This is a genomic window from Streptomyces sp. NPDC001292 (assembly GCF_042896465.1).
In the GTDB taxonomy this organism is placed as follows: Bacteria; Actinomycetota; Actinomycetes; order Streptomycetales; family Streptomycetaceae; genus Streptomyces.
Window position 1 is genome coordinate 169,966 of sequence record NZ_JBIAXG010000005.1, and the last position, 55,650, is coordinate 225,615.

General features: G+C 71.3%; 52 protein-coding genes, 1 tRNA gene, 1 pseudogene and 1 riboswitch (2 of these 55 cut by a window edge). Of the genes and pseudogenes, 28 read left to right on the forward strand and 26 right to left on the reverse strand.

The window, feature by feature from the left end:
* Positions 1–201 carry the start of a PPA1309 family protein gene (locus tag ACFY4A_RS08650; RefSeq protein ID WP_390828675.1) on the reverse strand. 342 nt of this gene lie to the left of the window's left edge, so the window shows 201 of its 543 coding nt (coding positions 1–201); its start codon is at positions 199–201; its stop codon lies beyond the left edge, outside the window.
* A 155-nt stretch (positions 202–356) separates the two neighbouring features.
* On the opposite strand from ACFY4A_RS08650, the gene ACFY4A_RS08655 reads away from it, so the two are divergent.
* From ACFY4A_RS08655 to ACFY4A_RS08665, 3 genes are all read left to right on the forward strand, one after another.
* Positions 357–3,362, forward strand: coding sequence for a UPF0182 family protein (locus tag ACFY4A_RS08655; protein ID WP_390828676.1), 3,006 nt, complete (start codon positions 357–359; stop codon positions 3,360–3,362).
* A 218-nt stretch (positions 3,363–3,580) separates the two neighbouring features.
* On the forward strand, positions 3,581–5,392 hold the full coding sequence (locus ACFY4A_RS08660; protein ID WP_390828677.1) for a tetratricopeptide repeat protein: 1,812 nt from the start codon (positions 3,581–3,583) through the stop codon (positions 5,390–5,392).
* Positions 5,393–5,465: 73 nt separating this feature from the next.
* Positions 5,466–5,539 (forward strand) — tRNA-Met (locus tag ACFY4A_RS08665).
* Positions 5,540–5,689: 150 nt separating this feature from the next.
* Here the strand turns inward: ACFY4A_RS08665 and ACFY4A_RS08670 are convergent.
* Positions 5,690–6,106, reverse strand: a complete 417-nt coding sequence (locus tag ACFY4A_RS08670) for a Fur family transcriptional regulator (RefSeq protein WP_390828678.1) — start codon at positions 6,104–6,106, stop codon at positions 5,690–5,692.
* Between the two features lie 143 nt (positions 6,107–6,249).
* On the opposite strand from ACFY4A_RS08670, the gene ACFY4A_RS08675 reads away from it, so the two are divergent.
* Positions 6,250–7,701: a catalase gene (locus ACFY4A_RS08675; protein ID WP_390828679.1), complete on the forward strand. Its 1,452-nt coding sequence runs from the start codon at positions 6,250–6,252 to the stop codon at positions 7,699–7,701.
* A 72-nt stretch (positions 7,702–7,773) separates the two neighbouring features.
* Here ACFY4A_RS08675 and ACFY4A_RS08680 read toward each other — a convergent pair whose 3' ends face one another.
* Together ACFY4A_RS08680 and hisN are read right to left on the reverse strand one after the other, a co-directional pair.
* Positions 7,774–8,184, reverse strand: coding sequence for a cyclic nucleotide-binding/CBS domain-containing protein (locus ACFY4A_RS08680; protein WP_390828680.1), 411 nt, complete (start codon positions 8,182–8,184; stop codon positions 7,774–7,776).
* Between the two features lie 177 nt (positions 8,185–8,361).
* Positions 8,362–9,159 (reverse strand): histidinol-phosphatase, encoded by a 798-nt coding sequence (gene hisN, locus ACFY4A_RS08685; RefSeq protein WP_390828681.1) that lies wholly within the window; start codon positions 9,157–9,159, stop codon positions 8,362–8,364.
* A gap of 200 nt (positions 9,160–9,359) precedes the next feature.
* Between hisN and ACFY4A_RS08690 the strand changes: the two genes are divergently transcribed.
* Positions 9,360–9,962 carry a TetR/AcrR family transcriptional regulator gene (locus ACFY4A_RS08690; protein WP_390828682.1) on the forward strand — a complete coding sequence of 201 codons (603 nt, stop codon included), beginning with the start codon at positions 9,360–9,362 and terminating at the stop codon, positions 9,960–9,962.
* 30 nt (positions 9,963–9,992) lie between these two features.
* Here ACFY4A_RS08690 and ACFY4A_RS08695 read toward each other — a convergent pair whose 3' ends face one another.
* The 4 genes from ACFY4A_RS08695 to ACFY4A_RS08710 form a co-directional block, all read right to left on the reverse strand.
* On the reverse strand, positions 9,993–10,316 hold the full coding sequence (locus ACFY4A_RS08695) for a DMT family transporter (RefSeq protein WP_390828683.1): 324 nt from the start codon (positions 10,314–10,316) through the stop codon (positions 9,993–9,995).
* Between the two features lie 120 nt (positions 10,317–10,436).
* The gene (rsgA, locus tag ACFY4A_RS08700; protein WP_390828684.1) at positions 10,437–11,447 is read right to left on the reverse strand and encodes a ribosome small subunit-dependent GTPase A; all 1,011 of its coding nucleotides are present in this window, start codon (positions 11,445–11,447) and stop codon (positions 10,437–10,439) included.
* 18 nt (positions 11,448–11,465) lie between these two features.
* The gene (gene aroA / locus ACFY4A_RS08705) at positions 11,466–12,782 is read right to left on the reverse strand and encodes a 3-phosphoshikimate 1-carboxyvinyltransferase (protein WP_390828685.1); all 1,317 of its coding nucleotides are present in this window, start codon (positions 12,780–12,782) and stop codon (positions 11,466–11,468) included.
* A 172-nt stretch (positions 12,783–12,954) separates the two neighbouring features.
* Positions 12,955–13,680 (reverse strand): M50 family metallopeptidase, encoded by a 726-nt coding sequence (locus ACFY4A_RS08710; protein ID WP_390828686.1) that lies wholly within the window; start codon positions 13,678–13,680, stop codon positions 12,955–12,957.
* 50 nt (positions 13,681–13,730) lie between these two features.
* On the opposite strand from ACFY4A_RS08710, the gene ACFY4A_RS08715 reads away from it, so the two are divergent.
* From ACFY4A_RS08715 to ACFY4A_RS08760, 10 genes are all read left to right on the forward strand, one after another.
* A complete protein-coding gene (locus tag ACFY4A_RS08715; RefSeq protein ID WP_390828687.1) occupies positions 13,731–14,546 on the forward strand; it encodes an SOS response-associated peptidase in 816 nt (271 codons plus the stop codon).
* 260 nt (positions 14,547–14,806) lie between these two features.
* Complete coding sequence (locus ACFY4A_RS08720) at positions 14,807–15,433, forward strand: alpha/beta family hydrolase (RefSeq protein WP_390828688.1); 627 nt, start codon at positions 14,807–14,809, stop codon at positions 15,431–15,433.
* Positions 15,434–15,688: 255 nt separating this feature from the next.
* Complete coding sequence (gene sigR / locus ACFY4A_RS08725; RefSeq protein WP_390828689.1) at positions 15,689–16,384, forward strand: RNA polymerase sigma factor SigR; 696 nt, start codon at positions 15,689–15,691, stop codon at positions 16,382–16,384.
* The gene (rsrA, locus tag ACFY4A_RS08730; protein ID WP_390828690.1) at positions 16,381–16,692 is read left to right on the forward strand and encodes a mycothiol system anti-sigma-R factor; all 312 of its coding nucleotides are present in this window, start codon (positions 16,381–16,383) and stop codon (positions 16,690–16,692) included. The genes sigR and rsrA overlap by 4 nt, the downstream gene beginning before the upstream one ends.
* A 221-nt stretch (positions 16,693–16,913) precedes the next feature.
* On the forward strand, positions 16,914–18,386 hold the full coding sequence (locus ACFY4A_RS08735) for an HD-GYP domain-containing protein (RefSeq protein ID WP_390828691.1): 1,473 nt from the start codon (positions 16,914–16,916) through the stop codon (positions 18,384–18,386).
* A complete protein-coding gene (locus ACFY4A_RS08740; RefSeq protein ID WP_390828692.1) occupies positions 18,383–19,621 on the forward strand; it encodes an HD-GYP domain-containing protein in 1,239 nt (412 codons plus the stop codon). The genes ACFY4A_RS08735 and ACFY4A_RS08740 overlap by 4 nt, the downstream gene beginning before the upstream one ends.
* A 105-nt stretch (positions 19,622–19,726) precedes the next feature.
* The gene (locus ACFY4A_RS08745) at positions 19,727–20,707 is read left to right on the forward strand and encodes a tetratricopeptide repeat protein (RefSeq protein ID WP_390828693.1); all 981 of its coding nucleotides are present in this window, start codon (positions 19,727–19,729) and stop codon (positions 20,705–20,707) included.
* Between the two features lie 163 nt (positions 20,708–20,870).
* Positions 20,871–21,521 (forward strand): peptide deformylase, encoded by a 651-nt coding sequence (gene def, locus ACFY4A_RS08750; protein ID WP_390828694.1) that lies wholly within the window; start codon positions 20,871–20,873, stop codon positions 21,519–21,521.
* A 289-nt stretch (positions 21,522–21,810) separates the two neighbouring features.
* Entirely contained in the window at positions 21,811–22,896 is a 1,086-nt protein-coding gene (gene cyc1, locus ACFY4A_RS08755) for an epi-isozizaene synthase (protein ID WP_390828695.1), read from the forward strand.
* Positions 22,893–24,266, forward strand: coding sequence for a cytochrome P450 (locus tag ACFY4A_RS08760; protein ID WP_390828696.1), 1,374 nt, complete (start codon positions 22,893–22,895; stop codon positions 24,264–24,266). The genes cyc1 and ACFY4A_RS08760 overlap by 4 nt, the downstream gene beginning before the upstream one ends.
* A gap of 22 nt (positions 24,267–24,288) precedes the next feature.
* On the opposite strand, the gene ACFY4A_RS08765 is transcribed toward ACFY4A_RS08760, so the two are convergent.
* Entirely contained in the window at positions 24,289–25,254 is a 966-nt protein-coding gene (locus tag ACFY4A_RS08765; RefSeq protein ID WP_390828697.1) for a helix-turn-helix domain-containing protein, read from the reverse strand.
* Between the two features lie 93 nt (positions 25,255–25,347).
* On the opposite strand from ACFY4A_RS08765, the gene ACFY4A_RS08770 reads away from it, so the two are divergent.
* Positions 25,348–25,611, forward strand: a complete 264-nt coding sequence (locus ACFY4A_RS08770) for a hypothetical protein (protein WP_390828698.1) — start codon at positions 25,348–25,350, stop codon at positions 25,609–25,611.
* Here the strand turns inward: ACFY4A_RS08770 and ACFY4A_RS08775 are convergent.
* The 6 genes from ACFY4A_RS08775 to ACFY4A_RS08800 form a co-directional block, all read right to left on the reverse strand.
* On the reverse strand, positions 25,524–26,480 hold the full coding sequence (locus tag ACFY4A_RS08775; protein WP_390828763.1) for a ribonucleotide-diphosphate reductase subunit beta: 957 nt from the start codon (positions 26,478–26,480) through the stop codon (positions 25,524–25,526). The genes ACFY4A_RS08770 and ACFY4A_RS08775 overlap by 88 nt on opposite strands.
* Before the next feature lie 62 nt (positions 26,481–26,542).
* Entirely contained in the window at positions 26,543–28,909 is a 2,367-nt protein-coding gene (locus ACFY4A_RS08780) for a ribonucleoside-diphosphate reductase subunit alpha (RefSeq protein WP_390828699.1), read from the reverse strand.
* Positions 28,910–29,031: 122 nt separating this feature from the next.
* Positions 29,032–29,186, reverse strand: a riboswitch (cobalamin riboswitch).
* Between the two features lie 45 nt (positions 29,187–29,231).
* Positions 29,232–29,738 (reverse strand): GNAT family N-acetyltransferase, encoded by a 507-nt coding sequence (locus ACFY4A_RS08785; RefSeq protein ID WP_390828700.1) that lies wholly within the window; start codon positions 29,736–29,738, stop codon positions 29,232–29,234.
* A gap of 84 nt (positions 29,739–29,822) precedes the next feature.
* A complete protein-coding gene (gene mctP / locus ACFY4A_RS08790) occupies positions 29,823–31,433 on the reverse strand; it encodes a monocarboxylate uptake permease MctP (RefSeq protein WP_390828701.1) in 1,611 nt (536 codons plus the stop codon).
* Positions 31,430–31,729: a DUF3311 domain-containing protein gene (locus tag ACFY4A_RS08795; protein ID WP_390828702.1), complete on the reverse strand. Its 300-nt coding sequence runs from the start codon at positions 31,727–31,729 to the stop codon at positions 31,430–31,432. Before ACFY4A_RS08795 ends, mctP begins: the two co-directional genes overlap by 4 nt.
* 144 nt (positions 31,730–31,873) lie before the next feature.
* Positions 31,874–32,638, reverse strand: a complete 765-nt coding sequence (locus tag ACFY4A_RS08800) for a GntR family transcriptional regulator (protein WP_141358515.1) — start codon at positions 32,636–32,638, stop codon at positions 31,874–31,876.
* Positions 32,639–33,102: 464 nt separating this feature from the next.
* Here ACFY4A_RS08800 and ACFY4A_RS08805 point away from each other — a divergent pair, with 464 nt between their 5' ends.
* The 4 genes from ACFY4A_RS08805 to ACFY4A_RS08820 all read left to right on the forward strand — a co-directional run bounded on the left by ACFY4A_RS08805 (position 33,103) and on the right by ACFY4A_RS08820 (position 38,022).
* Entirely contained in the window at positions 33,103–34,386 is a 1,284-nt protein-coding gene (locus ACFY4A_RS08805) for an extracellular solute-binding protein (protein WP_390828703.1), read from the forward strand.
* A 322-nt stretch (positions 34,387–34,708) separates the two neighbouring features.
* Positions 34,709–35,695, forward strand: a complete 987-nt coding sequence (locus tag ACFY4A_RS08810; RefSeq protein ID WP_390828704.1) for a carbohydrate ABC transporter permease — start codon at positions 34,709–34,711, stop codon at positions 35,693–35,695.
* Positions 35,692–36,522, forward strand: coding sequence for a carbohydrate ABC transporter permease (locus ACFY4A_RS08815; RefSeq protein ID WP_390828705.1), 831 nt, complete (start codon positions 35,692–35,694; stop codon positions 36,520–36,522). The genes ACFY4A_RS08810 and ACFY4A_RS08815 overlap by 4 nt, the downstream gene beginning before the upstream one ends.
* Positions 36,523–36,531: 9 nt before the next feature.
* Complete coding sequence (locus ACFY4A_RS08820; RefSeq protein WP_390828706.1) at positions 36,532–38,022, forward strand: glycoside hydrolase family 3 protein; 1,491 nt, start codon at positions 36,532–36,534, stop codon at positions 38,020–38,022.
* 495 nt (positions 38,023–38,517) lie between these two features.
* Here ACFY4A_RS08820 and nagB read toward each other — a convergent pair whose 3' ends face one another.
* Positions 38,518–39,303 (reverse strand): glucosamine-6-phosphate deaminase, encoded by a 786-nt coding sequence (gene nagB / locus ACFY4A_RS08825; RefSeq protein WP_390828708.1) that lies wholly within the window; start codon positions 39,301–39,303, stop codon positions 38,518–38,520.
* A gap of 699 nt (positions 39,304–40,002) precedes the next feature.
* Here nagB and ACFY4A_RS08830 point away from each other — a divergent pair.
* Complete coding sequence (locus ACFY4A_RS08830) at positions 40,003–41,469, forward strand: sensor histidine kinase (RefSeq protein ID WP_390828764.1); 1,467 nt, start codon at positions 40,003–40,005, stop codon at positions 41,467–41,469.
* Between the two features lie 184 nt (positions 41,470–41,653).
* Here ACFY4A_RS08830 and ACFY4A_RS08835 read toward each other — a convergent pair whose 3' ends face one another.
* Both ACFY4A_RS08835 and ACFY4A_RS08840 read right to left on the reverse strand, forming a co-directional pair.
* Positions 41,654–41,911 carry a WhiB family transcriptional regulator gene (locus tag ACFY4A_RS08835; RefSeq protein WP_003992873.1) on the reverse strand — a complete coding sequence of 86 codons (258 nt, stop codon included), beginning with the start codon at positions 41,909–41,911 and terminating at the stop codon, positions 41,654–41,656.
* Between the two features lie 312 nt (positions 41,912–42,223).
* Complete coding sequence (locus tag ACFY4A_RS08840; RefSeq protein ID WP_390828709.1) at positions 42,224–43,192, reverse strand: diacylglycerol/lipid kinase family protein; 969 nt, start codon at positions 43,190–43,192, stop codon at positions 42,224–42,226.
* Positions 43,193–43,308: 116 nt separating this feature from the next.
* Between ACFY4A_RS08840 and ACFY4A_RS08845 the strand changes: the two genes are divergently transcribed.
* On the forward strand, positions 43,309–43,776 hold the full coding sequence (locus tag ACFY4A_RS08845) for a hypothetical protein (protein WP_390828710.1): 468 nt from the start codon (positions 43,309–43,311) through the stop codon (positions 43,774–43,776).
* A gap of 52 nt (positions 43,777–43,828) precedes the next feature.
* Here ACFY4A_RS08845 and ACFY4A_RS08850 read toward each other — a convergent pair whose 3' ends face one another.
* The 3 genes from ACFY4A_RS08850 to ACFY4A_RS08860 all read right to left on the reverse strand — a co-directional run bounded on the left by ACFY4A_RS08850 (position 43,829) and on the right by ACFY4A_RS08860 (position 45,889).
* Positions 43,829–44,947, reverse strand: coding sequence for an RNA polymerase sigma factor SigF (locus tag ACFY4A_RS08850; protein ID WP_390828711.1), 1,119 nt, complete (start codon positions 44,945–44,947; stop codon positions 43,829–43,831).
* A gap of 17 nt (positions 44,948–44,964) precedes the next feature.
* Entirely contained in the window at positions 44,965–45,381 is a 417-nt protein-coding gene (locus tag ACFY4A_RS08855) for an anti-sigma regulatory factor (RefSeq protein WP_146465655.1), read from the reverse strand.
* A gap of 247 nt (positions 45,382–45,628) precedes the next feature.
* Positions 45,629–45,889, reverse strand: a complete 261-nt coding sequence (locus tag ACFY4A_RS08860) for a UBP-type zinc finger domain-containing protein (RefSeq protein WP_390828712.1) — start codon at positions 45,887–45,889, stop codon at positions 45,629–45,631.
* 77 nt (positions 45,890–45,966) lie between these two features.
* Between ACFY4A_RS08860 and ACFY4A_RS08865 the strand changes: the two genes are divergently transcribed.
* On the forward strand, positions 45,967–47,562 hold the full coding sequence (locus ACFY4A_RS08865) for a Na+/H+ antiporter (protein ID WP_390828713.1): 1,596 nt from the start codon (positions 45,967–45,969) through the stop codon (positions 47,560–47,562).
* 62 nt (positions 47,563–47,624) lie between these two features.
* Here the strand turns inward: ACFY4A_RS08865 and ACFY4A_RS08870 are convergent, their stop codons facing one another.
* Positions 47,625–48,545 carry a 1-aminocyclopropane-1-carboxylate deaminase/D-cysteine desulfhydrase gene (locus ACFY4A_RS08870; RefSeq protein WP_390828714.1) on the reverse strand — a complete coding sequence of 307 codons (921 nt, stop codon included), beginning with the start codon at positions 48,543–48,545 and terminating at the stop codon, positions 47,625–47,627.
* A 220-nt stretch (positions 48,546–48,765) separates the two neighbouring features.
* On the opposite strand from ACFY4A_RS08870, the gene ACFY4A_RS08875 reads away from it, so the two are divergent.
* From ACFY4A_RS08875 to ACFY4A_RS08885, 3 genes are all read left to right on the forward strand, one after another.
* Positions 48,766–50,172 (forward strand): family 2B encapsulin nanocompartment shell protein, encoded by a 1,407-nt coding sequence (locus tag ACFY4A_RS08875; protein ID WP_390828715.1) that lies wholly within the window; start codon positions 48,766–48,768, stop codon positions 50,170–50,172.
* A 126-nt stretch (positions 50,173–50,298) separates the two neighbouring features.
* Complete coding sequence (locus ACFY4A_RS08880; RefSeq protein WP_390828716.1) at positions 50,299–51,465, forward strand: family 2 encapsulin nanocompartment cargo protein polyprenyl transferase; 1,167 nt, start codon at positions 50,299–50,301, stop codon at positions 51,463–51,465.
* A 170-nt stretch (positions 51,466–51,635) separates the two neighbouring features.
* Complete coding sequence (locus tag ACFY4A_RS08885) at positions 51,636–52,280, forward strand: GNAT family N-acetyltransferase (protein ID WP_390828717.1); 645 nt, start codon at positions 51,636–51,638, stop codon at positions 52,278–52,280.
* Between the two features lie 19 nt (positions 52,281–52,299).
* Here ACFY4A_RS08885 and ACFY4A_RS08890 read toward each other — a convergent pair.
* Positions 52,300–52,445 (reverse strand): annotated as a pseudogene (locus ACFY4A_RS08890) (VOC family protein); the annotation flags it as partial.
* 164 nt (positions 52,446–52,609) lie between these two features.
* Entirely contained in the window at positions 52,610–53,005 is a 396-nt protein-coding gene (sodN, locus tag ACFY4A_RS08895) for a superoxide dismutase, Ni (RefSeq protein WP_069765939.1), read from the reverse strand.
* Between the two features lie 146 nt (positions 53,006–53,151).
* Here sodN and sodX point away from each other — a divergent pair, with 146 nt between their 5' ends.
* Positions 53,152–53,586, forward strand: a complete 435-nt coding sequence (sodX, locus tag ACFY4A_RS08900) for a nickel-type superoxide dismutase maturation protease (RefSeq protein WP_390828718.1) — start codon at positions 53,152–53,154, stop codon at positions 53,584–53,586.
* On the opposite strand, the gene ACFY4A_RS08905 is transcribed toward sodX, so the two are convergent.
* Positions 53,490–54,119 (reverse strand): CGNR zinc finger domain-containing protein, encoded by a 630-nt coding sequence (locus ACFY4A_RS08905; RefSeq protein WP_390828719.1) that lies wholly within the window; start codon positions 54,117–54,119, stop codon positions 53,490–53,492. The genes sodX and ACFY4A_RS08905 overlap by 97 nt on opposite strands.
* A gap of 96 nt (positions 54,120–54,215) precedes the next feature.
* Between ACFY4A_RS08905 and ACFY4A_RS08910 the strand changes: the two genes are divergently transcribed.
* Positions 54,216–54,998: a class I SAM-dependent methyltransferase gene (locus ACFY4A_RS08910; protein WP_390828720.1), complete on the forward strand. Its 783-nt coding sequence runs from the start codon at positions 54,216–54,218 to the stop codon at positions 54,996–54,998.
* Positions 54,999–55,089: 91 nt separating this feature from the next.
* Here ACFY4A_RS08910 and ACFY4A_RS08915 read toward each other — a convergent pair whose 3' ends face one another.
* Positions 55,090–55,650, reverse strand: the 3' portion of a protein-coding gene (locus ACFY4A_RS08915) for an amino acid ABC transporter ATP-binding protein (protein WP_390828765.1). 192 nt of this gene lie beyond the right edge of the window; the window shows 561 of its 753 coding nt (coding positions 193–753); the start codon falls outside the window, past its right edge; the stop codon is at positions 55,090–55,092.

Sequence of the window (55,650 nt, forward strand, 5' to 3'; positions counted from 1 at the left end):
GACCGGGGTGAGACCGGAGGTCTCCTGCTCGTCCTCCAGGCCGAGCTGGGCCGCGAGAGCGGGTTCCTCGGCCCGCAGCCGCGCGGTGTCTACGAGGGCGAAGAGGCGAGCGGGCTGGTCCCAGCCGAGGCCGGAGGCGTACTCGTCGATCTCGAGTACCGCCCGGGTGAGCGGGTTCGCTGCCATGGGAGTGTTGGACATGGTCACAATCCTGCCTCGTTCCTGGGCGGAATCGGGAACCGAGTAAACGGTGAGTAAGTTGCATAGGTGTGGGCCCACGAATCCGGGGGCCCACCGTACGGTCCACGGACTCGGGGGCCTGACGCAACGAAACCGAACCAACAGCGACTTTCGAGGTGCACACCTTGGCTTTCCAGATGCCGGACCGCGGCGGAGGCCCGACAGGGCCGCGGATGAGAGTGGGCCGTCCGTCCCGGCGTGCCAGGACCCTGCTCATGACACTGGGCGTCCTCGCCGTCCTCGGCATGGCCTTCGCCATGTTCGCGGGCTTCTGGACGGACTGGCTGTGGTACCGGTCGGTGCACTACTCGTCCGTGTTCACCACCACCCTGTGGACCAAGATCGGACTGTTCTTCGTCTTCGGCCTGCTGATGGCGGCCGCGGTCGGGCTGAACATCTGGCTGGCGCACCGGCTGCGGCCGCCGCTGAGCGCCATGTCGATGGAGCAGCAGAGCCTGGACCGCTACCGGATGAGCATCGCGCCGTACAAGAAGTGGCTGCTGTGCGGCATCACGGCGCTGGTAGGGCTGATCGCCGGTGCCTCCGCCGCGAGCGAGTGGCGGACCTGGCTGATGTGGGTCAACGGCGTGCCGTTCGGCAAGCAGGACCCGCAGTTCCACCTGGACGTCTCCTTCTACGCCTTCGACCTGCCCTGGTACCGCTTCCTGCTGGGCTTCGGCTTCGCCGCCACGATCCTGTCCCTGATCGCCGCGGTGCTCACCCACTACCTGTACGGCGGGCTGCGTGTCACCAGCCCCGGCGCGCGTGCCACGGGCGCGGCGACCGGGCACCTGTCGGTGCTCCTCGGCGTCTTCGTGACGCTGAAGGCGGTGGCCTACTGGCTCGACCGGTACGGACTGGCGGTGAAGGCGAGCGACTTCAAGGCGACCGGCAACTGGACGGGCCTGAGGTACGTCGACGCCAACGCCTATCTGCCGGCCAAGACGATCCTGTTCTGCATCGCCGTCATCTGCGCGCTGCTGTTCTTCGCCACCCTGTGGCGGCGCACCTGGCAGCTGCCGGTCATCGGGTTCGGCCTGATGGTGCTCTCGGCCGTACTCATCGGCGGCCTGTACCCGGCGATCGTGCAGAAGTTCCAGGTCGAGCCCAACGAGCAGGCCAAGGAAGCCCCGTACGTCCAGAAGAACCTCAAGGCGACCCGTGAGGCGTACGGGATCGACGACTCCAAGGTCACCGACTACGCGGGCACGAGCAGCACCCAGGACAAGGCGAAGCTGCGGGACGCCGCCGCCGACGCGGCCAGTTACCGGCTGATGGACCCCAACATGGTCTCGCCGACGTTCGAGCAGCTCCAGCAGGTGCGCAACTACTACGGCTTCCCGTCGAACCTGGCCGTCGACCGGTACAAGACCGAGGACGGCAAGGTCCAGGACACGGTCATCGGTCTGCGCGAGCTGAACCTCGCCGGAATCCCGAAGAACAACTGGATCAACGACCACTTCCGCTACACCCACGGCTACGGCGTGGTCGCGGCCAAGGGCACCGAGGCCGACTCCGAGGGCCGCCCGGTGTTCACCGAGTACAACCTGCCGTCCACGGGCGACCTCCCGAGGTACGAGCAGCGGATCTACTACGGCGAGAAGACCACCACCTACTCCATCGTCGGCGGTCCCCAGAAGGAGATCGACTACTCCGACGACAGCGGTGAGAAGACCACGAGCTACAAGGGGAGCAGCGGGGTCAGCCTCTCCAACCCCCTCAACCGGGCCGCGTACGCGATGGCGTTCAGCGAGCCGCAGATCCTGTACTCCGGCGCGATCGGCGACGGCTCGCGCATCCTGTACAACCGCACGCCCAAGCAGCGCGTCGAGGCGGTCGCCCCGTGGCTGACGATCGACGGGGTCTCGTATCCGGCGGTGGTCGACGGGCGCGTCCAGTGGATCGTCGACGCCTACACGACCACCAACGGCTACCCGTACTCCTCGCGCACCACCCTCGGTGACACGACGCTGGACTCGCTGACCGCCGCCAACAACCAGCGGGTGGTGGCCCAGCAGAACCAGGTCAACTACATCCGCAACTCGGTCAAGGCGACCGTCGACGCCTACACGGGCGAGGTCAAGCTGTACCAGTGGGACACCAAGGACCCGGTCCTGAAGACCTGGATGAAGGCGTTCCCGGGCACGGTCGAGCCGAAGAAGGACATCTCCCCGGAGCTGATGTCCCACATCCGGTATCCCCAGGACCTGTTCAAGGTGCAGCGCGAGCTGCTCACGCGCTACCACGTCACGGACGCGCAGACCTTCCTCAGCGGCAGTGAGGTGTGGCAGATCCCCAACGACCCGACCAACAAGTCGGGCGACGCGGTGCCGCCGTACTACCTGAGCCTCAAGATGCCCGGTGAGTCGTCCCAGACGTTCTCGCTGACGACGACGATGACGCCGAACGGCCGTGACAACCTGAGCGCGTTCATGACGGTCAACGCCGACGCGAACACGAGCGACTACGGCAAGATCAGCATCCTGAAGCTGCCCACGGGCAAGACGATCGACGGACCGAAGCGGGTGCAGAGCCAGTTCAACTCCGAACCCTCCATCGCCGAGTCCATCCGGCTGCTGAAGGGCGGCGACTCGGAGGTCGAGTACGGCAACCTGCTGACGGTGCCGCTCGACGGCGGGCTGCTCTACGTGGAGCCGGTCTACCTGCGCGGCGGCGGCCTCAAGTACCCCTTGCTGCGCAAGGTCCTGGTGACGTACGGCGGCAACACCGCGTTCGAGGACACGCTCGACAAGGCACTCGACAAGGTCTTCGGCGCGGAGGGTTCGGCCACTCCGCCACCAGGCTCCGACACCGGCGGCGGTGGCACCGGCAGCGGTGAGACCAACCCGCCGCCGTCGAACAACCCGACGGTCCAGGAGGCGTTGAAGGACGCCCAGAAGGCCTTCGACGACGGTCAGACCGCCCTGAAGAACGGCGACTGGCAGGCGTACGGCCAGGCGCAGAAGGACCTCCAGGACGCGCTGAAGCAGGCCGAGGACGCGCAGGCGGAGAAGGCCGGCGGCAGCGGCGAGAACGGCGACGGCAAGGGCGGCGCGAGCCCGAGCGCGAGCGCCAGTCCGGCACCGGACAGCAGTCCGAGCGGTAGCCCGAGCGGGGGCTGATCGCTCCCGCCGAGCCGAAGGGCCCGGATCCGCAGCTGCGGATCCGGGCCCTTCGGCGTGTGCGAACGCATGTGTCGATGCGCCCTGCGGCCGTGCCGCCGTGGGGAGTTGGGCGATCTGTGTTTGACTTGTCTCTCTGTGGGCATGTCGACAAAACGCTGAAGTGACCTCACTGGCTGGGGTATTACAGATGTACCCGGGTTGCAGGTGGTGCGACGATGGACGTTATGGGGGACAAGGCAACTCTGTTCGAGACGGGGCGATTTGTGCAGACTTCCGGCTCCGATGAGACCGGAGGCGAGACGCGGGACGAGTCCGTGGCGGCCACCGACGAGACCGCCGAGCTGGCGCGCCGCCGCCTCGCCGCCGAGGCGGGCGACGTCGAGGCCATGAGCGTCCTCGGGGCCATGCTGCTGCGCCGCGGCGATCTCGACCGAGCCGAACCCCATCTGCGCTCCGCCACCGCGGGCGGCGACCGTGCCGCGGCCAACAACCTGGGAGTCCTGCTCCACCAGCGCGGATACGCCGACGAGGCCGCCGGGTGGTGGCGTATCGCCGCCGTCGCCGGATCCGCGCCGGCCGCGCACGCGCTCGGACGGCACCACCGCGAGCGCGGCGACGAGCCCGCCGCCGAGTACTGGCTGCGCCAGTCGGCCGAGCAGGGGCACGTCCTCGGCGCCTACGCCCTCGCCGACCTGCTGGAGCACCGCGGCGACGCCGGGGCCGAGCGCTGGATGCGGGTCGCCGCCGAGCGGGGCCACCGGGAGGCGGAGTACCGGCTGGCGCGGGCACTGGACCGGCGGGCCGACGGTGGCGGGCTGATGGCGGAGGCCGAGCAGTGGTACCGCCAGGCCGCCGCGCGCGGGCACCGGCGGGCCGCCCTGCACCTCGGCGCCATCCTGGAGAAGCGCGGCGACCTCAAGGAGGCCGGCCGCTGGTACCTGACCTCTGCCAAGGACGGCGAGGCCAGGGCCGCCTGCGCGCTCGGTTTCCTGCTGCGGGACGCCGGTGACGCCGAGAGCGCCGCCCTGTGGTGGCTGAGAGCCGCGCAGGACGGCGACGGCAACGCGGCGAACGCGCTGGGCGCGCTGCACGCCGAGCGGGGCGAGACGCAGACCGCCGAGCGGTGGTACCGGGCGGCGATGGACGCGGGCGACATCAACGGCGCCTACAACCTCGGGCTGCTCTGCGCCGAGCAGGGACGCACCGCGCAGGCCGAGCAGTGGTACCGGCGCGCGGCCTACGCCGGGCACCGGGAGGCGTCGAACGCGCTGGCCGTCCTGCTGTTGCAGGGCGGCGACACCGGCGGGGCCGAGCCGTGGTTCTCCAAGGCGGCGGAGGCCGGGAGCGTCGACGCCGCGTTCAACCTGGGAATCCTGTACGCCGGTCGGGACCTGGACGCCCAGGCCCTGCGGTGGTACGAGCGGGCGGCGGCGGCCGGGCACACGGAGGCCGCGTTGCAGGTGGGGATCGCCCGGCTGCGCGCGGGCGACGAGCGGGAGGCCGAGCGGCATCTGCGGTGCGCGGCCGGCGGCGGGAGCGCGGAGGCCGCGTACCGGCTGGCCACCGTGCTCGACGCCCGGCGGCCGCCGGCGCCCGCGCACGGGCTCGGGGAGCCGGCGATCCAGGAGAAGACCGAGTGCGAGGAGTGGTACGAGCGGGCGGCCGGCCAGGGGCACCGGCGCGCGCAGGTGCGGGTCGGGATGCTGGCCGCGGCCCGCGGGGACGTGGTCGAGGCGGCGCGGTGGTACCGGAAGGCGGCGGAGTCCGGGTCCCGCAACGGCGCGTTCAACCTGGGTCTGCTCCTCGCCCGGGAGGGCAGTGAGCCGGAGGCGGCCGTGTGGTGGGCGCGGGCGGCCGACGCCGGGCACGGGCGGGCGGCGCTGCGGCTCGCCCTGGTGCACGCGCGTCGCGGCGAGCTGGCCGAGGGGCAGGGGTGGGCCGACCGGGCCGTGGCGCTGGGACCGGCGGAGGTCGCCCAGCGGGCCGCTCGACTGCGGGACGCGCTGCGCGAGGAGCTGTCGGCGTGACGCGGGTCCCGCCGTCGTCCCCGTAAGCGATTTGCTTCTCGGTCCGCCGTTCACGTAATGTTGCATTCACCGACGCGGGGTGGAGCAGCTCGGTAGCTCGCTGGGCTCATAACCCAGAGGTCGCAGGTTCAAATCCTGTCCCCGCTACTGAAGGCCGAGGGCTGGAATCCGATCAGGATTCCGGCCCTCGGTGTTTACGGCCCACTCACGAAGGCTCGCGAACGGCGGATCGCGAAAGGCCCCCGGCACCGTCGAGGTGCCGGGGGCCTTTCCTTCGCGGGTGTGCGAGTGGGGCTGTCAGGCCGCCGCGCAGTTCGGACAGAGGCCGCGGTAGGTGACCTCCACGTCCGAGACCGTGAAGCCGAAGCGCTCCGAGTCGGGCAGGTCGGCCAGCGGGTTGCCGCTCGGGTGGACGTCCCGGATCGCGCCGCAGCCGGCGCAGACCAGGTGGTGGTGCGGCCGGTGCGCGTTGGGGTCGTACCGCTTGGCGCGCCTGTCCGTGGCGACTTCCAGGACCTCGCCGAGGGAGACCAGCTCGCCCAGCGTGTTGTACACGGTCGCCCGGGAGATCTCGGGCAGCTTGGCGACAGCCCGGGCGTGGACCTCGTCGGCCGTCAGATGGACGTGTTCGCCGTCGAGGACCTCGGCCACCACGCGCCGCTGCGCGGTCATCCGCCATCCGCGTCCGCGCAGCCGTTCCAGAAGGTCACTCATACCGACCAGCCTAACAGCAAGGGGAAATAGATTCCGAACCAGTGTGATTTTGGAGTCTTCCTTGACTTGGACTAAGTCCATTGTAGGATCGAGGCTGGCTTTGGCCAAGTGACAGGCACGACGGAAATGACCCAGGAGGCGACGTGACCCAGGGGCCCCTCACGACGGAGGCCGGTGCTCCGGTTGCCGACAACCAGAACAGCGAGACGGCGGGCGTCGGCGGCCCGGTGCTCGTCCAGGACCAGCTCCTGCTGGAGAAGCTCGCCCACTTCAACCGCGAGCGCATCCCGGAGCGTGTGGTGCACGCCCGTGGCGCCGGTGCATACGGCACCTTCACCGTCACCGCCGACGTCACGAAGTACACGCGCGCCAAGTTCCTCTCCGAGGTCGGCAAGCAGACGGAGACCTTCCTGCGCTTCTCGACCGTGGCAGGCAACCTCGGCGCCGCCGACGCGGTCCGCGACCCGCGCGGTTTCGCGCTGAAGTTCTACACCGAAGAGGGCAACTACGACCTCGTCGGCAACAACACCCCGGTGTTCTTCATCAAGGACGCCATCAAGTTCCCCGACTTCATCCACACCCAGAAGCGCGACCCCAACACGGGCAGCCAGGAGGCGGACAACGTCTGGGACTTCTGGGGCCTGTCGCCGGAGTCGACGCACCAGGTGACCTGGCTGTTCGGCGACCGCGGCATCCCGGCGTCGTACCGCCACATGAACGGCTACGGCTCCCACACCTACCAGTGGAACAACGAGGCCGGCGAGGTCTTCTGGGTCAAGTACCACTTCAAGACCGACCAGGGGATCAAGAACCTCACCGCCGAGGAGGCCGCCAGGCTCGCCGGTGAGGACCCCGACTCCCACCAGCGCGACCTGCGTGAGGCCATCGAGCGCGGCGAGAACCCCAGCTGGACCGTGCAGGTGCAGATCATGCCGGCGGCCGACGCGGCGACCTATCGCTTCAACCCGTTCGACCTCACCAAGGTGTGGCCGCACGAGGACTACCCGCCGATCGAGATCGGCAAGCTGGAGCTCAACCGCAACCCGGAGAACATCTTCGCCGAGGTCGAGCAGTCGATCTTCAGCCCCGCCCACTTCGTGCCGGGCATCGGTCCCTCCCCGGACAAGATGCTCCAGGGCCGCCTCTTCGCGTACGGCGACGCCCACCGCTACCGCGTCGGCATCAACGCCGACCACCTGCCGGTGAACCGTCCGCACGCCACCGAGGCGCGCACCAACTCGCGTGACGGCTACCTGTACGACGGCCGCCACAAGGGTGCGAAGAACTACGAGCCGAACAGCTTCGGCGGGCCGTTCCAGACGGACCGGCCGCTGTGGCAGCCCGTCCCGGTCACCGGCGTCACCGGTGACCACGAGGCACCGGTCCACGCCGAGGACAACGACTTCGTCCAGGCCGGCAACCTCTACCGCCTGATGTCGGACGAGGAGAAGGAGCGCCTGATCGGCAACCTGGCGGGCGCCATCTCGCAGGTTTCGCGCGAGGACATCGCCGAGCGCGCGATCAGCAACTTCCGTCAGGCGGACGACGGCTTCGGCAAGCGGCTGGAGGCCGCGGTCCAGGCCCTGCGCGGCTGATCTCCAGTACTGGACCGCTTGTCGTGGACGGCGGGCCGGGTCCCCTCGGGGGCCCGGCCCGCCGGCGTGCGTTCAGGCCGTGCCCGCGCCGGCGGCGGCCGCGCGCTGCCGGACCGGCGCCCAGCAGCGGATGATGTCGCGGACCGAGACGATGCCCGCCGGCTCGTCGTGGTCCAGGACGATGAGGTGCCGGAAGCCGCCGTGGGTCATGGCGCGGGCCGCCTCCTCCAGGGTCCAGGACGGCGCGGCGAACACGACGTCGGTGGTGGTGTGCGCGTGCACGCGCTCCGTGTCCGGGTTCTGGCCCAGACCCACGGAGTTGAGGACGTCGCGTTCGGTGAGGATGCCGATGCCGCCTGCGTCTGGGTCGTGGACGACGGCGGCGCCGACGTGGCGCGCGGACATCAGGGCCGCCGCCTGTCGGAGGGTGTGTGCGGGACCGATGGTGAGGACCACCGTGCTCATGGCGTCGCGGACGAGCATGGGATGGAGCCACCTCCTCGGGGAATCCGGCTGATGCGTGCCCGGCGCGAAAGGCGCCTGTCGAGCACTGCACAAGTTCACAAACGAGGGAACTTCCAGAGTCGCAGGCGAAGCAGGGGTCAACAAGGGGGCGTGCGCGGCCGGTCGGGGGCGTGCGCACGCGTTCCCCGTCGATCGTCAGCGCCGGTTGAGATACCCCAGCATCTCGTCGTGCAGCAGCCCGTTGGACGCGGCGGCGTTGCCGCTGTGCGGGCCGGGGCGGCCGTCGAGGCCGGTGAAGGTGCCGCCGGCCTCGGTCACGACGATCGCGTTCGCTGCCATGTCCCACAGGGACAGCGCCGGCTCGGCGCAGAAGTCGACCGAGCCCTCGGCGACCATCATGTACGGCCAGAAGTCGCCGTAGGCGCGAGTGCGCCAGACCGCGCGGGTCAGATCGAGGAAGCCGTCCAGGCGGCCCTGCTCCTCCCAGCCGCCGAGCGAGGAGTACGCGAAGGAGGCGTCCGAGAGTTCCGCGACGCGGGACACCTGGAGCCTGCTCGCCTGCGAAAGGCTGCGGCCCGTGAAGGCGCCGTGGCCCTTCGCGGCCCACCAGCGGCGGCCCAGGGCGGGGGCGGAGACGACGCCCACGACCGGCTGGTAGCCCCCCTCGCCCGCCTCCATCAGGGAGATGAGCGTGGCCCACACGGGGACGCCGCGCACGTAGTTCTTGGTGCCGTCGATCGGGTCGACGACCCAGCGGCGTGGACCGGTGCCCTCGACGCCGTACTCCTCGCCGAGGACCGCATCGCGGGGCCGGGCGCGTTGCAGCTGGCCGCGGATGAGTTCTTCCGCCGCCTTGTCCGCTTCGCTCACCGGGGTCATGTCCGGCTTGGTCTCGACCTTGAGGTCGAGGGCCTTGAAGCGGTCCATGGTCGCGGCGTCGGCGGCGTCCGCGAGGACGTGGGCCAGGCGCAGGTCGTCGAGATAGTCCGGCATGCAAGAACCGTATCCGCCTGGGGGTGAGACGGGGCTACCGGGGGCGGGGTGGCCTGCTGTGCGGTGCGGTCCCCGGGGCCGGCCCGCGGTGGCGAGGGTGTGGCGCCCTCGGTGGTGCCCACGTACCGTCACGGACCCTTGACAGTGCGTTCGGGGGCGTCAAATCTGGGCGCAGAGCCGCTCGCCCCCGGGAGGCGATGATGCCTGCAGCGCGGGAATCCCTGCTGGACGCCGCCTACACGGCGCTGACGCGGCGGCCGTGGTCCGCGGTACGGATGGTCGACGTGGCCGCGGCGGCGGGGGTCTCCCGGCAGACGCTGTACAACGAGTTCGGCAGCAAGGAGGGGTTCGCGCGGGCCCTGGTCAGGCGAGAGGCGGACGGCTATCTCGCCGGGGTCGAAAGGGCCCTCGCCACCCCCACCGACCCGCGCGAACGGCTCACCGCCGCCGCCGAGTGGACCGTGTCCGCCGCCCGGGACAACGCGCTGGTGAAGGCGATGCTCACCGGCTGCTGGAGCGAACGGCTGCCCTCGCCGACGCTGTCGGCGGTGCCGTCCTCCAGCGCGGTTCCGGCCCAGCGCCAGGCCGACGGCCCGCTGCCGTCGCCCGGCGACTTCGTGGCGATCGTCCGCGACCGCGCCGTGGCCCTGCTCTGCGCCCCCGGCACGCCAAGGGCGGACAGCGCCGAACTGGCCCGCGCCTGCGAGCTGGTGATCCGCCTGGCCCTGTCGTGCGTGGCGGCGCCGCCGGGCGAGGGCGTCGCCGAACTGGTACGCGGCGCGCTCCCTCGCCAACCGGGCTGACCCGCCCTCCGCGCCCGCCTCCGCGTCGTGTCAGTGCGCGGAACCGGACAGCTGGAGCCCGATCACCCCGATGATGACCAGGCTGATCGAGAGGATCTTCAGCGTGGAGACCAGGTCGCCGAGGAAGACCATGCCGTAGATCGCGGTGCCCGCCGCGCCGATGCCGGTCCACACCGCGTAGGCGGGGCCCACGTCGAGCTTCTTCAGGGACAGGGTGAGCAGACCGAAACTGCCCAGGGCGAAGCAGCAGAAGGCGATGGTCGGCCAGAGCCGGGTGAAGCCGTGCGACAGCTTCAGGCACACGGCGAAGCCGGTCTCGAGCAACCCGGCAACGATGACCAGCAGCCACGCCATGTGCTGTCCTCCCGTGCGTCCGCATGCCGTGACCGCTTGGTCGTGCTTGGGGCAGGTCGTGATCCGGCTCCGTGCGATTATGCACTTGCCGGACCGCACCGCACCCAAACAACGCGGAGGTCAGTCGCCTTCCTTGCGCTCCCGCGTGGCCAGAAGCCGGCGCAGCGAGTACAGCCGGGCCGGGTCCGCGTGCCCCTCGGCGACCCACGTGTCCAGCGCGCAGTCCGGCTCGTCGTGGCTGCACGCGCGCGGGCAGCCCTCGGTGCCCGGTTCGAGGTCGGGGAAGGCGTGGATGACCCGGGACGGATCGATGTGCGCGAGCCCGAACGACCGTACGCCCGGGGTGTCCACGACCCAGCCGCCCGCGCCCGCCAGCGGCAGCGCGAGCGCGGAGGTGGTGGTGTGCCGGCCCCGGCCGGTCACCGCGTTCACATGTCCCGTCACCCGCCGCCGCTCCGGCGGCACCAGAGCGTTGACCAGTGTCGTCTTGCCCACGCCGGAGTGGCCGACGAACGCCGTGACCTTCCCGTCGAGATGCTCGCGCACCCGGTCCGCCGCGGCGCCGCCGTCCAGCTCGGCGCGGCTGGTGACCACGTAGGGGATGTCCAGATCCCCGTACAGCTCCAGGAGCTTGTCCGGCGGGGCCAGGTCCGACTTCGTCATGACCAGCAGCGGGTCGAGGCCGCCGTCGTACGCCGCCACCAGGCAGCGGTCGATCAGCCGCGGGCGCGGCTCGGGGTCGGCGAGCGCGGTGACGATGGCCAGTTGGTCGGCGTTCGCGACGACCACGCGCTCGTAGGGGTCGTCGTCGTCCGCCGTGCGGCGCAGGACCGAGGTGCGCCCCTCGATGCGGACGATGCGCGCGAGGGTGTCCTTCGTCCCGGACAGGTCACCGACCAGGGCCACCCGGTCGCCCACGACGGCGGCCTTGCGGCCCAGTTCGCGGGCCTTCATCGCGACGACCGCGCGGCCGTCCACGAGGCACGTCAGCCGTCCCCGGTCGACGGTGAGGACCATGCCCTCGGCGGCGTCCTCGTGCTTGGGGCGGATGTTCGTGCGCGGCCGGTTGCCCCTGCGGTTGGGGCGGCTGCGGATGTCGTCCTCGTCGGTGTGCTTGCCGTAGCGGCGCATGGCGTGCTCCCCGCGTCCCTACGCCCCGAGCATCCCGGTCCACAGGTCGGGGAATTCGGGCAGTGTCTTCGCCGTCGTCGCCACGTTCTCGATCTGCACGCCCTCGACCGCCAGGCCGATGATCGCGCCGGCCGTCGCCATGCGGTGGTCCTCGTAGGTGTGGAAGACCCCGCCGTGCAGGCGGCGCGGGCGGATGCGCAGGCCGTCGGCCGTCTCGGTCACGTCACCGCCGAGTTCGTTGATCTCCTTGGTCAGCGCGGCCAGGCGGTCGGTCTCGTGCAGCCGCAGATGGGCCACGCCCCGCAGGGTCGAGGGCGAGTCCGCCAGCGCGGCGACGGCCGCGATGCCCGGGGTCAGCTCGCCGACCTCGCCGAGGTCGACGTCGATGCCGTGCACGGCACCCGAGCCGGTGAACACCAGGCCGTAGTCGGTGAGTTCGCAGGAACCACCCATCTCGGTGAAGATCTGCCGCAGCCGGTCACCCGGCTGGGTCGTCCGGGCCGGCCAGTCGGGGATGACGATCTTGCCGCCGGTCACCAGCGCCGCCGCGAGGAAGGGCTGGGCGTTGGACAGGTCGGGCTCCACGGTCAGGTCCCGGCCGAGCAGGGCGCCCGGGGTGACCCGCCAGACGTTCGGCTCGCCGCCCGACTCGGGGGTGTCCACCTGGGCCCCGACCGCCCGCAGCATGTCGACCGTCATCCGGATGTGCGGCAGCGACGGCAGGGACGAGCCGGTGTGCCGGACCTCCACGCCCTGGTTGAAGCGCGGGCCGGACAGCAGCAGGGCGCTGACGAACTGGGACGAGGAGGAGGCGTCGATCTCCACCGGCCCGCCGTCCAGCGCGCCGCTGCCGTGCACGGTCATCGGCAGCGCGCCGCGGCCGTCGTCGTCGATCCGGGCGCCGAGGACGCGCAGCGCGTCGATGACGCCGTCCAGCGGGCGCTCGTACGACCGCGGGTCGCCGTCGAAGCGGACGGGGCCGTCGGCCAGCGCGGCGACCGGCGGCAGGAAGCGCATCACCGTGCCGGCGTTGCCGACGTCGACCGTGGCCGGGCCGTGCAGGCCCGCGGGGATCACGCGCCAGGCCTCTCCGGTGCCGTCCGGCCCGACGCCCTCCTCGATGCCGACGCCCATGGTCCGCAGGGCGCCGGCCATCAGCAGCGTGTCGCGGGAGCGCAGCGGGCGGCGCAGCCAGCCCGGCTCGGAGGCGAGGGCGGCGAGCACCAGGGCGCGGTTGGTGACGGACTTCGACCCGGGCACGTGGACCGTCGCGTCGACGGCTCCGCTCGCGTGCGGGGCGGGCCAGAGGGCGGTGTGCGCGGGGTTCGGGGCCATAATCCCCACCTTAATGGTCGGCCGTGCTTCGGGTGCGGCCGCGTAGTCGCTGGTCGCGCCCCGCGACGGAGCCGCACACCAGCACGGTCGCCCCCCTCGGACCCCGGCGCCCCCGCGCGCCCGGCGACGACGTCAGGACGACGGAAGGGCGACGGAAGCCGGAGGGACCACCTCACCCCGTCAGCAGCCACCGCCCGCCGCCGATCAGCGAGCACAGCGACACCGCGTGGAACAGGAACAGCCACAACGCCGCCGGGACGTGCGTCAGCCGCGACAACTGGTCCGCGTCCGAGTCCCCGGCGCCCCCGCGCGCCCGCTTGGCCTGGAGCTCGAAGGCCGGGCGCACGCCGCCGAGCAGCAGGAACCACACCACCGCGTACGCGAACGCGGCCTGCACCTGGGGCCCGGTCAGCCAGGACACCAGCAGGAACGTGCCGCCGGTGAGGAGCACGGTGAGCGCCCCGTAGACGTTGCGGATCATCACCAGCATCGCCACCAGCAGCGCCGTGGCCACCCACAGCAGCAGCGTGATGCGACCGGTGGCGAGCAGGGCAGCGCCGCCCAGGCCCAGCAGCGGGGGAGCGGTGTAGCCGGCGGCCGCGGTGAGGATCATGCCGATGCCGTGCGGCTTGCCCCGGCTGACGGTCAGGCCGCTGGTGTCGGAGTGCAGGCGTATGCCGGTCAGCGTGCGTCCGGTGAGCAGCGCCACCAGCCCGTGCCCGCCCTCGTGCGCGATGGTGATCGCGTTGCGCGAGAGGCGCCACAGGCCGTGCGGGACGATCACGGCGAGCGCGGCGGCCGCGGTGGCGATCACCACCCACAGGTCGGGGTCGGGCTGGGTGCCGACGAGCCGGTCCCAGAGGTCGGGCAGCGCGGTGGGGGAGGCGAGGCCGTCCATGTTTCCGAGTGGCTCCCTGTCCGTGTGCGAGGTCTGGCAGTGTTGCACGTATGTGCGGACGGTATGCGGCCAGTCGCGGCCCCGAGGATCTCGCAGGAGTCTTCGAGATCCAGAAGTGGGACCCGGAGGAGACCCTGGAGCCCGACTACAACGTGGCCCCGACCAAGGAGGTCCACGTGATCCTGGACCGTCCCTTGAAGGACGCCGACGACCGCAGCCCGGTTCGCCAGCTGCGGAAGCTGAGGTGGGGACTCGTGCCGTCCTGGTCGAAGTCCCCCGAGGGCGCCGCCCGGATGATCAACGCGCGCGCGGAGACCGTGCACGAGAAGCCGTCGTACCGCCGCGCCTTCGCCGCCCGGCGCTGTGTCGTGCCCGCCGACGGCTACTACGAGTGGGTCACCGGCACCCAGGAGCGGGAGCTGGAGGTCGAGGGCAGGCGCAAGCGGCCGCGCAAGCAGCCCTACTTCGTGACCCCGGCCGACGGATCGGTCTTCGCGATGGCCGGGCTCTACGAGTTCTGGCGGGACCGGACACTGCCCGACGACCACCCCCGGGCCTGGTGGGTGACCTGCTCGGTGATCACCACGGACGCGGAGCGGACCCCGCTGGCGGTGGCCCCGGCCGAGGGGCCCCGCTCGCTGGCCGACATCCACCCCCGGATGCCGCTGATGCTGACCCCGGACCGCTGGGACGCCTGGCTGGACCCGGCCCGCACCGACCCGGACGACCTGCGCGCGCTGCTCACCCCGCCGCCTCCCGGCCTGATGCGCGCCTATCCCGTTTCGACGGCTGTGAGCAACGTACGCAACAACGGCCCGGAGCTGTTGCAGGAGCTGCCCGCCCCGGAGGAGGGCACACTCTTCTGACTTGAACCCTTTCCCGGCTGAAGCAGGGGGATTCCGGGCTCAAGCAGCCCCTTCGCTCGGCAAGCGAACGAGTCTGACGCTCTCAGCACCAGCCGGGACGGAACCTGCCCGGTCGCCGTCGAGACAAAGGAGTCGCGCGTGCTTGGCTCTCGCAACGCACGGCAGTCACCATGCTCAATCGCGTGGGCGGTCTTTCGCCTTTTGGATGAAATCCTCTTCCTTGCCCTGCTCCGCAGGAGTCTCAGCCTCGGAGGTCTCCGGTGAGCGAGACCGTCGAGACGGAGGCGGGCACGGCCCGGATCACCTGGCACCGGGCCCACGGCGCACGCCTGGTGCTCGCCGTCAGCCACGGAGCCGGCGGTGGCATCGAGGCCCGCGACCTCCAGGCCCTGGCGCGCGCACTCCCCGGGCACGGGGTCACCGTCGCGCTGGTCGAGCAGCCCTGGCGGGTGGCCGGCAAGAAGGTGGCGCCGGCGCCGAGGACGCTGGACGCCGGCTGGCGCGGACTCTGGCCCGCCCTCGCCGGGCCGGGGCTGCCGGTGGTCGCGGGCGGCCGGAGCGCCGGGGCGCGCGTCGCCTGCCGTACGGCGGCCGAGCTGGGCGCGCACGCCGTGCTCGCCCTCAGCTTCCCGCTGCACCCGCCGGGCAGGCCCGAGAAGTCCCGCGCCGACGAACTGCTCGGCGCCGGGGTGCCCACGCTCGTCGTCCAGGGCGGCAACGACCCGTTCGGCAGGCCCGGGGAGTTCCCGGAGGGTTCCTTCCGGCTGGTCGAGGTGCCGCACGGCGATCACGGCTTCGCCGTCCCGAAGCGGGCGGCGATCACTCAGGACCGGGCCCTGGAGATCATCACCGAGGCCGTCGCCCAGTGGGCCACGTCACTCCCGTGACCCCCGGGAATGCCTGGCGGACCGCCGCTGTTGACCCGGTCAGTAGTGCCGCTCACCGGCGCCGACGTCACAGGAGAGGAAGTCCGCCGCATGGGTTCGACCGTTTGCCCGAGCCGCAGCAGCCGTACTGACCTGGACTGGACGGTGCTGCACACGGCGAGGAGCGCTCCTGTTCGAGCGGCGGCAGGCACGGGTCGTCGTCTATCCTCCGATTCGAGTGGAACCGCATTCGGTGCCACGACGTCGCTTGAGGAGGTGGGTCCGGTTCCCGGTACCGACGCAGGGACCGACAACGGCCAGGCGGAGCAGCCCGAGGGCCGGGGCACGGGCGTGGGCGCATCCGTGGAGTCGATGGCCGAGCGCAGCGCGCGCTTCGAGCGGGACGCGCTGGAATTCCTCGACCAGATGTACTCGGCCGCGCTGCGCATGACACGCAACCCGGCCGACGCCGAGGACCTGGTGCAGGAGACGTACGCCAAGGCGTACGCGTCCTTCCACCAGTTCCGTGAGGGCACCAACCTCAAGGCGTGGCTGTACCGGATCCTCACCAACACCTTCATCAACTCCTACCGCAAGAAGCAGCGCGAGCCGCAGCGCAGTGCCGCCGAGGAGATCGAGGACTGGCAGCTCGCCCGTGCCGAGTCGCACATGTCGACCGGCCTGCGCTCCGCCGAGTCGCAGGCGCTCGACCACCTGCCCGACTCGGACGTGAAGGAAGCCCTCCAGGCGATCCCCGAGGAATTCCGCATCGCCGTCTACCTCGCGGACGTAGAAGGCTTTGCGTACAAGGAGATCGCGGACATCATGGGGACACCCATCGGGACGGTGATGTCCCGGCTGCACCGGGGCCGCCGCCAACTGCGCGGCATGCTCGAGGACTACGCCCGCGAGCGCGGACTGGTCCCGGCCGGCGCCGGAGAGTCGAACGAAGCGAAAGGCTCGGGCTCATGAGCTGCGGAGACCCGCACGAGACGGACTGCAGTGAGGTACTCGACCACCTCTACGAGTTCCTCGACAGTGAGATGCCGGACGTCGATCGCACCAAGTTCGAGCACCACTTCGAGGAGTGCTCGCCGTGCCTCGAGAAGTACGGCCTGGAGCAGGCCGTGAAAAAGCTGGTCAAGCGGTGCTGCGGGCATGACGACGTCCCCGCCGACCTGCGCGCCAAGGTCATGGGGCGGATCGATCTCATCCGCTCCGGCCAGGCCGTCCCCGAGCACGACGTGACCGCGGCACCGGTGACTCCCCAGGAGTCCTGACCCACCGCGCGCGGGTGCCCGCCCGGCGCCCGCCTCCCCCTTCACGCCTACCGCTCGCACCCGGCGCTCGCACATACGTCGGACGCGCTGCGGACATGCTTCGGGCACCGACCCGGACGCTCTTCACCCGAACGTGCTAATCCCCGGGTCTTCGGCCCGTGGGCTCCCCGTCGTGCGCCCTACGCTCCCACCGTGGACAGGCATGACCGGGGAGGGGCGGCATGGAGGCGGTTCCACCGCGGGCCCGTGCGTACGTCGCCTGTGCCGTCCTCGGCGCCCTGGCCTGTCTGCTGCCGCTGCCGGTGACGCCCACCCCCTGGTGGGCGGTCGCCCTGCTCACCGCGGTGTACGCCGGGTGCAGGCAGTTCGCCCGGCGCGGCTTCGCCGGGCCCTTCTACCCCGTACTGCTCGCGGCGGCCTTCCTGCTGCCGCCGCCCGCCGCCGCGCTGGTTCCGCTGCCGGGCGTCCTGCTCGCCCGCGCCGGGCAGCGGCCCGAGGGGCTGCGCCGGATCTGGCGGGCCGCGCAGCTCGCCCTCGCGGTGTGGGCGGCCGCCCGGGTGCACTGGGCGCTGGGCGGCCGGGACGCCGTCGTCGGATGCGACTTCCCCCACGTCCTCGTCCCCGCGGGCGCCGCCGTGCTCGCCTTCTGCCTGATGCTCACGGCGCTGGACGGCGGGGTCCTCGCGCTGGCCGAGCGTGTGCCGGCCCGGCGGGCCTGGCAGGGGCTGTTCGCCCGGTCGCTGGCGCCGATCGCGGTGCACGGGCTCGCGGGGCTGATGATGGCCGTGCTGTGGCGCAGTCCCTACGGGCCCGTCGCCGCACTGCTCGTGCTGCTGCCGATGTGCGTGTCCGGGTGGGTGTACGCCCAGTACCACCGGGAGAAGTCGGCGCACCGGGCCACCATCCGCGCGCTGGTGCAGGCCGTCGACATCAAGGACGGCTACACGCGCGGGCACAGCGAGCGGGTCGGGCAGGCCTCCATGCTGATCGCGCGCGAGCTCGGCATGGACGACGAGCGGGTCGAGGTGCTGCGGTTCGCCGGCATCCTGCACGACGTGGGCAAGCTGGGCGTCCCCACCCGGCTGCTGCGCAAGGACGGGCCGCTGACCCCCGAGGAGCGGCGCGTGATCGAGCTGCACCCCGAGTACGGGCACGAGATGGTGCGCGGGATCTCCTTCCTGGGCGAGGCCCGCGCGGCGATCCTGCACCACCACGAGCGGCTCGACGGAGGCGGCTACCCGTATGGGCTGATGGGCAGTCAGATCCCGGAGAGCGCACGGGTGGTGGCCGTCGCGGACGCCTTCGACGCGATGACGTCCACACGGTCCTACCGGCGGGCCCGGCCGGTGGCCGCCGCGCTGGCGGAGCTGGAGCGCTGCGCGGGTACGCAGTTCGACCCGCGGATGGTCACGGCGCTGGTCCGGGCCCTGGGCCGGTACGGCTGGCACCCGGCGGTCACCGCGCAGGACGGTACGCCCGTCGCCCCGCCGGCACCGTTCCGTGCCGTCCCCGGTACCACGGGCGCGACGCCGGCGGCTCTCGGCGGCGCGGAGGACACGCCCGTCGTCCCTTCGGCTGCGGCATCCGGCGGGGGAGGCGAGCCCGTCCTCCCGGCGTCGTACGCCGCCGAGGACGGTGGCCCCGGCGCCGCGCCGGGGCGGTCCGCCGGCGGTCGGCCGGAAGCCCGTCGATGAGCCGGCCCCTTCTGCTTCTCCTCATCCGCGGCTCGGCGGTCCTGGTCGCCCTGCTGTCCCTCGTCGTCACCCTGTGGACCGGCCTCGAGGAGCGCGGAGCCGCCCTCGCCTTCGGGGTGCTGGTCCTCGTCGGCGAGCTCACCCGGTGGACCGGGGACGAGTCCCGGGAGGCCGCGCCGCTCGGCGCCGCGGGGGCGCTGTCGTACGCGCTGCTGGGCGAGGCCGCCGGCCGGCCCAGCCACCACGGCGCCTGCCAGGTCGTCGCCGTGGTGCTCGCCGCCTGCCTCCTGGGCGGCGTGCCGCACATCGCGCGCGGGCGCGGGCGGTCGCTCGACCACCTGGTGCGGCGGATCCTCACCGTCGCCTTCGCCGCCGTCTGCTTCCAACCCCTCTACGGCGTAGGGGCGTACCGGGGCTGGGTCGGTCCGGCGTACGCCCTGCTGCTGCTCGCGCTCCTGGTGCTCACCGCGCTGTGCGGCGCCGTGCTCGCCGCCGCGCAGGCTCACTGCCGCACCCGGTGGCCGTTCGGCCCGCTGCTGCGGGAGGAGCTGCGGGGCCTGCTCGGGATCGGCTCGGCGGTGTGCGCGACCGGCGCCGTCATGGCCCTCGCCGTCGCCGTGGCCGGACTGTGGGCACTGCCCGTGTTCTCGCTGCCGCTGCTGCTCACCCAGCTGTCCCTCAGACGCTACGCGGCCGTGCGGAGGACCTACCGGCAGACCATCGCCTCCCTGGCCCGGGCCACCGAGGTCGCCGGGTACACCCCGGCCGGGCACGCCCGGCGGGTGGCCGCGCTGAGCCGGGCCGTGGGCCGGGACCTGGGCCTGACGGAACCGGAGCTGACCGTCCTGGAGCACGCGGCCCTGATGCACGACATCGGGCAGCTCAGCCTGGTCGACCCGGTGGCCGCCGGGGCCACCGCCGGGCTGCCCGCCGAGGAGCAGCGGCGGATCGCGCTGCTCGGCGGGGCCGTGGTGCGGCAGACCGGGGTCGACGCCCGGGTCGCGGTGGTGGTGGAGCGGCAGGCCGACCCCTGCCGGGAGCAGCCGTTGCCCGCGCGGATCGTCCGGGCCGTCAACGCCTACGAGGAGAAGGCGCGCGACGCCGGGCCCGGCGGCCCGCTCAAGGCCCTGGAGGAACTGCGGCTGGCAGGGGCCGACGCGTACGCCCCCGAGGTGGTGGAGTCACTGGGCCGGGTGCTGTCGCGGGACTGCCTGACCCTTCCCGCCGAGGGGTAACCCATGGGTAATGAGCCTCCCTCCAGTCGTACGTGGTTGGATGCGAATGAGAGGGTGTCCGGGGGCAGAAGCCGGCTCACTCGACGGAACTGGCAGGCGGGAATCGTGAGGATCTTCGGCAAGGGACGGCACCGGCCCTCCGCCTCCTGGCGGCAGGCCACCGACCGGGCGTTCACGCTGATCGGCGACGGCCGGTACGAGGACGCGGGTGCGCTGCTGACACGCGCCGCCGATCTGGAGCCCTGGCTGGCCGAGTCCTGGTTCAACCTCGCCCTGCTGCACAAGTTCCGGCACGACTGGGAGCAGGCGAGGGCGGCGGGCCTGCGGGCCGTGGCCCTGCTGGAGAAGGAGACCGGGGCTCCCGACTGGTGGAACGTCGGCATCGCCGCCACCGCCCTCCAGGACTGGCCGCTGGCCCGGCGGGCGTGGCAGGCGTACGGCCTGAGGGTGCCCGGAGGCGCGGCCGCCGCCGCGGAGCCGGTGGGCATGGAACTGGGCAGCGCGGCCGTGCGGCTGTCGCCGGAGGGCGAGGCCGAGGTGGTCTGGGGCCGGCGCCTGGATCCGGCCCGTATAGAGGTGCTGTCCATCCCGCTGCCCTCCTCGGGGCGGCGCTGGGGCGAGGTCGTGCTGCACGACGGCGTGCCCCACGGGGAGCGGACCATCGCGGCCGGCCACACCTACCCCGTGTTCGACGAGATCGAGCTGTGGGCGCCCTCTCCGGTGCCCACCTGGGTGGTCCTGCTCGAGGCCGCCACCGAGGCCGACCGGGACGCGCTGGAGCAGCTCGCCGCCGACGCCGGCTTCGCCGCCGAGGACTGGTCGTCGTCCGTGCGGCTGCTGTGCCGGATGTGCTCGGAGTCGCGGATGCCGTCCGACGAGGGCGACGGCGTGCACCTCGACCCGCACGACCACAGCGAGCCGGGGCACCCCGGACCGCTCGGGCACCGCACCGACGGGCAGCTGTGGGTGCCGGAGCGGGAGTGCGGAGTGGCCGCTCCGGCCTCCCTGGTCCGCGGGCTGCTGGACGGGTGGGTGGCGGACAGCCCGGACTCGCGGGACTGGCGGGATCTGGAAGAGGTGTGTTGAGGCCCTCGGTCCACCACGGGTCCGCGGGCGGGTCCGCCGTGGCAGGCCGAGCCCTCCCGGCACGGTCGCATATCGGACGCTCCCGGGCCCGGTCGGGGGCGCGGGCCCCGTACCCTGTATCAGAATTCACTCCCCGTTCTTGTCAGGAAGGCGTACGTCGGTCATGGCGCACCAGGACACCGATCAGCAGCACGCGGGCGTGCTCCCCGTCGACGACGAGGGGTACGTCGTCGACACGGAGGACTGCGAGGAGCGCGAGACGGCCTGGCGCGAGCGCGGCACGTCCCGGCCCATCACGGTCGTCGGGAACCCCGTGCTGCACAAGGAGTGCAAGGACGTCACCGACTTCGGCGAGGAGCTCCAACAGCTGGTCGCGGACATGTTCGCCAGCCAGCGCACCGCCGAGGGCGTGGGCCTGGCCGCCAACCAGATCGGCGTGGACCTGAAGGTCTTCGTCTACGACTGCCCGGACGACGAGGGCGTCCGGCACGTGGGGGTCGTCTGCAACCCCCGGCTGGTCGAGCTGCCCGCCGAGCGGCGCCGTCTGGACGACAGCAACGAGGGCTGCCTGTCCGTGCCCACCGCCTACGCGCCGCTCGCCCGCCCCGACTACGCCGAGGTCACCGGGCAGGACGAGCAGGGCAACCCGATCAAGGTGCGGGGCACCGGCTACTTCGCGCGGTGCCTCCAGCACGAGACGGACCACCTCTACGGCTACCTCTACATCGACCGGCTCTCCAAGCGTGAGCGCAAGGAGGCGCTGCGGCAGATGGCCGAGAACGAGCCGCGCTACCCCGTGGTCGCCAACGACTGAGCCCCCGCAGCCCGTTGGGGGCGAGTGGCCCGTGCGCACGGCGCCCGACCGGAACGTCCGGTCGGGCGCCGTACTTGTGTCCATCACGCATTCGATCCTTTGTGCGTTTCCGGCGATTCGTAATCAGTTACACAAGGGGAGATTCTCCGCATCCCGGTGTGGTGAAGGGAGCAAATCCATTCCCAGAACGGTCAGTTGTGGTGCTGAATGGGGGTGCGGGGATACCGACGGCGTGCGCCCGGCACGACGGACGGGGTGTGCGCCACCGGCGGCTGAGAGGGGTTTGTTCGTGCCAGCTTTCCCATACAGCACCACACCGACAACGACAGCGGTCCCAGTCCCACCATCGCTCGCACTTCCGGTGATCGAGGCGGAGTTTCCCAGGCAGTTGCACGGGTATTGGCCCCAACTCCAGGAGAAGACACGCAGCTGGCTGCTGGAACAGCGGCTCATGCCGGCGGACAAGGTGGAGGAACACGTCGACAGCCTGTGCTACACCGACCTCATGGCGGGGTACTTCATCGGTGCCCCCGACGAGGTGATCCAGGCGATAGCGGACTTCAGCGCGTGGTTCTTCCTCTGGGACGACCGCCAGGACCGGGACGTCGTCCACGGCCGGCCCGCCGCCTGGGAGCGGCTGTGCCGCGCGCTGCACACGGCCCTGGACTCCCCGCAGGACCACCTGCACCACCAGGAGCCCCTGGTCGCGGGGTTCGCGGACTGTGTGCTGCGGTTCTACTCGTTCCTGTCGGCGCAGTGGAACGCCCGCTTCGCCCGGCACTTCCACGCGGTGATCGACGCGTACGACCGGGAGTTCCGCAACCGCACCGGGGACGTCGTGCCCACGGTCGAGGAATACCTCGTGCTGCGCCGGTTCACCTTCGCCCACTGGATCTGGACCGATCTGCTGGAGGCGAGCGCCGGCTGTGAACTCCCGGACGCCGTCCGGAATAATCCCGCGTACCGGTCTCCGGCACTGCTCAGCCAGGAATTCGCCGCCTGGTACAACGACCTGTGCTCGCTGCCCAAGGAAATAGCGGGCGACGAGGTTCACAATCTCGGGATCAGTCTCGTCAAACACGACGGACTGAGCCTGGAGGAGGCGGTGGCGGAAATGCGCGGGCGCATCGAGGAATGCGTATCCGGATTCCTGATCGCGGAACAGGAGGCATTAAGTTTCGCCGACGGTCTGGCGGACGGCACGGTGCGGGGAAAGGAGTTGAGTTCCGCCGTAAGGATCTGCCTCGGCAATATGCGGAACTGGTTCAGTTCCGTCTACTGGTTCCACCACGAGTCCGGCCGGTACATGGTCGACAGCTGGGAGGACCCGGCCACACCCCCGTACGTCGACAACGAAGGGGCGGGTGGCATATGACCGCCGAATCAGTGCAGTCGGAAGCCCGGCACAATGTCCCGGGACCGCACGAGCCACCGGTGGCCGGGGGCGGGGTGCCGCTTCTCGGCCACGGTCTGAAACTGGTCCGCGATCCGCTGGCCTTCATGTCCCAGCTGCGCGACCACGGCGACGTCGTCCGGCTCAGGCTCGGCCCGAAGACGGTGTACGCCGTCACCACGCCCGCCCTCACCGGCGCGGTGGCGCTCAGCCCCGACTACATCATCTCCGGCCCGCTGTGGGAGTCCCTGGAGGGCCTGGTCGGCAAGGAGGGGGTGGCCACCTCCAACGGCGCGCTGCACCGGCGCCAGCGCCGCACCATCCAGTCCGCCTTCCGGCTCGACGCCATCCCCGCCTACGGGCCGGTCATGGAGGAGGAGGCGCACGCGCTGACCGAGCGCTGGCAGCCCGGGGAGACGATCGACTGCGCCTCGGAGGCCTTCCGGATCGCCGTGCGGATCGCGGCCCGCTGCCTGCTGCGCGGCCAGTACATGGACGAGTGCGCCGACCGGCTGTGCGACGCGCTGGCCACCGTCTTCCGCGGCATGTACCAGCGGATGGTGGTGCCCCTCGGGCCCCTGTACAGACTGCCGCTGCCGGCCAACCGCGAATTCAACCGCGCGCTGGCCGATCTGCATCTCCTCGTCGACGAGATCATCGCCGAGCGCCGGGCATCCGGCCGGAATCCGGACGATTTGCTGACGGCATTGCTGACGGCGAAGGACGACAATGGCGAGCCCATCGGGGAACAGGAGATCCACGACCAGGTGGTCGCGATACTCACCCCGGGCAGTGAAACGGTGGGCGCCACGATCATGTGGCTGCTCCGGGTGCTCGCGATACACCCGGAACACGGAGACCGGATCCGCGCGGAGGTCGAATCCGTGACCGGCGGCCGTCCCGTCGGATTCGCCGACGTCCGTGGGCTCACGCACACCAACAATGTCATCGTGGAGACGATGCGTTTGCGGCCCGCCGTATGGGTATTGACGCGGCGGGCGGTGACCGAAACCGAACTCGGTGGCTATCGCATTCCGGCCGGGGCGGACATCATCTACAGCCCGTACGCCGTCCAGCGCGATCGGCGATCGTATCCGGACAACCTGGAGTTCGACCCCGACCGCTGGCTTCCGGAACGCGCCAAGGACGTACCGAAGTACGCCATGAGTCCGTTCGGCGTGGGCAACCGCAAGTGCCCCAGCGACCACTTCTCGATGGCGCTTCTGAGTCTGTTCACGGCAGCGGTGGCGACGAAGTTCCGCTTCGAGGAGGTTCCCGGGTCGGACGGCACGCCCCGGGTCGGTATCACCCTGCGCCCACAGAGGATGCTGGTGCGGCCGGTGTCCAGGTGAACGTGACCGGCGCGGCGCGCGTTCAGGCGGCCTGCGGGCCCCGGAACGCGCGCCGGTAGGAGTTGGGGGTGGTGCCCAGCGCGCGGACGAACTGGTGCCGCAGCGCCGCCGCGGTACCGAACCCCGTACGGTCCGCGATCGTGTCCATGGTCTCGTCCGTCGCCTCCAGCAACCGCTGTGCCAGCAGCACGCGTTGGCGCAGGAGCCAGCGGTACGGAGTGGTGCCCGTCTCCTGCTGGAAGCGGCGGGCGAAGGTCCGCGGCGACATATGGGCGCGGGCGGCGAGCTGCTCGACGGTGACCTCCTGGTGCAGGTGCTCCTCCATCCAGACCAGCACTTCGCCGACCGTGTCGCAGGAGGACTTCGGCAGCGGCCGCTCGATGTACTGGGCCTGCCCGCCGTCGCGGTGCGGGGGCACCACCATCCGGCGGGCGATCTTGTTGGCGACCTCCGGGCCCTGCTCCTTGCGCACGATGTGCAGACAGGCGTCGATGCCGGAGGCGGTGCCGGCCGAGGTGATCACCGGGTCCGCGTCCACGTACAGCACGTCCGGCTCGACCATCGCCCGCGGGAACCGCCGGGCCAGTGCGTCCGCGTGCCTCCAGTGCGCCGCGCAGCGCCGCCCGTCCAGCAGACCGGCGGCGCCCAGCACGAACACGCCCGAGCAGACGCTGAGCACCCGCGCGCCCCGGTCCACCGCCCGGCGCAGCGCGGCCAGCAGCTCCGGCGGGTAGCCGCGCGAGGTGATGGCGTCGGCGGCCGGCACCGTGATCAGGTCGGCCTCCTCCAGCCGGTCCAGGCCGTGCGGCGTCGAGACCGTGAGGCCGGGGACATGGGTGCGCAGCGCCGGGCCCTCCGCGGAGACGACCGCGAAGTCGTACACCGGCAGCCCCTCGTCACTGCGGTCGAGTCCGAACACCTCGCAGACCACGCCGAGTTCGAAGGGGTGCACTCCGTCCAGCAGCACGGTGGCCACGTTCCTCAGCATGGATCCAGTGTGCCCCCGTGGTGGCAGGATTTTGAAGGTGTATGGCAGTCCTGCCACTCACGGTAAGGAGCATTCGGCGTCACAGTGGTGTCCATGACTACGACACAGCTGCAAGGCCTGATCTCGATGGTCGCCGTCCTGGGGCTCCTGGTCCTCATGGTCCTGCCGTCGGTGGTCGGCATCGTCCACGACCGACGTGCCGACCGCCGGATCCGTCAGGCACAGGAGGACCGGGAGGCCAGGGAGGCCCGCGAAAGCCGCGACGAGGCTCAGAAGTCCTCGTCCAGGTCGACGGTGCCCTCCACCGCCACCTGGTACGCCGACGGGCGCCGCTCGAAGAAGTTGGTCAGCTCCTGAACGCCCTGGAGCTCCATGAAGGAGAAGGGGTTCTCGGAGCCGTACACCGGAGCGAAGCCGAGGCGCATCAGGCGCTGATCGGCGACGCACTCCAGGTACTGCCGCATCGAGTCGGTGTTCATCCCCGGGAGGCCGTCACCGCACAGGTCGCGCGCGAACTGGAGCTCGGCCTCGACGGCCTCCCGCAGCATGTCGGTGACCTGCCGCTGGAGGTCGTCGCCGAAGAGGTCCGGCTCCTCCTTGCGCACGGTGTCCACCACGTCGAAGGCGAAGGACATGTGCATCGTCTCGTCGCGGAACACCCAGTTGGTGCCGGTGGCCAGACCGTGCAGCAGGCCACGGCTGCGGAACCAGTAGACGTAGGCGAAGGCGCCGTAGAAGAACAGGCCCTCGATGCACGCGGCGAAGCAGATGAGGTTGAGCAGGAAGCGCCGGCGGTCCGCCTTCGTCTCCAGCCGGTCCAGCTTCTCCACCGAGTCCATCCACTTGAAGCAGAACTCGGCCTTCTCCCGGATGGAGGGGATGCTCTCCACCGCGGCGAAGGCGGCGGCGCGGTCCTCCGGGTCGGGCAGGTAGGTGTCCAGCAGCGTCAGATAGAACTGGACGTGCACGGCCTCCTCGAACAGCTGCCTGCTCAGATACAGGCGCGCCTCGGGGGAGTTGATGTGCTTGTAGAGCGTGAGCACCAGGTTGTTGGCGACGATCGAGTCGCCCGTCGCGAAGAACGCGACGAGTCGGCCGATGAGGTGCTGCTCGGCGGGGCTCAGCTTGGCGAGGTCGGCGACGTCCGAGTGGAGGTCGACCTCCTCCACGGTCCAGGTGTTCTTGATGGCGTCCCGGTAGCGCTCGTAGAAGTCGGGGTAGCGCATCGGGCGCAGGGTCAGCTCGAAGCCCGGGTCGAGCAGGTTCTGGGGTCGGTTGGTGCTGGTCGTCACTGGCAGGCCTCGCAGGACTCGGGGTTCTCAAGGGAGCAGGCGATCGCGTCGGCGTCCGGCGTTGCCTGCTGGGCGGGGACGGTGGCGGGAGTCTGGGCCCGGGCGGCGCGGGCGATGCGGGTCGCCGGGCGGGAACGCAGGTAGTACGTCGTCTTCAGGCCCTGCTTCCAGGCGTAGGCGTACATCGAGGAGAGCTTGCCGATGGTCGGCGTCTCCATGAACAGGTTCAGGGACTGGGACTGGTCCAGGAACGCGGTGCGGGCCGCGGCCATGTCGATCAGACCGCGCTGCGGGATCTCCCACGCCGTGCGGTACAGCGTCCGCACGTCCTCGGGGATCCACGCGAAGTCCTGCACCGAGCCGTTCGCCTCGCGCAACGCCTCGCGGGTGCGGGCGTCCCAGACGCCGAGCTTCTTCAGGTCGTCCACCAGATACGAGTTGACCTGCAGGAACTCCCCGGAGAGCGTCTCACGCTTGAAGAGGTTGGAGACCTGCGGCTCGATGCACTCGTACACGCCCGCGATCGAGGCGATGGTGGCGGTCGGGGCGATGGCGAGCAGCAGCGAGTTGCGCATGCCGACGGCGGCGATCCGCTCACGCAGGGCCGCCCAGCGCTCCGGCCAGGTCAGCTCGACGTCGTAGTGGTCGGGGTGCAGCACGCCCCGGGCCGTACGGGTCTTCTCCCATGCGGGCAGCGGGCCGCTGCGCTCGGCGAGGTCGGCGGACGCCTCGTACGCGGCGAGCATGATCCGTTCGGCGATACGGGTGGACAGGGCCTTCGCCTCCGGGGAGTCGAAGGGCAGCCGCAGCCTGAAGAAGACGTCCTGTAGGCCCATGGCGCCCAGGCCCACCGGCCGCCAGCGGGCGTTGGAGCGGCCCGCCTGCTCGGTCGGGTAGAAGTTGATGTCGACCACCCGGTCGAGGAAGGTGACGGCGGTGCGGACGGTCTCGTCCAGCCGCTCCCAGTCGATGTCCCCGCCGGCCACGAACGCGCCGAGGTTGACCGAACCCAGGTTGCACACCGCCGTCTCGCCGTCGTCGGTGACCTCCAGGATCTCCGTGCAGAGGTTGGAGGAGTGGACGACGTGACCGGGCTGCGCCGTCTGGTTGGCGGTGCGGTTGGCGGCGTCCTTGAAGGTCATCCAGCCGTTGCCGGTCTGCGCGAGGGTGCGCATCATGCGGCCGTACAGATCGCGGGCCGGCATGGTCTTCCTCGCCAGGCCCCGCGCCTCCGCGGCGCGGTACGCGGCGTCGAAATCCTCGCCCCACAGATCGGTCAGCTCGGGCACGTCCGAGGGGGAGAACAGCGACCACTGCCCGTCGGAGTTCACCCGGCGCATGAACTCGTCCGGCACCCAGTGCGCGAGGTTGAGGTTGTGCGTCCGGCGGGCGTCCTCGCCGGTGTTGTCGCGTAGCTCCAGGAACTCCTCGATGTCCGAGTGCCAGGTCTCCAGGTAGACCGCGGCGGCGCCCTTGCGCCGGCCGCCCTGGTTCACGGCGGCCACCGAGGCGTCCAGGGTCTTCAGGAACGGCACGATGCCGTTGGAGTGCCCGTTGGTGCCGCGGATCAGCGAACCACGCGAGCGGATGCGGGAGTAGGCGATGCCGATGCCGCCGGCGTGCTTGGACAGCCGGGCGACCTGGAGGTAGCGCTCGTAGATGGAGTCCAGCTCGTCCCTGGGGGAGTCGAGCAGGTAGCAGGACGACATCTGGGGGTGGCGCGTACCGGAGTTGAAGAGCGTGGGGGAGGAGGGCAGGTAGTCGAGGCGGCTCATCAGCCCGTAGAGCGCCTCGACCTCGTCGACGGACCGCGCGGTGTCGTCCTGCGCGAGACCGGCCGCGACCCGCAGCATGAAGTGCTGGGGCGTCTCGATCACCTTGCGGGTGATCGGGTGCCGCAGCAGGTACCGGCTGTGCAGGGTGCGCAGGCCGAAGTAGCCGAAGCGGTCGTCGGCGACCGGGTCGATCAGCGCGTCCAGGCGGTCGGCGTACCGGCGCGCGAACTCGGCTGTCCGGTCGGCGAGAAGGCCCTCGCGGTGGCCGACGGCGACGGAGTCGGTGAAGGACACGACGCCCTGGGAGGCGGCCTCGGCGCGGATGGCGAGGGTCAGCAGCCTGGCCGCCAGCCGGGAGTAGGCGGGGTCCTCGGAGATGAGCCCGGCGGCCGCCTCCGTGGCCAGCTCGCGCAACTCGGCCTCGTCGGCCCGCGCCGACCGGCCGCGCAGCGCGGCGGCGGCGACCCGGCCGGGGTCGGCGTCGGGGAGGTCGGCGGTCAGCTCGGTCAGGATCCGCAGCAGTGCGGCACCGGGACCGTCGGTTTCCGGAGCTGTGGCTGAAACCGGGTCGGCTGGCGCGATGGTCACGTGGAGCTCTCCCTCGCTGGGCACGGGGCCTCGCCGAGGGCAGGGGGCAGCACACGAGCGCACGCGGCGCCGCGTCCACCGGCCCATTCCACGAGGCCCGGACGTCAGGGCACCCGGACCGGACGGCCGGGCGCACTGTCGGCAGGTCCTCGGACTGACGCTCGTGGCGGCCCATGGGGGCATACGCGCACGAGTACACCGTTGCGGGACAGTTCCGGATTCGCACCGGATTCCCCTGCGGCGACAGTGAGCACGAGCATACATCTTGTGCTGAGTGAGTCGGGCACCCCCATATGTTGTGCCGCGCCGACTCCGGAGCGTGTCAGAATGTCAACTCGTAGGTGAGCAGCCTGATGTCGTCCAGGTACGGGAGGGGGTTCCAGTCCCGCACCGGCGTGCGGACGAAGCCCAGGCGCTCGTAGATGCGGTGGGCGGTGTGCATGGCGCTCTGGGTGGACAGCACCACGCGGACACAGCCCTCCACGGCTCGTGCCCGGTCCAGACAGGCCCGTACGAGGGCCTCGCCGACGCCTCTGCCGCGCGCCGCGTGCGCGACCGCGAGCATCCGTATCTCGGTCTCCCCGGGACCGGCGAGGTCGGCCATGGGGCCCGCGCCGGGGACGAAGGTCACGCCGCCGAGCACCTTCCCGTCCGCCACGGCCACCAGCACCTCGGCCGCGGCCGCCCGTTTGGCCACGTCCCGCAGCTCGCCCAGGTACTCGTCGCTCTCACCGAAGTCGAGGAGCCCGTCCCGGAGGTAGGCCTGGGCGGTGATCTCACCGAGGGTGCCGTACTCGCCGGGTTCCACCGGCCGGATCACGATGTCCATGGGCCAGAGTGTGCCGTACGGGCACGGCAGCGGGCCGCCGGATCGTCTCCGGCGGCCCGTATGGCCCTGCCCGATTGCCGTGTCTCAGTGCGGGGCCGCCGCCGTGGCCGGCGGGAGCTCCACCTCGACGCCCGGGTCACCGGCGTCCGCCGTGTAGTCCTCCGGCCGGGTCTCGTCCACGCCCTGGGGCGCCTTGACCGCCCTCAGCACGAGCGTCAGGACCACCGCGACGGCCGCGTTGAGCACGAACGCCGTCAGACCGATGTAGCCGATCTCGCCGATGCCCGGGATCTCCTTCGCCGAGCCGCCGAAGTGCTTCTGCGTCGGCGAGGCGACCCCGTAGGCGGCGACCGTGCCGTAGACCATGCCGACCGCCCAGCCCGCCAGCAGCGCCCAGCGGTGGAACCAGCGGGTGAACAGGCCGCCGACCAGGGCCGGGAAGGTCTGCAGGATCCAGATGCCGCCGAGCAGCTGGAAGTTGATGGCGACCGTCTTGTCCATGGTCAGGACGAAGACCAGGGCGCCCACCTTCACCAGCAGGGACACGATCTTGGAGACCCGGGTCTCCTCCCTCGCCGTCGCGTGCGGGCGGAGGAAGTCCTTGTAGATGTTGCGGGTGAACAGGTTCGCGGCGGCGATCGACATGATGGCCGCCGGCACCAGCGCGCCGATGGCGATCGCCGCGAACGCCACGCCCGCGAACCAGTCCGGGAACATGTTCTCGAACAGCTGCGGAATGGCCAGCTGGCCGTTCTTCACCTGCACGCCCGCCGCGATCGCCATGAAGCCCAGCAGGGCGAGCAGACCCAGCATCAGCGAGTACAGCGGCAGGATCGTGGTGTTGCGGCGGATCACCTCCCGGCTGCGCGAGGACAGCGTCGCGGTGATCGAGTGCGGGTACATGAACAGCGCGAGCGCGGAGCCCAGGGCCAGCGTGGCGTAGGTCCACTGGCCGGCCGCCGCCGGCACCAGACCACCCGTCCCCGTCGCGGTGAACTTCTGGCCCGCCTTGGCGAACACGTCGCCGAAGCCGCCCAGCTTGATCGGGATGTAGATGATGGCCACCGCGATCACGATGTAGATCAGGGTGTCCTTCACGAACGCGATCAGCGCGGGCGCGCGCAGTCCCGACGAGTAGGTGTACGCCGCCAGCACACCGAAGGCGATCAGCAGTGGCAGGTCCTTCACGAACCAGTGGGTGCTGTCGCCGCCGCCGACGCCCATCACGTCCAGCACGGCCTGGATGCCGACCAGTTGGAGCGCGATGTACGGCATGGTCGCGAGGATGCCGGTGAGCGCCACCGCCAGCGACAGGCTCTTGGAGCCGAACCGGCCGCGGACGAAGTCCGAGGTGGTCACGTATCCGTGGCGGTGGGACACCGACCACAGCCGCGGCAGGAACGTGAAGATCAGCGGGTAGACCAGGATCGTGTACGGCACCGCGAAGAAGCCGGCCGCGCCCGTCGCGTAGACGGCGGCCGGCACGGCCACGAAGGTGTAGGCGGTGTACAGGTCGCCGCCGAGCAGGAACCAGGTCACCCAGGTGCCGAACGACCGGCCGCCCAGGCCCCATTCGTCCAGGCTGTGCTCGTTCTCGGCGCGGCGCCAGCGCGCGGCCAGGAAGCCCATGACGGTGACGAGCAGGAAGAAGAAGACGCAGACGCCGAGCGCGACGCCGTTGACACCGTCCTTCACTTGACCGCACCCCCGTCCTCGGCCGTGGCGGTATGGGCGGTCCCGGCGGCGTGGCAGGTCCGGGCGGCGCGCCGGTCACGCTGCCACAGCCGGTACGCCGTCATCGTCATGGCCGCGGAGAGGACCACCCACAGCATCTGGTACCAGTAGAAGAACGGGATCCCGATGAACACCGGGTCCGTCTTCGCGTACGACCCCACCCACAGCAGCGCCACGAAGGGGGCGACGAGGCAGAGGGCGATGACGACCCGCAAGGGTGTCACCACCGCTCTGGTGGCTTCCGGCGCATTCGACATGTGGCGACTCCGTCCCCTAGCTGATCACCGGCGAGCGTCCGTTGCGGTGCGCAGGCAATCTAGGTCACGGTGTCACGCGTGCGGAATCCCTCGTGCGCATGACACCGCGGAACGCCACGAGATTCTTACTCCATCACAAGACCCTTACTCCTGCGGGCGCTTGAGACGTGCCACGAACTTGTAGCGGTCCCCGCGGTACACCGACCGCACCCACTCCACCGGCCGGCCCTCGCGGTCCAGGGAGTGCCGGGAGAGCAGCAGCATCGGCAGGCCCACGTCGGTGCCGAGCAGGCCCGCCTCGCGCGGAGTGGCCAGCGAGGTCTCGATGGTCTCCTCGGCCTCGGCGAGATGGACGTCGTAGACCTCGGCGAGGGCGGTGTAGAGGGAGGTGTACTTCACCAGGCTGCGCCGCAGCGCCGGGAAGCGCTTGGCCGACAGGTGGGTGGTCTCGATGGCCATGGGCTCGCCGTTGGCCATGCGCAGCCGCTCGATGCGCAGCACCCGCCCCCCGGCGGTGATGTCGAGCAGTTCGGCCAGGCGGTCGTCGGCGGTGACGTAGCCGATGTCCAGCAGCTGCGAGGTCGGCTCCAGGCCCTGGGCGCGCATGTCCTCGGTGTAGGAGGTCAGTTGCAGCGCCTGGGAGACCTTCGGCTTGGCGACGAAGGTGCCCTTGCCCTGGATGCGCTCCAGCCGGCCCTCGACGACGAGCTCCTGAAGCGCCTGCCGCACCGTGGTGCGCGAGGTGTCGAACTCGGCCGCCAGGGTCCGCTCCGGCGGGACCGGAGTGCCGGGCGGCAGCGTCTGGGTGATGTCGAGCAGGTGCTTCTTCAGGCGGTAGTACTTGGGCACGCGCGCGGTACGGACGGTCGCCCCACCCTCGTTCTCCGCACTGCTGACGTCGGTGCTCATGCTCTGCCTTCCCGGCTCCAGTGCCGAAGCGGCCGACGTCGCATCGGCCCCGGTTCACATCGTGGCACGGCTTCGCGTACCGGGTGGTCACCCGCACGCTCCGTGATCTCCTCTGTATACCGTCGTGACTCCGGCTGGTCTAGTCCACCACCCCGGCCAGGGCCGGTGGTCCACCTGGCCGGGGTGGCCGGCGGGTCGCGCACGGTCGCCGCTGGCCCAGTGGAGCGCGAGCGTCCATTTTGCCGGACGAACAATGAAAGGTCCCTGCATATCGCGGTCCCGTAACGGACCGGCTGAGCGGGTCGGCGCAGTCTTGACAGCCCTATTGGTCTGGGCCAAGCTCCCCGTGCTGGTCTACACCATTGGTCCAGGTCCCGGCCCCACGGGCGGTTACGCGCCGACGCTCGGATGTCGCTCAACCGCGGGGAGGCAGGGGGGTTTGTGGCATCCCTGAGGAGGGTGGCGTGAAGCGCAAGCTGGTAGCCGCGATCGGTATCGCGGGCATGATGGTCTCCATCGCGGCGTGTGGGGGCGACAAGGGCGACGGCGGCGGCGAGGCCAAGGGCGGCAACGACGGCTACGCCGGCCAGACGCTCACCGTGTGGGTGATGGACGGCTCCTCCCCGGACCAGTGGCAGAAGGACGTCGCCGCGGCCTTCGAGGCCAGGACCAAGGCGAAGGTCAAGTTCGAGATCCAGCAGTGGGACGGCATCCAGCAGAAGCTGACCACCGCCCTGTCCGAGGAGAATCCGCCGGACGTCTTCGAGATCGGCAACACCCAGACCCCGGCCTACGCCAAGACCGGCGGCCTCGCCGACCTCGCGGACCTGAAGTCCTCGATCGGCGCCGACTGGACCGAGTCCCTCAACAACTCGTCCGTCTACGAGGGCAAGCAGTACGCGGCACCGTGGTACTTCGCCAACCGCGTCGTCCTCTACAACAAGAAGCTCTGGGCGGACGCGGGGATCAAGGACACCCCCAAGACCCGTGACGAGTTCTACGCCGACCTCAAGAAGATCGGTGACAAGACGGGCGCCGAGCCGATCTACCTGCCCGGCCAGAACTGGTACCACTTCGTCGGCCTGGTGGTCGGCGAGGGCGGCGAACTGGTGAAGAAGGACGGCGACAAGTACGTCTCCAACCTCGGTGACCCCAAGGTCGCCGCCGCCATGGAGACGTACAAGAAGTTCCAGGCCCTGTCCAAGGCACCCAAGGACAAGGACGAGGCCACCCCGCAGCAGGGCGAGGTCTTCGCCAAGGGCAAGGTCGGCGCCTTCATCGGCATGGGCTGGGAGGCCGGCACCGCGATCAAGGCCAACCCGAAGATCGAGAAGGAGATCGGCTACTTCACCATCCCGGGCGCCACGGCCGACGAGCCCGAGGGCGTCTTCCTCGGCGGCTCCAACCTCGCCGTCGCCGCGGGCAGCAAGAAGCAGGAGCTCGCCAGGGAGTTTCTGAAGATCGCCCTCTCCGACCAGTTCGAGGGCCAGCTGGCCAAGGAGAACGGCGTCATCCCGAACAAGGAGTCGCTGCAGAGCAACCTCCAGGGCAACGCCGTCGCCGAGGCCGCTGCCCCGGCCGCCGCGGGCGGCGGCACCACGCCGCTGATCCCGGAGTGGGCCGCGGTGGAGAACGAGCCGAACCCGGTCAAGGCCTACATGACCGCCGTGCTGAACGGAAAGTCCCCGGCCGAGGCCGCCAAGCAGGTCGAGGGCGATTTCAACAAGCGCCTGGCGCAGAAGCAGTAGCACCGGGTGAGCCGGGGCGGGGCAGCCGTACGACGGACGGCCCCGCCCCGGCACCTGTACGCGCGTCGACGTACTCAGGGCCTCTCGTTTGGATCACGCCGGGCTCGCGGGCCCTGGCATCGCTCCCCCAAGCTCTTCGAGCAGGGGGTACCCCCAGCCGCGTTGCCGTCGGTCGGCGGGGCTCCGCCCTGCCGACCTCCTCCGCCTTGCGATGCTCCCCCACTGCCTGAAGGGCGTGGGAGGTGCCCCCGGCACCAGACCCGCTCCCTGATCCGGCCCGATCCGAACGAAAGACCCTGGGCCGAGAAGAAAGATCGCGAGCATGACCGTGCAGACCGAACGGCCGCCCTCCGGCCCGGTGGACGCCCGCAGGGCGGCCGGCCGGGCACCCGGCGGTCCGACACCGCGAGCCGCCTCGCGCAGCGGCGGGCTCGCCCCCTATCTGTTGCTGCTGCCCGCCTGCGCGGCCACCGTGCTGCTGCTCGGCCGGCCGCTGCTGAAGGACTTCCTGCTGTCGTTCCAGAACCTCAACATGGCGCAGCTGATCCAGCACGTCACCGAGTGGAACGGCATCGACAACTACAAGGAGGTCCTCACCGGCGAGGACTTCTGGCGGGTCACCCTCCGCTCGATCCTGTTCACCGCGGTCAACGTCGCCCTGATCATGGTCCTGGGAACGCTGGTCGGCCTGCTGCTCGCCCGCCTCGGCAAGCGCATGCGGGTCACCCTGCTGCTCGGTCTCGTGCTGGCCTGGGCGATGCCGGTGATCGCGGCGACCACCGTCTACCAGTGGCTGTTCGCCCAGCGCTTCGGCGTGGTCGACTGGGTGCTGGACAAGCTCGGCTGGCACTCGATGGCCGACTACAGCTGGACCAGCGGCCAGATGTCGACGTTCTTCGTCATCACCGTGCTGATCGTGTGGATGTCCATCCCGTTCGTCGCGATCAACCTGTACGCGGCGACCACCACCATCCCCGCCGAGCTGTACGAGGCCGCGGCCCTGGACGGCGCCGGCGTCTGGCGGAGCTTCACCACGGTCACCCTGCCGTTCCTGCGGCCCTTCCTCTACGCGACGACCTTCCTGGAGATCATCTGGGTCTTCAAGGCGTTCGTGCAGGTTCTCGCCATCAACGGCGGCGGCCCGGACCGGCTCACCGAGATCCTGCCCGTCTACGCCTACGTCGAGGGCGTCGGCAACCAGCACTACGGCATGGGTGCGGCGATCGCCGTCCTGACCATCCTGATCCTGCTCGGCCTGACCGCGTACTACCTCCGGATCGTGCTCAAGCAAGAGGAGGACGAGCTGTGAAGCGCTCGCTCTTCGGCCGCCTGTGGCCCAACGTCACGGCCGTCGTCCTGTTCACCGGCTTCGTCTTCCCCGTGTACTGGATGTTCTCCACGGCGTTCAAGCCGACCGGCGACATCATCTCCGAGGACCCGGTCTGGTTCCCGGTCGACGTCACCTTCGAGCACTTCAGGACGGCGACGGAGGTCGACCACTTCTGGACGTACGTCACCAACTCGCTGACCGTCACCGTCCTCGCCGTCGTCTTCGCGCTGATCGTCGCGCTGGCCGGCTCCTTCGCCCTGGCGCGGATGCGGTTCAGGGGGCGGCGCGGCTTCGTCATCGGCTTCATGCTGGCCCAGATGGCGCCCTGGGAAGTCATGATCATCGCCATCTACATGATCGTGCGGGACGCGTCGATGCTGAACAGTCTCGTGCCGCTGACGCTCTTCTACATGATGATGATCCTGCCCTTCACCATCCTGACGCTGCGCGGCTTCGTCGCCGCCGTGCCGAGGGAACTGGAGGAGGCGGCCATGGTGGACGGCTGCTCCCGCATCACGGCCTTCCGCCGGGTCATCCTGCCGTTGCTCGCGCCGGGCCTGATGTCCACCTCGATGTTCGGCTTCATCACCGCCTGGAACGAGTTCGCCCTCGTGCTGGTGCTGAACAAGGACGCCGAGGCCAAGACGCTGCCGCTGTGGCTGTCCGGCTTCCAGACCGCCTTCGGCGACGACTGGGGCGCGACCATGGCGGCCTCCTCCCTCTTCGCCATCCCGATCCTGATCCTCTTCGTCTTCCTCCAGCGCAAGGCCGTCAGCGGCCTGACCGCCGGCGCCGTGAAGGGATAACACCACCCGATGACGACACTCGCCAGCGGAGCCGACACACTCACCCGCGACGCGCTGACCGTCCTCCAGCCCGGCTTCACCGGGACCACGGCCCCCGACTGGCTGCTCCGGCGCCTCGGCGAGGGCCTGTCCTCGGTCGGTCTGTTCGGCCGGAACATCGCCTCGCCCGAACAGCTGGCCGCCCTCACCGCTCAGTTGCGCGCCGAACGCGAGGACGTTCTGGTCGCCATCGACGAGGAGGGCGGCGACGTCACCCGTCTGGAGGTGCGCACCGGCTCCAGCTTCCCCGGCAACCACGCGCTGGGGGCGGTGGACGACGTGGAACTGACCCGGGCCGTCGCGCGCGAACTCGGCAGGCGGCTGGCCGAGTGCGGAGTGAACTTCAACTGGGCGCCCTCCGCCGACGTCAACTCCAACCCCGGCAACCCGGTCATCGGCGTACGGTCCTTCGGCGCCACCACCGACCTGGCCGCCCGGCACGCCGCCGCCTACGTCACCGGCCTGCAGTCCGCGGGTGTCGCCGCCTGCACCAAGCACTTCCCCGGGCACGGCGACACCGCCGTGGACTCCCACCACGCGATGCCCCGCATCGACGTGGACGCCGGGGTGCTGCAGGAGCGCGAACTGGCCCCGTTCCGCGCGGCGATCGCCGCCGGCAGCAAAGCGGTGATGAGCGCCCACATCCTGGTGCCGGCCCTGGACCCGGACCTTCCTGCAACGTTGTCCCGCCGGGTGCTGACCGACCTCCTGCGCGGCGAACTCGGCTACGAGGGCCTGATCGTCACCGACGGCATGGAGATGCGGGCCATCGCGGACAACCACGGCATCCGGCGCGGCAGCGTCCTGGCCATCGCCGCCGGAGCCGACGCGATCTGCGTGGGCGGCGGACTGGCCGACGACGAGACCGTGACCGGCCTGCGCGACGCCCTGGTCGCCGCGGTCCGCTCCGGGGAACTGCCCGAGGAACGGCTGGCGGACGCGGCCGACCGGGTCCGCGCCCTCGCCCGCTGGACCGCCGCGGCCGCGGGCCCGGCCGGGACGCGGGGGGCCGCCGACCCGGAGGTCGGGCTGCGGGCGGCCCGGCGAGCGCTGCGCGTCACCGCCGCGGAGGGCTTCACCCCGCTCACGGATCCGCCCTACGTCGCCGCCCTCACCCCCGTCGCCAACATCGCGGTCGGCGACGAGACCCCGTGGGGCGTGGCCGCCGAGCTCTGCCGCCTCCTGCCGGGCACCCGGACGGGCAGCTTCGCCGGCGAGGACGCGGGCCGCGCGGCCCTTCAGGAGGCCGGCACCCGGCGTGTGGTGGCCGTCGTCCGCGACGAGCACCGCCACCCCTGGATGGCGGCCGCCCTGGACACCCTGCTCGCGGCCCGCCCGGACACGGTGGTCGTCGAGATGGGCGTCCCCCAGGCGCCCCCGCGCGGCGCCCTCCACATCGCCACCCACGGCGCGGCCCGCGTCTGCGGCCGAGCGGCGGCGGAAGCCATCACGGGCACGTGAACCGGTAGCCGGACCTCCGCACCGCCGGTCCCCGGCGCTCGAACCTCCACGTCACCGTGACCTCGCTGCGCACGACCGGCGAGGCGGAGAGGACGGCGGCCACCGCCGAGGCGTCCCGCAGGGCCAGGAGCGGGGGATGTGTTCGTCCCGGCGGCCCCGGGTGGTCGAGCAGGCCCGGGAGGCGTCCTGCGGGGCCCGGAGCCGGGAGGTGGTTCCTCCCGGCCGAACCGGGCGTGCCGGCCCGCGCGCCGGCGCTGGGACGGGGGCGGGGCAGCACAGGTCCCTCGGATCGGCACCCGCCCGGCGGGACGGCCGCCCGGCGTAGCCGGGCCCTCGGGCCTGCTCGGCGCCGCGGTCGCGACCCCGCCACCGCCGCCGTGGCGGCAACACGCGCGGTGGCCGCCTTGAACGTGGAGCTCACGGCGGTCCACGCGGCGACGCCGACCGCCCCCTGCGGGGTGGCCGGCGTCGGTGTGTTCCGGGCCGGGTGAGTGGCTAAATGCCCTGCCAGGCCGGCTTGTTGGCGTACGAGTGGCGGAAGTAGTCGGCGAGCTTCAGCTTGGACGCGGCGGCCTCGTCGACGACGACCGTCGCGTGCGGGTGGAGCTGAAGTGCCGAGGCGGGGCAGACGGCCGCCAGCGGTCCCTCGACGGTCGCGGCGACCGCGTCCGCCTTGCCCTCGCCCGTGGCCAGCAGCACCAGGTGCCGCGCCTCCAGGATCGTCCCGATGCCCTGCGTGATGACGTGGTGCGGCACCTGGTCGACGTCGCCGTCGAAGAAGCGCGCGTTGTCGACGCGGGTCTGCTCGGTCAGGGTCTTGATCCGGGTGCGCGAGGCGAGCGAGGAGCACGGCTCGTTGAACCCGATGTGCCCGTCGGTCCCGATCCCGAGCAGTTGCAGGTCGACTCCGCCCGACTCGGCCAGGGCCCGGTCGTAGGCCGCGCAGGCCGACCGGACGTCCTCCGCGGTGCCGTCGGGCCCGAGGAAGGCGTCCATCCCGATGCCGAGGGGCTCCAGCACCGCCCGGCGCAGCACCGAGCGGTAGGACTCGGGGTGATCGGCGGGCAGCCCCACGTACTCGTCGAGCTGGGCGATCCGCGCCCGCGAGAGGTCCGCGGCGCCGGAGCGCACCTTGGCCGCCAGCGCCTCGTACACGGGCAGGGGAGTGGAGCCCGTGGCCACACCGAGCAGGGCGTCGGGCTTGCGCCGGAGCAGCTGCGCCATCGCCTCGGCGATGAGTTCGCCGCCCGCTCTGGCGTCCGGAACGATGACAACTTCCACGCTGGGCCTGCCGATCTGAGGAGGATCTGAAGGGGACGGACCCGGTAACGAGGGTCGGGTGGTTTAGACCAATCCAAGCCCAATCTAACAGAGTCGGGCCCGTCCGTGCCGTGCTCGTCCACCCGCGTGCCCGAAGCGGCGGGGGTGGTCGCCCAGGGCAGGTCACGACCGGCGTACGACGGCGTGAGCCGGGGGAATCCGAGGCGCTCACGGAGATTGATCCCATCATCCGGCCCCACCGCCGAGCCGGGCGGGCTAGGCTGCGGGGAGCGCGCCGGGAGATCCGGTCAGCCGGCCGGCCCGGCTCCGTCCCGACCGGTCGATCGGTGAAGAAAAACAACAACCGCCCTCCCGCACATGGACAGGGCAAGTGGTCTAGTCCAGAATGCTGTGAGACGTCTCGAAGAGCGCACGCGCGTGGCACCGCCCGCGCACGACAGGTGAACGCACGAGCCTCCGTCTTCCCCGCACAGGAAGGCGGACCGAGGATCCGGAGCTCTCTGCCCTGACTGCCCCGGTTCCTCATCCTTCGGCCGACCGGGACCGCACGCCCACGGCCGATACTGCTCCGGGCTGCGGTGCCGGGAGGGTTGAGGGTCCCTCTCAGGCGCCGCGGCCCGCGGGTGTCTCCGGGGCCCCGCGCCTCCGTCCATTTCGGGACCGTACAAACGCCCGGGTACGCTCGCAGACGTGCCCTCCATGAACGAACTCGTACGCCAGCACACCGCGCTCGACGACTCCGATCTCGAGTGGCTGCACATGCTGGTCTCGGAGTGGCAGCTGCTCTCCGACCTCTCCTTCGCCGACCTGGTCCTGTGGGTCCCCACCCTGGACGGCACCCGGTACGTCTCGGTCGCCCAGATGCGGCCCAACACCGGCCCCACCTCCTACCAGAACGACATGGTCGGGCACCTCGTCCCGCGCGGCCGCCGCCCGATGCTGGACGCCGCGCTCGACGAGGGCCGGATCGTACGGGAGGGCGACCCCGAGTGGCGCGAGGAGGTCCCGGTCCGCGTCGAGTCCATCCCGGTGCGGCGGGACGGGCGCGTCCTCGGCGTCATCGCGCGCAACACCAACCTGCTCACCGTGCGCACCCCGAGCCGGCTGGAGCTGACGTATCTGCAGAGCGCCTCGGACCTGGCGCAGATGATCGCGGCCGGTTCCTTCCCGTTCCCGGACCAGCAGGTCGACATGGACGCCTCGCCGCGCGTCGGCGACGGCCTGATCCGGCTGGACGCGGACGGCATCGTCCAGTACGCCTCGCCCAACGCGCTCTCCGCCTACCACCGCCTCGGCCTCGCCGCCGACCTCGTCGGCCACCACCTGGGTCAGACCACCGCCGAACTTGCCCCGTCCCTGGCCCCGGTGGACGAGGCGCTGGTGAAGCTGGCCAGCGGCTGGGCGCCCCGGGAGTTCGAGATCGAGGCCAACGACGGAGTGATCCAGTTCCGGGCGATCCCGCTCAAACCCAAGGGCACGCGCATAGGTTCGCTGGTGCTGCTCCGGGACGTGACCGAACTGCGCCGCCGTGAGCGGGAGTTGATCACCAAGGACGCGACGATCCGGGAGATCCACCACCGGGTCAAGAACAACCTGCAGACGGTGGCGGCCCTGCTGAGGCTTCAGGCCCGGCGCATCGAGTCCGAGCGCGGCCGGGAGGCTCTGGAGGAGGCGGTCCGCCGCGTCGGGTCGATCGCCATCGTGCACGAGACGCTGTCCCAGAACCTGGACGAGCGCGTGGAGTTCGACGAGATCGCCGACCGGGTGCTGGCGATGGTCGCCGAGATCTCGCCGGGCAAGGTGACCGGTCGGCGCAGCGGCCGCTTCGGGATCCTGGACGCCGAGGTCGCCACCCCGCTGTCGATGGTGCTGACCGAGATCCTGCAGAACGCCCTGGAACACGGCTTCCGCGAGGGCGAAACGGGGACGGTGGAGGTCTCCGCGGTCCGCGGCGGGACCTCGCGCGAGGCCCGGCTGCTCGTCACCGTCCAGGACGACGGCGTGGGCCTGCCCGACGGCTTCGACCCGCACAGCTCCGGCAACCTCGGCCTGCAGATCGTACGGACCCTGGTCGAGGGGGAGTTGGGCGGCACCTTCGACATGGTGCCGGCCCCGGAGCGCGGCACCCGGGTGATCCTCGACATCCCGGTGCAGGCGCACAAGTAGCCCGCACAGCGAGGAGCCCCGGATCCCGCACAGCAAAGAGCCTCGGACCGGAATCGGTCCGAGGCCAGTCGCTCGTTGCGGCTTGTGTGCGCATCGGGGGTACTGCGCGCTGCGGCTCGGGGGCGGGAGATGCGTACTCGCTGTACGCGCCGCCAAGCTCAGGCTGTCAGCGGGGTGGCTGTGGTCAGGCGGAGGCCTGACGAGCCCGGTTGCGGGCGGCGCGGCGCTTCATCGCGCGGCGCTCGTCCTCGCTGAGACCACCCCAGACGCCGGAGTCCTGACCGGACTCGAGCGCCCACTGCAGGCACTGCTCGATAACCGGGCAGCGACGGCAGACGGCCTTGGCTTCCTCGATCTGCAGCAGCGCAGGACCGGTGTTGCCGATGGGGAAGAACAGCTCGGGGTCTTCCTCGCGGCAAACGGCGTTGTGACGCCAGTCCATGGCTGCTACCTCTCTTGGTATTACGTTGCTTGTGAATGTGAACGCTTTCACGAATCCCTCAACAAGTGAAGGGCCGACTGCCAGGTTCCCTGGCGTGGTCCTGTGATTTGGAGAGGGGTTCCGGTGATCTTCTGGGGCCCGTGTGGCGGGCCGTCCCGATCGCCACGTAGAGACTCGCAAACCTCAGCGGCGGATACAACCCCTTCCGGAAAGTTTTTTTTGATTCCTCGGTGTCGACTAGGTCACAGCCGTACTTCCATGGGGTGGATCCTGGCCTAAACGTTCGAGTGAAAGGACTTTGGGCCCTTCTACTCACACAATCACACGCAGTGCACGGCGTACGCCTGTGAACGTCACGCTCTTACGCACCCCCAGATGGTCACCGTCCATCTGGAGGGGGAGCGGCACCTTCGAATGCAAGGTGAAGAGGCTCAGATCGTGCAGGGAGGCCGCATGCCTGCCCTGGGGGCCGCGCTCGGGGGACGAAGTGAGCAACTGGGTGCCATACCGGGCAACCGCGGCGGTGGACAGGCGGCTGAGACCGAGCACATCGAGCCCGGTATCGAACGAGGCCTTAGGTGACGTGTACATCGGGCGATTGCCGAGATACGTCCACGGCGAGGTGTTCGAGACTATCGCCACCACCAGCTCGGTGAGCGGGTCCTCCCCGGGCCGCTCCAGGGTGATCGTCCCGTGCCGGCGGCTCGGCTCCCCGAGGAACTGGCGGACCACCTGCCGTACGTACAGGGCGTGCGTGGACTTCCTGCCGCGCTCGCGCTGCTGCTCCACCCGGCCGACCACACCGGCGTCGAAGCCGAGCCCGGCGTTGAAGGTGAACCAGCGCTCCGGCACCTCCGCGTCGTCGGTGCCGGGCGTGCCCGAGGCCAGCCCCAGTCCGACCGTGCGCTCGCCGCCCCGGCGCAGGGCGTCCAGGATCGCGCCGGTCGCCTCCACGGCGTCGTTGGGCAGGCCCAGGGCGCGGGCGAAGACGTTGGTGGAACCGCCGGGCACCACCGCCAGGCGGGGCAGGCGCTCCGGGTTCGGGCCGCGGTGCAGCAGGCCGTTGACGACCTCGTTGACCGTGCCGTCGCCGCCGAGGGCCACCACCAGGTCGATGTCGTCGCTGTCCGCGGCCTGCCGGCCCAGGTCGCGGGCGTGGCCGCGGTACTCGGTGGTGACCGCGTCCAGCTTCATCTCGCTGGCGAGCGCGTGGATCAGGACGTCGCGCGTACGTGCGCTTGTGGTGGTTGCCGCCGGATTGACCACGAGTAGTGCACGCATGAGGTGCAGCGTACCTACCGGACAGTACCCGCCCCACCCCGAGGTAGGGATCCGGTAAGAGACCGGGGCGTGAGCCTGCACACGGTGGTCCGTGCCGCGAGGGCTACCCTGCTGGGGTGAGCAGTGACCGCAACCCCACCCCCGAGACCACGGACGCCCCGGACGCGGCGGGTCCGCGCCCGCGGCGGCTGACGTACGCGGCGGCGCTGGCCGCGCTGGAAGGGCTCGTGCTGGCGGTCGGCGGGATCTGGATGCTCGTCGTGGGCGTCACGGGCCACGAGGGCGACCGGCAGACCGGCGTCACGGGCGGCATCACGGTGCTCGTGCTCGCGCTGCTGCCGCTGCTCGCCGCCCGCGGACTGCTGCTGCGTCGCAGCTGGAGCCGGGGACCGGCGGTCATCACGCAGATCATGGCGCTGCCCGTCGCCTTCAGCCTGCTGCGGGCCGACAGCGTGGCCATCCCGGCCGGCATCGCACTGGCCGTGGTGGCCGTGGCGTCGCTGGTGCTGCTCGTCAACCCGGAGACGACCAGGGCCCTCGGCATCAAGGGCCCGGGCCGGACCGGGGAGACCGGGCAGCGGTAGCCGCACAGCCGGCTTCCCCGCTCCGGCCGCCCCGGTCCTCGCGGTCCTTCTTCTACTCCTCCACCAGCAGCTTCTCCCGCAGCTGGGCCAGTGTGCGGGCCAGCAGCCGGGAGACGTGCATCTGGGAGATGCCCACCTCCTGCGCGATCTGCGACTGGGTCATGTTGCCGAAGAAGCGCAGCAGCAGGATCCGCTTCTCGCGCGGCGGGAGATCCTCCAGCAGCGGCTTCAGCGACTCCCGGTACTCCACGCCCTCCAGCGCCTCGTCCTCGGCGCCGAGGGTGTCCGCGACCGCCGGGGACTCGTCGTCCGTGTCGGGGACGTCCAGGGACAGCGTGGAGTAGGCGTTGGCCGACTCCAGGCCCTCCAGGACCTCCTCCTCGGAGATGGCGAGCTTCTCGGCGAGTTCGTGCACTGTCGGGGAGCGGCCGTGCAGCTGGGACAGCTCGGCCGTCGCGGTGGTCAGCGCCAGGCGCAGCTCCTGGAGCCGGCGCGGCACGCGCACCGCCCAGCCCTTGTCCCGGAAGTGCCGCTTGATCTCGCCGACGACCGTCGGAGTCGCGTACGTGGAGAACTCCACGCCGCGGTCCGGGTCGAAGCGGTCGACCGACTTGATCAGGCCGATGGTGGCGACCTGTGTGAGGTCGTCCAGCGGCTCGCCGCGGTTGCGGAAGCGGCGCGCGAGGTGCTCGACGAGCGGCAGGTGCATGCGGACCAGCTGGTTGCGCAGCTCGGCGTACTGCGGGCTGCCCTCCTTCAGGGCGCGCAGCTCGACGAACATCGCACGTGCGCCACTGCGGTCGTGAGGGTCGTGCCGCGCGTTGTGCACGACCTGGGCGGCTCGCGACCCGTCCTCGGAGTCTCGCTCGTGCTCGCTCATCGTCCCGCCCGTCGCCCTTCCCCGAGCCCTCGCCTCCTTCCCCGAGCCCTCGCCTTCGCTCGAACAGGAGGAGTCCCCGTGAGGGGGAGGACCGCCGTGGCCGGCGACCAGCGGCTCGTCCTCCGGGTGCGGCCTGGCCTGCTCCGGGATGCCGTCGATACCGTCCGCCGCGCGCCGGACCGCGGCCGGACCGCCCCGGACGGCCCCGCCCGGAGCTGTGGCCCCGTCCGCGCGCGCCGGAGTCCCGCCCTCGGCCGGCAGCTCCCGTGTGCCGCGCTCTTCGTCCCGCACCGGCCCGTCCCCGTTCCTCACGCCGGCCCGGGTCCCGCGCCGCGCTGTTTGTAGAGGCTGATCGACACGGTCTTGTCGTCGTCCACGGCGGAGGAGACCTTGCCCGCGAGGGCGGACAGGACGGTCCAGGCGAACGTGTCCCGCGAGGGAGCGTGACCGTCCGTCGTCGGGGCCGAGACGGTGACCTCGAGCGAGTCGTCGACCAGCCGGAAGACGCAACTGAGCACCGAGCCGGGCACGGCCTGCTGGAGCAGGATCGCGCAGGCCTCGTCCACCGCGATGCGCAGGTCCTCGATCTCGTCGAGGGTGAAGTCCAAACGGGCCGCGAGACCGGCCGTGGCCGTCCGCAGCACCGACAGGTAGGCACCCGCAGCCGGCAGCCGGACCTCCACGAAGTCCTGGTTCGCCGCGGGCTCGCCTGCGATCTGGGACACCCTCACCTCCAAGGTGGTACAAGTTCTCTCAGGGCCGGGGGCATCCCCCGGGACAACGCGATACATGGTTCAGCGGTGACGCTACCGCGCGCCCGGCCTTCCTGTCCCGGGGCCCCAACCCTTGCTGTCACTCATAGTAAACCTATGGATACGCTCCGTGGCTAGGGGTCTGCGGGCCCAAATGGGAACGGCGGGCGCCGGGTTGACGTACCCAGACGTCAGACGGTCGAACCGTCCCCGATTCCGGTCACACGAGCACGTGGTCCACGAAGCACCAGCGCCAGTCCTCGCCGGGCTCGAAGGTCCGCATCACCGGGTGTCCGGTGTCCTTGTGGTGCTTGGTCGCATGCTGTCCCGGCGAGGAGTCGCAGCATCCGACGTGGCCACAGGTCAGGCACAGCCGCAGCTGCACCGGATGCGTGCCCTCCGCCAGGCACTCCGGACACGTCTCGCTCTCGGGGTCGGGCTCCGGATGCGGCAGTGTGCCGGCGTGCGTGCACTGTTTCATGATTGCCAGGTTACGACGGGCGTGCGGGTGACCGCGCGGAAAGCGGACGGGCGACGAATGATGGGTGGGCGAGGGCCATGGGCGTAGTGCCGCTGCTGTTCCTGGTGGCGGGCAGTGCCGCGATGGCCGGGGCCGCCCGGCGCACCCCCGTGCCGGCGCCCCTGCTGCTGGTCGCGGGCGGACTGGCGGTCTCCTACGTCCCCGGGGTCCCCGCCTACGCCCTCGATCCCGGCGTGGTCCTGCCCCTGCTGCTGCCGCCGCTGCTGTACACCTCCGCCATCGACAGCTCCTACCTCGACCTGCGCGCGCAACTGCGGCCCGTGGCGCTGCTCTCCGTCGGGTACGTGCTGTTCGCGACCTTCGTGGTCGGCTGGGCCGTGTACGTGCTCGTGCCGGGGCTGCCGCTGACCGCGGCGCTGGTGCTGGGCGCGGTGGTGGCGCCGCCGGACGCGGTCGCGGCGACGGCGGTGGCCCGCCGGGTCGGGCTGCCCTCGCGGATCACCACGATCCTCCAGGGCGAGTCCCTGCTCAACGACGCCACCGCGATCACCGCCTTCCGGGTGGCGCTGGCCGCCGCGGTCGGCGAGGGCGCGAGCTGGGCCGGCGGTGTGCGGGAGTTCCTGGTCGCGGCGATCGGCGGCGTCGGGATCGGGCTGGTGCTGATGGCGCCGCTGCACTGGCTGCGCACCCACCTGAAGGAGGCGCTGCTCCAGAACACGCTCTCCCTGCTGATCCCGTTCGTCGCCTACGGCGTCGCCGAGCAGGTGCACGCCTCCGGCGTCCTGGCCGTCGTCACCGTCGCCCTCTACCTGGGGCACCGCGCGTGGGAGGTCGACTTCGCCACCCGGCTCCAGGAGGACGCGGTGTGGAAGATGGTGGCGTTCGTCCTGGAGTCGTCGGTGTTCGCCCTCATCGGACTTCAGCTGCCGGTCGTCCTCGAGGGTCTCGGGGCGTACTCCGGCTTCGAGGCCGCCTGGTACGCGGTCGCCGTATTCCTGGTGGTCGTCGCCGCCCGGTTCGTGTGGGTGTACCCGGCGACGTTCCTGCCCCGGCTGCTGTCCCGGCGCATCCGGGAGCGCGAGGAGAACCCCACCTGGAAGGGTGCGATGGTCACCGCCTGGGCCGGGATGCGGGGCGTGGTGTCCCTGGCCATCGCCTTCTCGATCCCGGTCACGCTGCACGACGGCGGGCCCTTCCCGAAGCGCAACCTGCTGCTCTTCCTGACCTTCACGACGGTCATCGGGACCCTGGTGGTGCAGGGCCTGACGCTGCCGCCGCTGATCCGCGTGCTGAAGTTCCCCGGTCGCGACGTGCGGGCGGAGACCCTGGCCGAGGCGAACGCGCAGGCGCAGGCGTCCCTGGCCGCCGAGCGGCGCCTGGAGGAACTCCTGGCCGACGAGCGCAACGCCCTGCCCCCGCCGCTCGCCGACCGGCTCCGCGCGGTCCTGGAGCGCCGCCGCAACTCCGTCTGGGAGCGGCTCGGCCAGGTCAACCCGGTCACCGGCGAGTCGGTCGACGACACCTACCGCCGGCTGTCCCGGGACGTGATCAGCGCCGAGCGCGAGGTGTTCGTACGTCTGCGGGACGGCCGCTACATCGACGACGAGATGCTGCGCACCCTGCTGCGCAGGCTGGACCTGGAGGAGGCGGCCGCCTACCGGGAGGCGGCGTGAGGGGCCGGTGAGGACCGGGCGGTGGCCTCTGAGCGGCCGGGCGGCGGTGTGAGCCGGGTGGCTCAGGCGGCTGGCGCCGGGAAGGGGCTGCCCGTGACGACCGTGGCGATCGTCGTCCCGCGCGGGAAGGCGTCCTCGCCGGCCAGGGTGACCAGGCCGTACAGCAGCTTGGCGACGTAGAGGCGCTCGACGGGGACGCCGTGCCGGGCGGTGAAGTCCTCGGCGAAGGCGTCGAGTTCGGGCGTGACTCGGGCGTAGCCGCCGAAGTGGAAGCGCTCGTCGAGCGACCACGTGCCGCGCCGGGCGCCGAAGGCCCGCTCCTGCAGGGCCTCGATGTCCGCCGCCAGGAAGCCGCCCCTGAGGACGGGTATGCCCAGGGCGCGCCGGCCGGGTGCGAGCCCGGCGGCCAGGCCGGCCAGGGTGCCGCCGGTGCCGCAGGCCAGGGCGACGACGTCCGCGTGCTCGCCCAGCTCCTCGCCCAGGGCCCGGCAGCCGCGTACGGCCAGGGCGTTGCTGCCGCCCTCGGGGACCACATGGGCCTCCTCGGCATCCGCGGCGCGCAACAGGGCCGCCAGCGTCTCGGGCTCGGCCTTGCGGCGGTACGTCGACCGGTCGACGAAGTGCAGCCGCATCCCGTCGGCCGCGCAGCGCGCCAGGCAGGGGTTCAGGGGGCGCTCGGCCAGCTCCTGGCCGCGGACCACGCCGACCGTCGGCAGGCCCAGCAGGCGGCCCGCGGCGGCCGTCGCGCGCAGGTGGTTGGAGTAGGCGCCGCCGAAGGTCACGACCGTCCGGCCGGCCGCGGCCCGCAGGTTCGGGGCGAGTTTGCGCCACTTGTTGCCGGTCAGCTCCGGGTGGATCAGGTCGTCGCGCTTGAGGAGCAGCCGCAGGCCGCGACGGGTGAAGCGGTCGTCGGCGACCTCCTGGAGGGGCGAGGGCAGCCGGGGGGACAGCGCGGCGAGGTCGGGGGCGGCGGAGCTGGTCACCCGGCCATTGTGCCCGCCCGGACCGGGCGGCGGCACGGCCGTCGAGTACCGCGAACCCGCTGGTCACGGTATCGGGATCGGCGATCTCTGCCCGGGACGGTGGTGGTCCATTCCCGCTCTTTCGGGTAATAGCACGACAACGCACCGTGCTGGAAGGCTGGCGCACGCAAATCGATGCACGGCGCCGAGCGTGCCGGGCATGAGCGGAAGGCAATTCTCTATGTCGGTAGGCGAAGAGGTCCGCACGGAGCAGGACCGGCCGCAGCAGAGCCTCGGCACCGCGGCCGCGCGGAACCTGGCCACCACCACCAAGTCCGTTCCCCAGATGCAGGAGATCAGCTCGCGCTGGCTGCTGCGCGTGCTGCCCTGGGTCGACGTGCAGGGCGGCACGTACCGGGTGAACCGGCGGCTCACCTACGCCGTCGGCGACGGCCGCATCACCTTCGTGAAGACCGGCGACCGTGTCGAGGTCATCCCGGCCGAACTCGGCGAACTGCCCGCGCTGCGGGGCTACGAGGACGACGACGTGCTCTCGGAGCTCGCCCAGCGCTGCCGTCGGCGCGAGATCGGGGCGGGCCAGGTGATCGCCTCCTTCGGCAACCAGGCCGAGGAGGTGTACCTGCTGGCGCACGGCAGGGTCCAGAAGGTCGGCACCGGCCCCTACGGCGACGACCAGGTCCTCGGTGTCCTCGCCAACGGCGCCTACTTCGGTGAGCAGGCGCTCCTGGACCCGGACGCCATCTGGGAGTACACGGCCCGCGCGGACACCGCCTGCACCGTCCTCGTGCTGTCCCGCCACGACTTCGAACAGGTCGCCGACCGCGCCGAATCGCTGCGCGCCCACCTCCAGCAGCGGGTCTCGATCCCCGAGCAGAACGCCAACAAGTACGGGGAGAAGGTGGTCGAACTCGCCGCCGGACACAGCGGTGAGCCGGACATCCCGCACACCTTCGTCGACTACGAGGCCAGCCCCCGCGAGTACGAACTGAGCATCGCGCAGACCGTCCTGCGCATGCACACGCGCGTGGCCGACCTCTACAACCAGCCCATGAACCAGACGGAGCAGCAACTCCGGCTGACCGTAGAGGCGTTGAAGGAGCGCCAGGAGCACGAGCTGATCAACAACCGCGACTTCGGCCTGCTCCACAACTGCGAGTACGACCAGCGGATCCACCCGCACGACGGCGTGCCGAGCCCGGACGACATGGACGAACTGCTCAGCCGGCGGCGGGGCACCAAGCTGTTGCTCGCCCATCCGCGCGCGATCGCCGCGTTCGGCCGCGAGCTGAACAAGCGGGGCCTGGTCCCGGAGACCATCGACATGGGCGGCAACCGCATCCCCACCTGGCGCGGTGTGCCGATCTTCCCGTGCAACAAGATCCCGGTCACCGAGGCGCGGACCAGCTCGATCATCGCCCTGCGTACCGGCGAGGACGACCAGGGCGTCATCGGGCTGCGCGCGAAGGGCATTCCCGACGAGATCGAGCCGAGCCTGTCCGTGCGGTTCATGGGCATCAACGAGCAGGCGGTCATCAAGTACCTGGTGACCGCCTACTACTCGGCGGCGGTGCTGGTGCCGGACGCGCTGGGCGTCCTGGAGAACATCGAGGTCGGCCGTTGGCGCTGACCACGCGCGCCGGCTCCCGGTGTCCCGGCCCGCCGGGCCGGACACGTCCGGGGGGTATGCGCCCAGTTCCGGCTGCGGAAGCGCCACCGTCCGCGGTCTCTTCGCGGGGGATCGGATGTGGATCGGATGGTTGAGTTCATGACGGGGACGACGCGGCGCCCGACCGGCGTGCCCCGCCCCGCGGGGGCCACGCGGCCGGCGGGACCCGGCTCCGCCCAGCCCCTTCCCCCGCGTGCCGAGGGCGGTGGCACGGGGGGACCGGCAGTGCCCGACGGGCACGATGCGACGTTGATCCTCGAACGGTCCCGGGCGTCGGTCGACCCCGACCTGCGGGCGGCCGTCGCCTCCCTGCCCGCCTCGATGCGCCGGATCGCGCGCTACCACTTCGGCTGGGAGCACGCGGACGGCACCCCGGCCGCGGGCAACGGGGGCAAGGCCATCCGCCCGGCGCTGGTCCTCACGGCGGCCACCGCGCTCGGCGGGCCGCCCGCGCGGGCGGCGGCGGCGCGGGCCGCGGCGGCGGTGGAACTGGTCCACAACTTCACGTTGCTGCACGACGACGTGATGGACCGGGACGCCACCCGACGGCACCGGCCCACGGCGTGGACGGTGTTCGGCGAGAACGACGCGATCCTCGCCGGGGACGCGCTCCAGGCGCTGGCCCTGGGGCTGCTCGCCGAGAACCCGCATCCGGCGTCACCGGCCGCCGCCGCCCGGCTCGCGGGCTGCGTCGTCGAACTGTGCGAGGGCCAGCGGGCGGACACCGCCCTGGAACGGCGCGCCCCCGGCGAGGTCACGCTCGCCGAGGTGCTCACCATGGCCGAGGCCAAGACGGGCGCGCTGCTCGGCTGCGCCTGTGCCGTGGGGGCCCTGTACGCGGGAGCGGCCGAGGAGGAGGCCCAGGCGCTTGACGCGTTCGGCCGGCAGGCGGGCCTCGCCTTCCAGCTGATCGACGACGTGATCGGCATATGGGGCGACCCGGCCCGCACCGGGAAACCGGCCGGCGCGGACCTCGCCGCCCGCAAGAAGTCCCTGCCGGTGGTCGCGGCGCTGACGTCCCGCACCCCGGCCGCCGCCGAACTGGCCGAGCTGTACGCCCGGCCCCACCGGGAGGGGGAGGAGGAGCACATGGCGCTGCTGGTGGAGCGGGCCGGTGGCCGGGACTGGGCGCAGGCCCAGGCGGCCGACCGGATGGCCCAGGCCGTGGACGGCCTGGCCCGCGCCGTACCGGATCCGGCGCACGCGGGCGGCCTGCTGGCCCTGGCCGAGTTCGTGACCAGACGCACCAGCTGACCCCGCGGGGACCCCGGAGCCACCGGGCCCGTACGGCTCCTCACCCCGTACGGCCGCCTGCGGCTCCGGTGCGGCGGGCCCCGCACTGCCCCACGGCGTGCGGGGCACGTTCCTATCGCTTAGGCTCAACTCCCGTAATCCGAGCGGCACTTGAGCTGAGAGGGCGGAAGATGGGCGTGGGGATCCGGGCGGCGGGGGAAGACGACCGGGAACGGGTCGTGCGGCTGCTGGACGAGGCCTTCCAGGACGACCCGGTGAGCGGCTGGGTCTTCCCGGAGCGGGAGTACCGCCGTACGACCCACCACCGGCTGATGGCCGCCTTCACCGACATCGTGCTCGCCGAGGGCCGGATCGACGTGACCGAGGACGGCACGGCGTGCGCACTGTGGCTGTCGATGGCGGGGGCGGACGGCGGCGCTGCGGACGGCGGAGGTGCGGACGGCGGGGGTGCGGACGGCGCGGACGACGCCGTGCTGCTGCGCGAGAGTGTCGACCCGGCGAACGCGCGCGTCGAGGAGATCGCCCGGCTGATGGCCGAGTCGCACCCGGCCGACCGCGCCCATGAGTACCTGTGGATGATCGGCGTCGCACCGTCCCGCCAGGGGGAGGGCCTGGGCAGCGCCCTCGTCCGGCACGTCCTCGACCGCTGCGACCGCGAGGGCCTGCCCGCCTATCTGGAGGCCAGCAGCGAGCGCAGCACGAAGCTCTACGAACGCCTGGGCTTCACCTTCGCCGACCACACCCTCGACATCCCGGACGGCCCCCGGATGTGGCCGATGTGGCGTGAACCCGTCACCGGCCGGGGCAGGCCCTGACCCCGCGCACCCGCCGAGCTCAGGACGGCTCACCCTCCGGCCGCTCCAGGAAACGCAGCATGTTCCCGGCCGGATCGGGAAGGCGCAGTCGCGCACCCCGTACGGCTGGTCCATCGGCTCCTGGACGTCGGCGCCGTACTCCTGGACACGGGCGAAGAGGGCGTCGCGCGCCCGCCGCAGGCGCACCAGGTCTTCGGGCAACACCCTGCGAGCACGCCACGCCCCGGCGCGGCGAAGGGGCCCGGTCGTACAGCCGACCGGACCCCTTCACAGTCCACGGTGACCCGCAGTGGTGCACCGACCGCCGATCACCGCACGATGACCGCCGCTCAGGCCTTCTTGGTCTCCCAGAAGATCTTGTCGATCTGGGCGATGTAGTCCAGGGCCTTCTGGCCCGTGGCCGGGTCGGTCGAGGCCTTGGCGGCGGAGAGGGCCTTCAGCGTGTCGTTGACCAGCTGGTGCAGCTCCGGGTACTTCTCGAAGTGCGGGGGCTTGAAGTAGTCGCTCCACAGCACGGAGACGTGGTGCTTGGCCAGCTCGGCGCGCTGCTCCTTGATGACGGTGGCGCGCGTCTGGAAGTGCGGGTCGTCGTTGGCGGCCATCTTCTCCTGGACGGCCTTCACCGACTCCGCCTCGATGCGGGCCTGGGCCGGGTCGTACACACCGCAGGGAAGGTCGCAGTGCGCGCTGACCTTGACCTTGGGGGCAAACAGGCGGGAAAGCATGGAGCCATCCTTCCTCGTGATCGTCTTCTCAGGTGGGACATTACTCCCTGGCAGGCGTGTTTTCGCGAGTGCCCCCTAGGGCTTAGGACAAAAGTCCGGGATGAGACTGAGACTGGTGGAGGAACGTGACCGGGGAGGTGCCGGGGATGCCGGAGCTGTCGCAGGAGACCGAGCGCAGGGGCGCCGTACTGCCCTTCGGGCTGGCCGAGGTGACCGGGCCGTCCATGGTGCCCACGCTGTACCACGGAGACCGGCTCGTGGTGCAGTACGGCGCCCGGATCCGGCCCGGTGACGTGGTGGTCCTGCGGCATCCGTTCCAGCAGGACCTGCTGGTCGTCAAGCGTGCCTCGGAGCGGCGCGACAGCGGTTGGTGGGTGCTGGGCGACAACGCGTACGCGGGCGGGGACAGCACCGACTACGGGACCGTGCCCGAGGACCTGGTCCTGGGCAAGGTGTGGTTCCGCTACCGGCCGCGCGAACGCGCTCAGCGCTCGCCGCTGGCGCTGGTGCGCTGGGCGCTGTCGGCGGCCCGGCCCGTGTTCACCGCCCGGTCGGCCTCCAGGCGCTTGCGGGCCCGGTAGGCGGCCACGTTCGCGCGTGTCGCGCAGCGGTCGGAGCAGTAGCGGCGCGAGCGGTTGGTGGAGGTGTCCAGGTAGGCGTTGCGGCACGGCGCGGCCTCGCACAGGCCGAGGCGGTCGACGCCGTACTCCGTGAGGTGGAAGGCCAGTCCCATCGCCGCTATCGCCGCGTAGCCGGCGGTCGCGTTGGACGGGTGGTCCGCCAGGTGCATGTGCCACAGCGGGCGGCCGTCGTCGTCGCGGTGGTCGTGTCCCGAGATCTGCGGGCTCACCGGGAAATCCAGCAGCAGGGAGTTCAGCAGGGCCACCGCGAGCGTCTCGTCGCCCTGGTCGGCCGCTTCGAAGACCGAGCGCAGCCGGGCTCGTACCGAGCGGAAGCGCGTGACGTCGGCGTCGGTGGCGCGGCGGGCCGCGGAGGAGTTGGCGCCGAACAGGTCCCGGACCGCGTCGACCGAGGTCAGAGTGTCCTTGCCCCGGGCCGGTTCCTCGCTGTTGACGAGTCGTACGGCGTAATCCGAGTAATAGGCCAGTTCCACTTGTAGTCCTTACGGAGGCGCTCTATGGTGAGGGAGCGGTCGGGTAACAGCCGGCTGGCCTTCAAGGGTATTACGTGACGGGCAGGGAGGGCTGCGATGACGGACACGAGGACGGGCACCACCGCGCAGGCGCAGGGGGCCGACTGGGCCGCCTGGCAGGAGAGCTGGGACCGCCAGCAGGAGTGGTACATGCCCGACCGCGAGGAACGCTTCCGCATCATGCTCGACCTGGTCGAGGCGCTCGTCGGCACCGCCCCGCGCGTCCTGGACCTCGCCTGCGGCACCGGCAGCATCACCGCCCGGCTGCTCGCCCGTTTCCCCGGGGCCACGAGCACCGGCGTCGACCTCGACCCGGCGCTGCTCGCCATCGCCCGCGGCACCTTCGACGGCGACGAGCGGGTCTCCTTCGTGACCGCGGACCTCAAGGACCCCGACTGGCCGGCGAAGCTGCCGTACGACTCCTACGACGCCGTGCTGACCGCCACGGCCCTGCACTGGCTGCACAGCGAACCTCTCGCCGCCCTCTACGGCCGGGTCGCGGAACTCGTCCGCGACGGTGGTGTCCTCATGAACGCGGACCATATGACCGACGAGACCACGCCCAGGATCAACGCGGCCGAACGCGCCCAGCGGCACGAGCGCATGGAACAGGCCAAGCGGGCCGGCGCCCTGGACTGGGCCGAGTGGTGGCAGCTGGCCGCCAGGGACCCGGTCCTGGCCGAACCGACGGCCCGCCGCTTCGAGATCTACGGCGAGCACGCCGACGGCGACATGCCGTCCGCCGCGTGGCACGCGCGCGTACTGTGCGACAAGGGCTTCACGGAGGCCCGCCCGGTGTGGTGCTCGCCGTCGGACACGCTGCTGCTCGCCCTCAAGTAGGGCTGCCGCGCACCACGTGCGCTGGGGGCCCCGCGCACCACGTGCGAGAGGGGCGGTACGGGCATCCCGTACCGCCCCTCCTCCGTGACGCCTACAGCACCTTCGACAGGAAGGACTGCGTGCGCTCGTGCTGCGGGTTCGTCAGGACCTCGCGCGGATGGCCGGACTCCACCACCACGCCCTCGTCCATGAAGACCAGGCTGTCGCCGACCTCGCGGGCGAAGCCCATCTCATGGGTGACGACGACCATCGTCATGCCGGACTCGGCGAGGTCGCGCATGACGTCGAGGACGTCACCGACCAGCTCGGGGTCGAGCGCCGAGGTCGGCTCGTCGAACAGCATGAGCTTGGGGTCCATGGCCAGGGCGCGGGCGATCGCCACGCGCTGCTGCTGGCCGCCGGAGAGCTGCGAGGGGTAGTGCCCCGCCCGGTCGGCCAGGCCCACGCGCTCCAGCAGCTGCATCGCCCGGTCTCTGGCCTCGCCCTTGTTCACGCCCTTGACCTGGACCGGCGCCTCGATGACGTTCTCCAGCGCGGTCATGTGCGGGAACAGGTTGAAGCGCTGGAAGACCATGCCGATGTCCCGGCGCTTCATGGCGACCTCGCGGTCGCGCAGCTCGTACAGCTTGTCGCCGTGCTGGCGGTAGCCGAC

What these genes read in the sequence shown, in the direction of transcription:
- ACFY4A_RS08660 (WP_390828677.1), top strand. Translation starts at nt 3,581, where the DNA reads ATGGACGTTATGGGGGACAAGGCAACTCTGTTCGAGACGGGGCGATTT.
- ACFY4A_RS08670 (WP_390828678.1), bottom strand. Translation starts at nt 6,106, where the DNA reads ATGAGTGACCTTCTGGAACGGCTGCGCGGACGCGGATGGCGGATGACC.
- ACFY4A_RS08680 (WP_390828680.1), bottom strand. Translation starts at nt 8,184, where the DNA reads ATGCTCGTCCGCGACGCCATGAGCACGGTGGTCCTCACCATCGGTCCC.
- hisN (WP_390828681.1), bottom strand. Translation starts at nt 9,159, where the DNA reads ATGCCGGACTATCTCGACGACCTGCGCCTGGCCCACGTCCTCGCGGAC.
- ACFY4A_RS08690 (WP_390828682.1), top strand. Translation starts at nt 9,360, where the DNA reads ATGCCTGCAGCGCGGGAATCCCTGCTGGACGCCGCCTACACGGCGCTG.
- ACFY4A_RS08695 (WP_390828683.1), bottom strand. Translation starts at nt 10,316, where the DNA reads ATGGCGTGGCTGCTGGTCATCGTTGCCGGGTTGCTCGAGACCGGCTTC.
- rsgA (WP_390828684.1), bottom strand. Translation starts at nt 11,447, where the DNA reads ATGCGCCGCTACGGCAAGCACACCGACGAGGACGACATCCGCAGCCGC.
- aroA (WP_390828685.1), bottom strand. Translation starts at nt 12,782, where the DNA reads ATGGCCCCGAACCCCGCGCACACCGCCCTCTGGCCCGCCCCGCACGCG.
- ACFY4A_RS08710 (WP_390828686.1), bottom strand. Translation starts at nt 13,680, where the DNA reads ATGGACGGCCTCGCCTCCCCCACCGCGCTGCCCGACCTCTGGGACCGG.
- ACFY4A_RS08715 (WP_390828687.1), top strand. Translation starts at nt 13,731, where the DNA reads ATGTGCGGACGGTATGCGGCCAGTCGCGGCCCCGAGGATCTCGCAGGA.
- rsrA (WP_390828690.1), top strand. Translation starts at nt 16,381, where the DNA reads ATGAGCTGCGGAGACCCGCACGAGACGGACTGCAGTGAGGTACTCGAC.
- ACFY4A_RS08735 (WP_390828691.1), top strand. Translation starts at nt 16,914, where the DNA reads ATGGAGGCGGTTCCACCGCGGGCCCGTGCGTACGTCGCCTGTGCCGTC.
- ACFY4A_RS08740 (WP_390828692.1), top strand. Translation starts at nt 18,383, where the DNA reads ATGAGCCGGCCCCTTCTGCTTCTCCTCATCCGCGGCTCGGCGGTCCTG.
- def (WP_390828694.1), top strand. Translation starts at nt 20,871, where the DNA reads ATGGCGCACCAGGACACCGATCAGCAGCACGCGGGCGTGCTCCCCGTC.
- ACFY4A_RS08760 (WP_390828696.1), top strand. Translation starts at nt 22,893, where the DNA reads ATGACCGCCGAATCAGTGCAGTCGGAAGCCCGGCACAATGTCCCGGGA.
- ACFY4A_RS08765 (WP_390828697.1), bottom strand. Translation starts at nt 25,254, where the DNA reads ATGCTGAGGAACGTGGCCACCGTGCTGCTGGACGGAGTGCACCCCTTC.
- ACFY4A_RS08770 (WP_390828698.1), top strand. Translation starts at nt 25,348, where the DNA reads ATGACTACGACACAGCTGCAAGGCCTGATCTCGATGGTCGCCGTCCTG.
- ACFY4A_RS08775 (WP_390828763.1), bottom strand. Translation starts at nt 26,480, where the DNA reads ATGCGCTACCCCGACTTCTACGAGCGCTACCGGGACGCCATCAAGAAC.
- ACFY4A_RS08785 (WP_390828700.1), bottom strand. Translation starts at nt 29,738, where the DNA reads ATGGACATCGTGATCCGGCCGGTGGAACCCGGCGAGTACGGCACCCTC.
- ACFY4A_RS08795 (WP_390828702.1), bottom strand. Translation starts at nt 31,729, where the DNA reads ATGTCGAATGCGCCGGAAGCCACCAGAGCGGTGGTGACACCCTTGCGG.
- ACFY4A_RS08800 (WP_141358515.1), bottom strand. Translation starts at nt 32,638, where the DNA reads ATGAGCACCGACGTCAGCAGTGCGGAGAACGAGGGTGGGGCGACCGTC.
- ACFY4A_RS08810 (WP_390828704.1), top strand. Translation starts at nt 34,709, where the DNA reads ATGACCGTGCAGACCGAACGGCCGCCCTCCGGCCCGGTGGACGCCCGC.
- ACFY4A_RS08820 (WP_390828706.1), top strand. Translation starts at nt 36,532, where the DNA reads ATGACGACACTCGCCAGCGGAGCCGACACACTCACCCGCGACGCGCTG.
- ACFY4A_RS08830 (WP_390828764.1), top strand. Translation starts at nt 40,003, where the DNA reads ATGAACGAACTCGTACGCCAGCACACCGCGCTCGACGACTCCGATCTC.
- ACFY4A_RS08835 (WP_003992873.1), bottom strand. Translation starts at nt 41,911, where the DNA reads ATGGACTGGCGTCACAACGCCGTTTGCCGCGAGGAAGACCCCGAGCTG.
- ACFY4A_RS08840 (WP_390828709.1), bottom strand. Translation starts at nt 43,192, where the DNA reads ATGCGTGCACTACTCGTGGTCAATCCGGCGGCAACCACCACAAGCGCA.
- ACFY4A_RS08860 (WP_390828712.1), bottom strand. Translation starts at nt 45,889, where the DNA reads ATGAAACAGTGCACGCACGCCGGCACACTGCCGCATCCGGAGCCCGAC.
- ACFY4A_RS08865 (WP_390828713.1), top strand. Translation starts at nt 45,967, where the DNA reads ATGGGCGTAGTGCCGCTGCTGTTCCTGGTGGCGGGCAGTGCCGCGATG.
- ACFY4A_RS08875 (WP_390828715.1), top strand. Translation starts at nt 48,766, where the DNA reads ATGTCGGTAGGCGAAGAGGTCCGCACGGAGCAGGACCGGCCGCAGCAG.
- ACFY4A_RS08880 (WP_390828716.1), top strand. Translation starts at nt 50,299, where the DNA reads ATGGTTGAGTTCATGACGGGGACGACGCGGCGCCCGACCGGCGTGCCC.
- ACFY4A_RS08885 (WP_390828717.1), top strand. Translation starts at nt 51,636, where the DNA reads ATGGGCGTGGGGATCCGGGCGGCGGGGGAAGACGACCGGGAACGGGTC.
- sodN (WP_069765939.1), bottom strand. Translation starts at nt 53,005, where the DNA reads ATGCTTTCCCGCCTGTTTGCCCCCAAGGTCAAGGTCAGCGCGCACTGC.
- sodX (WP_390828718.1), top strand. Translation starts at nt 53,152, where the DNA reads ATGCCGGAGCTGTCGCAGGAGACCGAGCGCAGGGGCGCCGTACTGCCC.
- ACFY4A_RS08910 (WP_390828720.1), top strand. Translation starts at nt 54,216, where the DNA reads ATGACGGACACGAGGACGGGCACCACCGCGCAGGCGCAGGGGGCCGAC.